45 protein-coding genes and 2 pseudogenes (1 of these 47 running past the window's edge) are annotated in these 57671 nt (G+C 70.1%); 18 read left to right on the forward strand and 29 right to left on the reverse strand.

Annotation, left to right across the window (positions count from 1 at the left end):
* Positions 1-114: 114 nt before the first annotated feature.
* Genes dmpG through QYS60_RS20140 form a run of 3 tightly spaced genes read right to left on the reverse strand, consistent with a single transcriptional unit; the run spans position 115 to position 2923 of the window.
* Complete coding sequence (gene dmpG, locus QYS60_RS20130; RefSeq protein ID WP_003935900.1) at positions 115-1173, reverse strand: 4-hydroxy-2-oxovalerate aldolase; 1059 nt, start codon at positions 1171-1173, stop codon at positions 115-117.
* A gap of 5 nt (positions 1174-1178) precedes the next feature.
* On the reverse strand, positions 1179-2108 hold the full coding sequence (locus QYS60_RS20135) for an acetaldehyde dehydrogenase (acetylating) (RefSeq protein WP_371384094.1): 930 nt from the start codon (positions 2106-2108) through the stop codon (positions 1179-1181).
* A 29-nt stretch (positions 2109-2137) separates the two neighbouring features.
* Positions 2138-2923: a 2-keto-4-pentenoate hydratase gene (locus QYS60_RS20140; protein ID WP_289377175.1), complete on the reverse strand. Its 786-nt coding sequence runs from the start codon at positions 2921-2923 to the stop codon at positions 2138-2140.
* 130 nt (positions 2924-3053) lie between these two features.
* Here QYS60_RS20140 and kstD point away from each other — a divergent pair, with 130 nt between their 5' ends.
* Genes kstD through QYS60_RS20155 form a run of 3 tightly spaced genes read left to right on the forward strand, consistent with a single transcriptional unit; the run spans position 3054 to position 7478 of the window.
* Positions 3054-4766: a 3-oxosteroid 1-dehydrogenase gene (kstD, locus tag QYS60_RS20145; protein WP_289377174.1), complete on the forward strand. Its 1713-nt coding sequence runs from the start codon at positions 3054-3056 to the stop codon at positions 4764-4766.
* Positions 4767-4816: 50 nt separating this feature from the next.
* Positions 4817-5677 (forward strand): MaoC/PaaZ C-terminal domain-containing protein, encoded by an 861-nt coding sequence (locus QYS60_RS20150; protein WP_371384095.1) that lies wholly within the window; start codon positions 4817-4819, stop codon positions 5675-5677.
* Positions 5678-5732: 55 nt separating this feature from the next.
* Complete coding sequence (locus QYS60_RS20155; protein WP_289377170.1) at positions 5733-7478, forward strand: cholesterol oxidase substrate-binding domain-containing protein; 1746 nt, start codon at positions 5733-5735, stop codon at positions 7476-7478.
* Between the two features lie 33 nt (positions 7479-7511).
* Here the strand turns inward: QYS60_RS20155 and QYS60_RS20160 are convergent, their stop codons facing one another.
* Positions 7512-10085 (reverse strand): non-ribosomal peptide synthetase, encoded by a 2574-nt coding sequence (locus QYS60_RS20160; RefSeq protein ID WP_371384096.1) that lies wholly within the window; start codon positions 10083-10085, stop codon positions 7512-7514.
* Positions 10086-10242: 157 nt separating this feature from the next.
* Here QYS60_RS20160 and QYS60_RS20165 point away from each other — a divergent pair, with 157 nt between their 5' ends.
* Positions 10243-11022, forward strand: coding sequence for an IclR family transcriptional regulator C-terminal domain-containing protein (locus QYS60_RS20165; protein ID WP_003935907.1), 780 nt, complete (start codon positions 10243-10245; stop codon positions 11020-11022).
* A 247-nt stretch (positions 11023-11269) separates the two neighbouring features.
* Here QYS60_RS20165 and shiA read toward each other — a convergent pair whose 3' ends face one another.
* Positions 11270-12631: a shikimate transporter gene (gene shiA, locus QYS60_RS20170; protein WP_371384097.1), complete on the reverse strand. Its 1362-nt coding sequence runs from the start codon at positions 12629-12631 to the stop codon at positions 11270-11272.
* A 245-nt stretch (positions 12632-12876) separates the two neighbouring features.
* On the opposite strand from shiA, the gene ligD reads away from it, so the two are divergent.
* Entirely contained in the window at positions 12877-13854 is a 978-nt protein-coding gene (ligD, locus tag QYS60_RS20175) for a non-homologous end-joining DNA ligase (protein WP_371384098.1), read from the forward strand.
* 61 nt (positions 13855-13915) lie between these two features.
* Here the strand turns inward: ligD and QYS60_RS20180 are convergent, their stop codons facing one another.
* Both QYS60_RS20180 and QYS60_RS20185 read right to left on the reverse strand, forming a co-directional pair.
* Positions 13916-14287 (reverse strand): hypothetical protein, encoded by a 372-nt coding sequence (locus QYS60_RS20180; protein WP_371384099.1) that lies wholly within the window; start codon positions 14285-14287, stop codon positions 13916-13918.
* Between the two features lie 128 nt (positions 14288-14415).
* On the reverse strand, positions 14416-15162 hold the full coding sequence (locus tag QYS60_RS20185) for a flavodoxin family protein (protein WP_371384100.1): 747 nt from the start codon (positions 15160-15162) through the stop codon (positions 14416-14418).
* 137 nt (positions 15163-15299) lie between these two features.
* Here QYS60_RS20185 and QYS60_RS20190 point away from each other — a divergent pair.
* A pseudogene (locus QYS60_RS20190) lies at positions 15300-16240 on the forward strand (ADP-ribosylglycohydrolase family protein).
* Between the two features lie 208 nt (positions 16241-16448).
* Here QYS60_RS20190 and QYS60_RS20195 read toward each other — a convergent pair.
* From QYS60_RS20195 to QYS60_RS20215, 5 genes and pseudogenes are all read right to left on the reverse strand, one after another.
* Positions 16449-16730, reverse strand: a complete 282-nt coding sequence (locus QYS60_RS20195) for a hypothetical protein (RefSeq protein ID WP_289377155.1) — start codon at positions 16728-16730, stop codon at positions 16449-16451.
* Positions 16731-17272: 542 nt separating this feature from the next.
* Complete coding sequence (locus QYS60_RS20200) at positions 17273-17869, reverse strand: DUF3618 domain-containing protein (RefSeq protein WP_289377154.1); 597 nt, start codon at positions 17867-17869, stop codon at positions 17273-17275.
* Complete coding sequence (locus tag QYS60_RS20205; RefSeq protein ID WP_003935915.1) at positions 17866-18285, reverse strand: phage holin family protein; 420 nt, start codon at positions 18283-18285, stop codon at positions 17866-17868. The genes QYS60_RS20200 and QYS60_RS20205 overlap by 4 nt, the downstream gene beginning before the upstream one ends.
* Positions 18282-19184, reverse strand: coding sequence for a hypothetical protein (locus tag QYS60_RS20210; RefSeq protein WP_289377152.1), 903 nt, complete (start codon positions 19182-19184; stop codon positions 18282-18284). The genes QYS60_RS20205 and QYS60_RS20210 overlap by 4 nt, the downstream gene beginning before the upstream one ends.
* Before the next feature lie 234 nt (positions 19185-19418).
* Positions 19419-20704 (reverse strand): annotated as a pseudogene (locus tag QYS60_RS20215) (DUF4038 domain-containing protein).
* Between the two features lie 294 nt (positions 20705-20998).
* Here QYS60_RS20215 and QYS60_RS20220 point away from each other — a divergent pair.
* The 6 genes from QYS60_RS20220 to QYS60_RS20245 all read left to right on the forward strand — a co-directional run bounded on the left by QYS60_RS20220 (position 20999) and on the right by QYS60_RS20245 (position 26170).
* Positions 20999-21235 (forward strand): hypothetical protein, encoded by a 237-nt coding sequence (locus QYS60_RS20220; protein WP_289377150.1) that lies wholly within the window; start codon positions 20999-21001, stop codon positions 21233-21235.
* A gap of 101 nt (positions 21236-21336) precedes the next feature.
* A complete protein-coding gene (locus QYS60_RS20225; protein WP_289377148.1) occupies positions 21337-22902 on the forward strand; it encodes an FAD-dependent oxidoreductase in 1566 nt (521 codons plus the stop codon).
* Positions 22899-23936 (forward strand): DUF5914 domain-containing protein, encoded by a 1038-nt coding sequence (locus QYS60_RS20230; protein WP_371384101.1) that lies wholly within the window; start codon positions 22899-22901, stop codon positions 23934-23936. The genes QYS60_RS20225 and QYS60_RS20230 overlap by 4 nt, the downstream gene beginning before the upstream one ends.
* Positions 23937-24036: 100 nt before the next feature.
* A complete protein-coding gene (locus QYS60_RS20235; RefSeq protein ID WP_371384102.1) occupies positions 24037-25110 on the forward strand; it encodes a patatin-like phospholipase family protein in 1074 nt (357 codons plus the stop codon).
* Between the two features lie 105 nt (positions 25111-25215).
* Positions 25216-25563 carry a hypothetical protein gene (locus QYS60_RS20240; protein WP_371384103.1) on the forward strand — a complete coding sequence of 116 codons (348 nt, stop codon included), beginning with the start codon at positions 25216-25218 and terminating at the stop codon, positions 25561-25563.
* Positions 25564-25768: 205 nt separating this feature from the next.
* A complete protein-coding gene (locus tag QYS60_RS20245; protein ID WP_003935927.1) occupies positions 25769-26170 on the forward strand; it encodes a TIGR02611 family protein in 402 nt (133 codons plus the stop codon).
* Positions 26171-26185: 15 nt separating this feature from the next.
* Here QYS60_RS20245 and otsB (QYS60_RS20250) read toward each other — a convergent pair whose 3' ends face one another.
* The 11 genes from otsB (QYS60_RS20250) to QYS60_RS20300 all read right to left on the reverse strand — a co-directional run bounded on the left by otsB (QYS60_RS20250) (position 26186) and on the right by QYS60_RS20300 (position 40847).
* Positions 26186-30142 carry a trehalose-phosphatase gene (gene otsB, locus QYS60_RS20250; RefSeq protein ID WP_371384104.1) on the reverse strand — a complete coding sequence of 1319 codons (3957 nt, stop codon included), beginning with the start codon at positions 30140-30142 and terminating at the stop codon, positions 26186-26188.
* Positions 30143-30287: 145 nt separating this feature from the next.
* Positions 30288-31091: an ABC transporter permease gene (locus tag QYS60_RS20255; protein ID WP_003935931.1), complete on the reverse strand. Its 804-nt coding sequence runs from the start codon at positions 31089-31091 to the stop codon at positions 30288-30290.
* The gene (locus tag QYS60_RS20260) at positions 31088-32071 is read right to left on the reverse strand and encodes an ATP-binding cassette domain-containing protein (RefSeq protein WP_289377142.1); all 984 of its coding nucleotides are present in this window, start codon (positions 32069-32071) and stop codon (positions 31088-31090) included. Before QYS60_RS20260 ends, QYS60_RS20255 begins: the two co-directional genes overlap by 4 nt.
* 77 nt (positions 32072-32148) lie before the next feature.
* Entirely contained in the window at positions 32149-32967 is an 819-nt protein-coding gene (locus QYS60_RS20265) for an SDR family oxidoreductase (RefSeq protein ID WP_003935933.1), read from the reverse strand.
* 58 nt (positions 32968-33025) lie between these two features.
* The gene (locus QYS60_RS20270) at positions 33026-33742 is read right to left on the reverse strand and encodes a TetR/AcrR family transcriptional regulator (RefSeq protein ID WP_003935934.1); all 717 of its coding nucleotides are present in this window, start codon (positions 33740-33742) and stop codon (positions 33026-33028) included.
* An 81-nt stretch (positions 33743-33823) separates the two neighbouring features.
* Positions 33824-34996 (reverse strand): lipid-transfer protein, encoded by a 1173-nt coding sequence (locus QYS60_RS20275; RefSeq protein WP_289377141.1) that lies wholly within the window; start codon positions 34994-34996, stop codon positions 33824-33826.
* Complete coding sequence (locus QYS60_RS20280; protein WP_003935936.1) at positions 34993-35394, reverse strand: MaoC family dehydratase; 402 nt, start codon at positions 35392-35394, stop codon at positions 34993-34995. The genes QYS60_RS20275 and QYS60_RS20280 overlap by 4 nt, the downstream gene beginning before the upstream one ends.
* Positions 35391-36428 (reverse strand): bifunctional MaoC family dehydratase N-terminal/OB-fold nucleic acid binding domain-containing protein, encoded by a 1038-nt coding sequence (locus QYS60_RS20285; protein ID WP_289377140.1) that lies wholly within the window; start codon positions 36426-36428, stop codon positions 35391-35393. The genes QYS60_RS20280 and QYS60_RS20285 overlap by 4 nt, the downstream gene beginning before the upstream one ends.
* A 14-nt stretch (positions 36429-36442) precedes the next feature.
* Positions 36443-37594 (reverse strand): acyl-CoA dehydrogenase family protein, encoded by a 1152-nt coding sequence (locus tag QYS60_RS20290; RefSeq protein ID WP_003935938.1) that lies wholly within the window; start codon positions 37592-37594, stop codon positions 36443-36445.
* A complete protein-coding gene (locus QYS60_RS20295; protein ID WP_371384105.1) occupies positions 37579-38637 on the reverse strand; it encodes an acyl-CoA dehydrogenase family protein in 1059 nt (352 codons plus the stop codon). Before QYS60_RS20295 ends, QYS60_RS20290 begins: the two co-directional genes overlap by 16 nt.
* 65 nt (positions 38638-38702) lie before the next feature.
* Positions 38703-40847 carry an acyl-CoA dehydrogenase gene (locus tag QYS60_RS20300; RefSeq protein ID WP_371384106.1) on the reverse strand — a complete coding sequence of 715 codons (2145 nt, stop codon included), beginning with the start codon at positions 40845-40847 and terminating at the stop codon, positions 38703-38705.
* 92 nt (positions 40848-40939) lie between these two features.
* On the opposite strand from QYS60_RS20300, the gene kstR reads away from it, so the two are divergent.
* Together kstR and otsB (QYS60_RS20310) are read left to right on the forward strand one after the other, a co-directional pair.
* A complete protein-coding gene (gene kstR, locus QYS60_RS20305) occupies positions 40940-41602 on the forward strand; it encodes a cholesterol catabolism transcriptional regulator KstR (protein ID WP_003935941.1) in 663 nt (220 codons plus the stop codon).
* Positions 41603-41695: 93 nt separating this feature from the next.
* Positions 41696-44290, forward strand: coding sequence for a trehalose-phosphatase (gene otsB / locus QYS60_RS20310; protein WP_371384107.1), 2595 nt, complete (start codon positions 41696-41698; stop codon positions 44288-44290).
* Here otsB (QYS60_RS20310) and QYS60_RS20315 read toward each other — a convergent pair.
* Entirely contained in the window at positions 44278-45387 is a 1110-nt protein-coding gene (locus QYS60_RS20315) for a LacI family DNA-binding transcriptional regulator (protein ID WP_289377136.1), read from the reverse strand. The two genes, otsB (QYS60_RS20310) and QYS60_RS20315, sit on opposite strands and share 13 nt — an antisense overlap.
* Before the next feature lie 154 nt (positions 45388-45541).
* Between QYS60_RS20315 and QYS60_RS20320 the strand changes: the two genes are divergently transcribed.
* The 4 genes from QYS60_RS20320 (at position 45542) to QYS60_RS20335 (ending at position 52136) form a co-directional block, all read left to right on the forward strand.
* On the forward strand, positions 45542-46594 hold the full coding sequence (locus QYS60_RS20320; RefSeq protein WP_371384108.1) for a metal ABC transporter solute-binding protein, Zn/Mn family: 1053 nt from the start codon (positions 45542-45544) through the stop codon (positions 46592-46594).
* Positions 46595-46729: 135 nt separating this feature from the next.
* The gene (locus QYS60_RS20325; protein ID WP_052033949.1) at positions 46730-47542 is read left to right on the forward strand and encodes a metal ABC transporter ATP-binding protein; all 813 of its coding nucleotides are present in this window, start codon (positions 46730-46732) and stop codon (positions 47540-47542) included.
* Entirely contained in the window at positions 47539-48453 is a 915-nt protein-coding gene (locus QYS60_RS20330) for a metal ABC transporter permease (RefSeq protein WP_289377135.1), read from the forward strand. The genes QYS60_RS20325 and QYS60_RS20330 overlap by 4 nt, the downstream gene beginning before the upstream one ends.
* A 47-nt stretch (positions 48454-48500) precedes the next feature.
* The gene (locus QYS60_RS20335; protein WP_289377134.1) at positions 48501-52136 is read left to right on the forward strand and encodes a hydantoinase B/oxoprolinase family protein; all 3636 of its coding nucleotides are present in this window, start codon (positions 48501-48503) and stop codon (positions 52134-52136) included.
* Here QYS60_RS20335 and QYS60_RS20340 read toward each other — a convergent pair.
* The 5 genes from QYS60_RS20340 to QYS60_RS20360 all read right to left on the reverse strand — a co-directional run.
* Positions 52124-53389, reverse strand: coding sequence for an MFS transporter (locus tag QYS60_RS20340; RefSeq protein WP_289377133.1), 1266 nt, complete (start codon positions 53387-53389; stop codon positions 52124-52126). The two genes, QYS60_RS20335 and QYS60_RS20340, sit on opposite strands and share 13 nt — an antisense overlap.
* A gap of 165 nt (positions 53390-53554) precedes the next feature.
* On the reverse strand, positions 53555-54967 hold the full coding sequence (locus QYS60_RS20345; RefSeq protein WP_371384132.1) for a DHA2 family efflux MFS transporter permease subunit: 1413 nt from the start codon (positions 54965-54967) through the stop codon (positions 53555-53557).
* A 49-nt stretch (positions 54968-55016) separates the two neighbouring features.
* The gene (locus QYS60_RS20350) at positions 55017-56543 is read right to left on the reverse strand and encodes an NAD(P)/FAD-dependent oxidoreductase (protein ID WP_289377131.1); all 1527 of its coding nucleotides are present in this window, start codon (positions 56541-56543) and stop codon (positions 55017-55019) included.
* On the reverse strand, positions 56540-57385 hold the full coding sequence (locus tag QYS60_RS20355; RefSeq protein ID WP_289377130.1) for an SDR family oxidoreductase: 846 nt from the start codon (positions 57383-57385) through the stop codon (positions 56540-56542). The genes QYS60_RS20350 and QYS60_RS20355 overlap by 4 nt, the downstream gene beginning before the upstream one ends.
* Positions 57382-57671, reverse strand: the final stretch of a protein-coding gene (locus QYS60_RS20360) for a cytochrome P450 (RefSeq protein WP_289377129.1). Its footprint extends 1063 nt past the window's final position; 290 of the gene's 1353 nt are visible here — the last part of the coding sequence; its start codon lies beyond the right edge, outside the window; the stop codon is at positions 57382-57384. The genes QYS60_RS20355 and QYS60_RS20360 overlap by 4 nt, the downstream gene beginning before the upstream one ends.

Below are 57671 nucleotides of genomic sequence, written 5' to 3' on the forward strand. Positions count from 1 at the left end.
CTCCCCTGGTCAGGGAGCGTGTCGCATGGACCACCTGAGTCAGCCCGGATCGACGCGATGTGACATTCGGTCGGTCAGTCGGTCAGTCGGGCAGGCAGTCGGGCAGGCAAACGGTCAGGCGGACTGTTGTTCGCGCTGGAGTTCGAGGGCGATGTCGATCAGCTGGTCCTCCTGGCCGCCGATGAGCTTGCGCTTGCCGGCCCGCACCAACAGTTCCGCAGCCGAGACCCCGTACCGCTCGGCCTGGCGCTCGGCGTGACGCAGGAAGCTCGAGTACACCCCCGCGTAGCCCATCATCAGGGCCTGACGGTCGAGGAGGCATTCGGCGGGCATCACCGGGCGCACGACGTCCTCCGCGGCGTCGGCGATCGCGAAGAAGTCGATGCCGGTCTTGATCCCCACCTTGTCGCACACCCCGACGAACGCTTCGACGGGCGTGTTGCCGGCTCCGGCCCCGAAGCGGCGTGCCGATCCGTCGATCTGCTTGGCGCCGGCCCGGACCGCCGCGATCGAGTTCGCCACGCCCAGGCCGAGATTCTCGTGGCCGTGGAAGCCGACCTGCGCGTCCGACCCCAGTTCGGCGACGAGCGCCTCGACCCGCTCGGTGACCTGTTCGAGGACGAGCGCGCCGGCGGAGTCCACGACGTACACGCACTGGCAGCCGGCGTCGGCCATGATGCGGGCCTGCTCGGCGAGCTTCTCCGGGGTGACGGTGTGCGCCATCATCAGGAAGCCCACGGTCTCGAGTCCGCGCTCGCGGGCCAGCCCGAAGTGCTGGACGGACACGTCGGCCTCGGTGCAGTGTGTGGCGATGCGGCAGATCGACGCGCCGTTGTCCTGCGCCTCGACGATGTCCTCCTTGATACCGACGCCGGGGAGCATGAGAAATGCGATCTTCGCGTGCTGCGCGGTGTCGACGGCGATCTTGATCAGTTCCTGCTCGGGCACCTTCGAGAACCCGTAGTTGAACGAGGAGCCGCCGAGGCCGTCGCCGTGGGTCACCTCGATGACGGGGACGCCCGAGAGGTCGAGGGCGGCGACGACGGCACGCACCTCCTCCCGGTCGAACTGGTGACGCTTGTGGTGGGAGCCGTCGCGCAGCGACGTGTCGGTCACGCGGATGTCCCACGACGGTTCGAAGAAGATGTCGTCGCGGCGGTCGGTAGCGGTCATCGGATTCACGCCTTCACGGAGGTGTTGGAAGGGAGGGAGTCCGCCGAGAGGAGTGCGCGGGCGATCTCCTCGCCCACCTTGGTGGCGGCCGCGGTCATGATGTCGAGGTTGCCGGCGTACGGCGGCAGGAAGTCGCCGGCGCCCTCGACCTCGACGAAGGTGGTGACGGTGGCGTGCCCGCCGGACACGACGGTCGGATCGTCGAACTGCGGTTCGTTGAGCAGCCGGTAGCCGGGCACGTACTGCTGCACGTCGGCGACGACGCGGTGGATGGATTCGGCGATGACGTCCCGGTCGGCGTCCTCGGGGATGGCACAGAAGATGGTGTCGCGCATGATCATCGGCGGGTCCGCGGGGTTGAGGATGATGATCGCCTTGCCTCTGCGCGCACCGCCGATGGTCTCGATGCCCCGGCTGGTGGTCTTGGTGAACTCGTCGATGTTGGCGCGGGTACCCGGCCCGGCGGACACCGACGCCACCGACGCCACGATCTCGGCGTAGGGCACGTCCACGACGCGGGAGACGGCGTGCACGATCGGGATGGTTGCCTGGCCGCCGCACGTGATCATGTTGACGTTGGGCACGTCCAGGTGCGCACCGAGGTTCGCGGGCGGCACGACGGCCGGTCCGACGGCCGCGGGGGTGAGATCGATCGCCCGGATGCCGGCCGCCTCGTACCTCGGTGCGGCCTCCCGGTGCACGTATGCCGACGTCGCCTCGAACACCAGGTCCGGCTTCTCCGGCTGCGCGAGCAACCAGTCGATCCCCTCGGCCGACGTCTCCAGGCCGAGCGTGCGGGCGCGGGCGAGTCCCTCGCTCGCCGGGTCGATACCGATCATCCAGCGCGGCTCGAGCACCTCCGAGCGTTGCAGCTTGTAGAGCAGGTCGGTGCTGATGTTGCCCGAGCCGACGATCGCGACACGTGCCTTGGCCATGGTTTCTCCTTGCAGTCGGGACCGGGTGGTCACGAGAACGTGAGCGAGACGGAGCCCAGTCCCGCGAATTCGGCGTGGAACTCGTCGCCGGGGCGCGCATCGACGGCCCGCGTGCACGAACCGGGCAGGACGATGTCGCCCGCCTTCAGCCGCACTCCGAAACTGTCGACCTTGCGAGCGAGCCACGCGACGGCGGTGACGGGATTGCCGAGCACCGCGTCGCTGCGTCCCTCGGCGATCCGCTCGCCGTTGCGGGTGAGCACCGCGTCGATGCCCTTGATGTCGATGTCGGACGGCGCGACCCGCTGCGTGCCGAGCACCCAGCCGGCGGACGAGGCGTTGTCGGCGATGGTGTCCGCGAGGCCGATCTTCCAGTCCTTGATCCGGCTGTCGATCAGTTCGACGGACGGCGCGAACGCGACGGTGGCATCGAGGACGTCGTTCTCGGTGCAGTCCGCCCCGGGCAGGTCCTTGCCGAGCACGAAGGCCACCTCGACCTCCACCCGCGGGAAGCAGTACCGCGAGGTGTCGACGGGCCGGTCCTCGAAGACCTGCATGTCGTCGAGCAGATGACCGTAGTCGGGCTCGTCCACACCCATCATCTGCTGCATGGCCAGCGACGACAGCCCGACCTTGTGGCCGACCACGCGAGCACCGGCCGCGAGGCGACGCCGGATGTTGATCAGCTGGATCTCGTAGGCGTCGACGACGTCGATGTCCGAGTACCGGGCCACGAGCGGGTCGATCGGGGTACGGTCGCGCTCGGCGGCCTCGAGCTCGTCCGCCAGCCGGGTGCGCAGTTGCGTCGGCAGCATTGCGGTTCCTTCCTGTTCACCGGCGACCGGCAGATTCTGCAACCTGTTTCCGTTCGACGCGTGGTGTGCGGGTGATCTTCCTGGCAGAAGGGATGGACTCACCGCGTCATCATTCTATAACGTGTTCTACATGATCAAGCAGGAATACGACATCGTCGTCGTCGGCAGCGGTGCCGGCGGAATGACCGCCGCGCTGACCGCCGCGCACCAGGGCGCGAGCGTCGTCCTGGTCGAGAAGGCACCGCACTACGGCGGTTCGAGTGCCCGCTCGGGCGGCGGCGTGTGGATTCCGAACAACGAGGTCCTCGAGGCGGCCGGCGTCACCGACACCCCGGATGCGGCCCGCACCTACCTGCACAGCATCATCGGCGACGTCGTGCCCGCCGACAAGATCGACACCTACATCGACCGCGGTCCAGAGATGCTGTCCTTCGTCCTGGAACACAGCGCCTTGGAACTGCAATGGGTGCCGGGCTACTCCGACTACTACCCCGAGGCCCCCGGCGGCCGGCTCGGTGGGCGGTCCGTCGAACCGAAACCGTTCGACGGCAAACGACTCGGCGACGATCTCGCCCTGCTCGAACCCGACTACGTCGAGGGCCCAACCAACTTCGTCATCACCCAGGCCGACTACAAGTGGCTCAACCTGCTCGTGCGCAATCCCCGCGGACCGGTTCGCGCCGCGAAGGTCGGCGTGCGGTACCTGTGGGCGCGGACACGCAGGAAGCACCTGCTGGTCCGTGGCCAGGCGCTCATGGCCGGACTCCGCACGGGTCTGCGCGACGCCGGAGTGCCGCTGCTGCTGAACACCGCCCTGACGGACCTCGTCGTCGAGGACGGGGTGGTAAGCGGTGTGCGGGTCGAGTCGGACGGACAGCAGCGCACCATCCGGGCGCGTCGCGGCGTGGTGATCGCCTCCGGCGGCTTCGAGCACAACGAGCAGATGCGGAGGCAGTACCAACGCGCCCCGATCGGCACCGAATGGACCGTCGGCGCCAAGGCCAACACCGGAGACGGCATCCGCGCAGGCCAGTCTCTCGGCGCCGCCGTCGATTTCATGGACGACGCCTGGTGGGGCCCGTCGTTTCCGCTCACCGGCGGCCCGTGGTTCGCCCTGTCCGAGCGCAGCCTGCCGGGCTCGATGATGGTCAATGCGGCGGGCCGGCGCTTCGTCAACGAATCCGCCCCGTACGTCGAGGCGGTGCACGCCATGTACGGCGGTCGCCACGGCCGGGGCGACGGACCGGGCGAGAACATTCCGTGCTGGATGATCCTCGACCAGCGCTACCGCAATCGCTACACCTTCGCCGGCATCACGCCCCGCAGCCCCTTCCCCAAGCGGTGGCTGAAGGCGGGTGTCGTCGTCCGCGCCGGCTCGATCACCGAGCTCGCCGAGAAGATCGGGGTGCCGGCAGACGCCCTCACCGCGACGGTGGAACGCTTCAACGGCTTCGCCCGGGCGGGCCGGGACGAGGACTTCGGACGCGGGGAATCGGGCTACGACCACTACTACGGCGACCCGCGCAACAAGCCCAACCCGAGTCTCGGCGCCATCGACAAGGCCCCCTTCTACGCGATCAAGGTGGTGCCCGGTGATCTCGGCACCAAAGGCGGCCTGCGCACCGACGCCGACGCCCGGGTCCTGCGCGAGGACGGGTCCGTGATCGAGGGACTCTACGCGGTCGGCAATGCCAGCGGCCCCGTCATGGGCCACACCTACGCCGGACCCGGCGCCACGATCGGCCCGGCCATGACCTTCGCCTACCTCGCGGTCCTCGATGCGCTCGCCCGGCCGGAGCAGCCGGCGGCGCCGCCGGTCTCCGAGACCGTCGAACAACACTGAACCGCACCCGGCCACGCCGCTCTCCGTCCGCCGAACAGAAAGGCTCACCCGTGCCCATCGATCCCGCCGTCGCGCTCGGCGCCGAACTGCCCGTCCAAGAATTCACCTGGAGCAGCAGCGACGTCCAGCTCTATCACCTCGGTCTCGGGGCCGGAGCCCGTCCCACCGACCTCGGTGAGCTGCGCTACCTACGCGACGACGACCCGCAGGTCCTGCCCACCTTCGCCACCGTCGCGGCGACGTTCCACGCGACCGAGCCACCGAAGGTGTCGTTCCCCGGTGTCGAGATCGACCTGGCGAAGGTGGTGCACGGCGGCCAGGAGGTGACGGTGCACGCTCCCATCCCGCCGGAAGGCAAGGGCCGCACAGTGACCCGGATCGCCGAGGTGTGGGACAAGGGCAAGGCCGCGGTCATCGTCCAGGAGTCGACGACCACGGATCCGGCCGGCACTCCGCTGTGGACGGCCCGCTCGTCCATCTTCGCCCGCGGCGAGGGCGGTTTCGGCGGCGAACGCGGACCGTCCGAGTCCGTCGAACTTCCGGACCGGGCACCCGATTTCGAGGTGGACGTCGCGACGCTGCCGCAGCAGGCCCTGCTGTACCGGCTGTGCGGCGACCGCAACCCGCTGCACTCGGACCCGGAGTTCGCGACAGCCGCCGGATTTCCCGCCCCGATCCTGCACGGACTGTGCACCTACGGGATCGTCTGCAAGACAATCACGGATGCGGCCCTCGCCGGGGATGCCGCGGCCGTGCGGGGATTCAAGGCTCGATTCGCCGGCGTCGTCTTCCCCGGCGAGACACTGAGGGTGCGCGCCTGGCGGACCGGCGGCCGCGTGCTCGCGGCAGCCGCGGTGGTCGAGCGTGACCTCGCGCCCGCCCTCACCGACGTCGTCCTCACCATCGCCTGACCCCGTCCTCCCTCAGCACCGTTCCGGCACGGGACGGTGAGAAAGCAGCGCATCCATGACGATTCGCACCGAACCTCTGCGCCTGTCCCGCCGCGGTTTCCTCGCAGCCGGCGCGGGCGCCCTCGCGGCCACCGCGCTCGGCGGCTGGACCCCGGTCCATGCCGTGCCGGCCGGCTCGTCCGGCGCCACGCTGCCCACCCCGGCCGCCTTCCCCGACGGCATCGCCCTGTACCAGCAGGCCTACCAGAACTGGTCCAAGGAGATCATGCTGGACGCGATCTGGACCTGCGCCCCGCGCAGTCCCGAGGACGTCGTCCGCCTCGCGAACTGGGCCCACGCCCACGGCTACACCATCCGGCCACGCGGTGCGATGCACGGGTGGACGCCGCTGACCATCGTCAACGGCGCACCGATCGATAAGGTGATCCTGGCGGACACGATGGTGCACCTGAACGGGGTGTCGGTGAATCCCGGATCGGCACCTGCCACCGTCACGGCCGGTGCGGGCGCGACGCTCGACGCGATCACCACGGCACTGCAGGCGAACGGCCTCGGCTGGGCCAATCTCCCCGCGCCCGGCGTGCTGTCCATCGCCGGCTCCCTGGCCGTCAACGCCCACGGCGCCGCGTTGCCCGCCGACGGTGAAGCGCGCGTGCCGGGGAACACCTTCGGCTCGCTGAGCAACCTCGTCACGGAACTGACCGTGGTGGCGTGGAACGGGAGCGAGTACGCGCTGCGCACCGTCACGCGCGCGAACGCCGACAGCACCGCACTGCTCACGCACCTGGGCCGCACGTTCGTCACCTCGGTCACCCTGCAGGCCGGGCCGAACACGCGGATGCGGTGCCAGAGCTACACCGACATCGACTGGCGCGAACTCTTCGCCCCCGCCGGCGCCGCCGGACGCACCTTCGAGAGCTTCGTCCGTGCTACCGGGCGTGCGGAGGCGATCTGGTACCCCTTCACCGACAAGCCGTGGATGAAGGTGTGGTCCCTCGCACCCGAACGGCCGGCCACGTCCCGCGAGGTGTTCGGCCCCTACAACTACCCGTTCTCGGACAACGTCCCCGAGCCGGTCACCGACGTGCTCGGGCAGATGACCGCCGGGAATCCGGCCGTCGCGCCGGCCTTCGGCCAGGTCTACTACAACACCACCGTCGCCGGCCTCGCCGCCACGAACTCGAGCGACATCTGGGGCTGGTCGAAGGATCTGCAGTTCTACATCAAGGCCACCACCCTGCGGCTCACGGAGGGTGGCGGCGCGGTCCTCACCAATCGAGCCAACATCGCGAACGTGATCCACGACTTCACGCAGTGGTTCCATCAGCGCATCGAGCGCTACCGGGCACTGGGGCAGTACCCGCTCAACGGCCCCGTCGAGATCCGATGCTGCGGCCTCGACCGGCCCGACGACGTGCAGGTCCCGTCCGCCGGGCCGCCGACCATCTCCGCGACCCGCCCGCGACCCGACCACCCCGAATGGGACACCGCGATCTGGCTCAACGTGCTCGGGGTGCCCGGGACACCCGGGATGTTCGCGTTCTACCGCGAGATGGAGCAGTGGATGCGCGGACACTACGACAACGACGACTCCACGTTCCGGCCCGAATGGTCCAAGGGCTGGGCGTTCGGTCCCGAGCTGCCCTACACGGACCAGCGGGTCGTCGAGCAGGTCCTGCCCGACACCTACCGCGAGGGCGTGCCCGCGGACGAGAACTGGGACTCCGCACGAGCGGTGTACAACCGCCTCGACCCGCACCGGATCTTCAGCAACAGCTTCATCGACCGGCTGCTGCCCTGACGAGAAGCCGGCCGGTATCCGCGCCCACCGGTGCTACCCGCGCGCGTCCTCACGCGCGCGGGTAGCACCGGACCGCGCGAGCATCGCGACGACGGGTCTCCTGCCGAAGCGGCCCCACAGCTGTCCCAGCCGCACCCACAGCTGCCAGTACGCCACACCCACGACGAGTGACGCCGCGAACGCGAACCACGGGTCGATGTCCCGCAGCTGCGGATAGACCGTGAAGTGGGTCAGGTAGATGTAGAGCGACGAGGCGGCGAGCACCTCGGCCGGCCGCACCAGCAGCGCGGGCCACCACATTCGTGGCACCCAGATCAACAGGAGCAGCCCGCCGATCACGAGCGCGGTGCGCTCGGGTTCGGCGTGGAAGAACCCCGGCACGGTCGCGACCGCCACCGCGGACACCACCAGTCGTTGCCACCCCGCGTCGGCCCGGGCTGCCGCCCAGCCCAACGGAAAGAGCCAGAACACCACGTACGAGGCGAGGATCTGACTGGTCGGCATGTCCGGCCCGAGCACCTCGTACCGGGTCAGCAGCCCCAGACCCACCAGTCCGAGCGGGAACGCGAACGGGAATCGTCGCTCGCGTCGGTCGAACCACGGCACGGCGAGCAGCAGAGCCACCGCGACCAGCGCGTACACCAGTGCCTCGACGAACCAGTACCGCCACTCCCTCGTCCAAGCGGGCGGCCCGAAGACCCCGTTGAGCAGCAGCACACTCGACCAGCGGTACTCGCCGGTGATCACGTGCACCGCCCCGATCCACGCGACGGCGGGCGCGGCGATCCGCGCGACACTGAGGAGGGTGGTGCGCAGCCGTTCGACACGGGGCTTGGGCAGCTGGAACCGCGCGTAGTTGTAGCCCGCGGATGCGAGCAGCACGTGTGCTCCCCCGACAAGGGCGAACAGGTGCAGGTGCGAGCCGACGATGAGCACGATCGCCACGGCACGGATGAGCACGTTGGTCTCGACGGTCCGCCAGCCTTGCGGTGTCCGGCGCGACGACGGGCTCAGCTCGCGCAGCGGCGTCGTCGGCCAGTCCGCGGGCAGGTGGCCGAGCAGCCGCTCGAGCCGCACCGACATGCGCACGTACGACAGCGAGTCGCCCCCGAGGCCGACGAACGTGCTGTCGTCGGTGACGTCGTCGCTGCGGAGTACATCCGCGTAGAGCTCCCGTAGCTGCCGTAGGTCGGCGGTCCGCGATGCAGGCGCCGGCCGCGGCGGTTCCGGGGTGGCGCCGAGGGCGGCGACAGCGCGGTAGTCCGGTTTGCCGTTCGGGGTGCGGGGCATCTCGGCCACGACACACACCCGCACCGCGGACTCGGGCAGCCCGCTCGCGCGCGCCGCGACCGCCCGCACGTGCGCGGCGTCGGCGGACTCGACGGCGACGATCAGTTCGTCGTCGCCGCCGGCGCAGCACGCGACGAGTTCGTGGCGCGCGAGGACGGATTCGATGCGTTGCAGATCGATGCGAAGACCGAACAGCTTCGCGAAGCGCGATCGGCGGCCGACGATCCGGTACAACCCGGCGTCGGTGCGGACGGCGAGATCACCGGTGCGCAGTTCGTCGACGGTGCGCCCGAGGGCCAGATCCTCCGGGTCGGTGGCATAGCCGAGCATGACGTTGGGCCCGGTGTAGACGAGTTCGCCGGCACCGTCGCCGGCTTCGGGCACGGGGTCGATGCGGAAGGCGCCGCCGGGGACGGGGACGCCGATCGTGTCGGGGTGCTCCGCGGCGAGGTGCGGAGGCAGGTAGGCCATGCGGGCGGTGGCCTCGGTCTGCCCGTACATCACGAAGAATTGCCACCCGCGGCGGTGGCCGAGGCCGACGTAGCGGCGGACGCGGTCGGGATCGAGACGACCGCCGGCCTGGGTGACGTAGCGCAGATGGGGCAGGTCCATGTCCGCGAACCCGGCGCGGTCGAGCAGATCGAAGGTGTAGGGCACGCCGGCGAGTGCGCTGACCCGGTGCCGGTGCACGAGGTCCCAGAATCCGGGGTCGGTGACGGACCGGTCGGTGAGCACGATGCCGGCGCCCCGCAACAGGTAGCTGTGCAGCACCGACAGGCCGTAGCAGTAGTGCATCGGCAGCGTGGTGATCGTGCGGTCGGTGTCGCGGATGTCGAGGTAGTCGGCAATGGCCTCGGCGTTGGCCTGCACATTGTGCTGCGACAGGCGGACGAGCTTGGGCGAGCCGGTCGAGCCGGAGGTGCTGAGCAGCAGCGCCAGGTCGGGGTGCAGGTCGTGGCTGGTGTCCTCGGCGCGTTCGTTCAGGCGGCCGTCCTCGACGACGACGTCGGGACGGTACGCCTCGATCGTCGCGGCGAGGGCATCGGGCCGGTCGCCGGGCACGAGCAGCACGGGATGGCCGGCGGACAGCGCCGCCAGGTAGGCGACAATCGCGTCGACGGTGTTGGCGCCGACGACGAGCACGAGACGCCGGGTCGTGCCGAGGCGGTCGGCGACGTCGGCGACCCGCTCGGCCAGGTCGCAATAGGTGATCTCGGCGCCGTCGCAGACGAGTGCGGTCCGTTCGCCGTGCTCGGCGAGGTGTCGGACGAACGGAACCGTCGGACAGTCGACGAGCTCGGTGGAACGTGGTGACACCGCGGCAGTCTATAAGGTTTGGCTGTCCTGAATCCAGGCTCGGGGTCTTCTCGCGGCAGGGCGAGGTGGCCGAGCCCGAGCGTCGGCGCGCTTCCGGGGCTTCGAGATGGGCGGCGGCACCGGAGGGGCACAGTCCGCTCGTGCCTAGGATTGGCCCATGGGAGCGGCCGCGGGTGAACGGTATTTTCTCGAGTCTCTGGATCGGGGGCTCGCGGTACTCGAGTGCTTCGACGAACAGCACCGCGAGCGCACTCTCAGTGAAGTGGCCCGAGCTGTCGGGATCACTCGATCGACCGCGCGACGAATCCTGTTGACCCTCGTCGATCGCGGGTTCCTCCGCCAGGAAGGCCGTCGCTTCATGTTGACCCCGCGGGTCCTACGTTTCGGCTTCTCCTACCTGTCCGGGCTGGCCCTTCCGCAGCTGGCCGAACCGCACCTGGCGAAACTCGCCGCCGAGCTCGAGGAGACCGTCTCGGTCACCGTGCTCGACGGAGCGGACGCACTGTACGTCGCGCGAGTCCGTTCGCCGCGGATCGTGCGCATCGCGATCTCGGTCGGCATGCGCTTCCCCGCGTACGCGACCTCGCACGGCCGGGTCCTACTGGCCGGACTCACCGACGAGGAGCTCGACCGCTACCTCGAGACGACGGAACTGCGGGCGTTCACCGACCGGACCCTGGTGGACCCGGACCGGCTGCGCGCCGAGATCCGGGCCACGGCCGAGCGGGGGTGGGCACTGTCCGAGGACGAACTGGAAGTGGGGATTCGCGGCGTCGCCGTGCCCATCCGGGACCGAACCGGCCGGATCGTCGCCGCGCTCAACTCCTCCCTGCAGAACACTGCGCATTCCGGCGACGACGTCGAGTCACGAGTGGTCCCCCGATTGCAGGACGCGGCCCGGCTGATCGGCGCCGATCTCGCGATCAGCGGACCTTGAGCCGTGCGCGGTACCGGTGCCTCCCCTCCCCGGCCGGGCCGCACCCCGCTCGACGAGGCGGATACACCCGATCACAGCCGCTGTGGTTCGAAAGTTACCTTTCAGCAGGCTGATTCCCCATTCTCGACCGTCGGATCCCGAGCTGCGAGCAGAGGGAGAGAACTGTCCGCCGACCCACTGCCGGCTGCTCCACGCGGAGACACCGCCAGTGGCCCTCGCTCGCCGTCGTCTCCGGCCGATCCGCGCTTCAGTGCATCGTCACGGCACCGGATGTCCGTGACGCCGGAGCGGTCCGGCCGGCGTCGCGATGGTCGTGTCCGAGCCGCCACGCGATGAGCCCCGAGATCACGCATCCGCCCGCGAGGTAGAACGCCACGAGATGCCACGACCCGCCGGAGACGGTGACCAGGGCAGCCGCAATGAACGGGGTGAAACCACCCCCGACCGCGCTGGCGACCTGGTAGCCGACCCCGGCGCCACTGTAGCGGTACTCCGCGCCGAACATCTCGGTGAACAACGGTTGCTGCACGCTGACGACCATGTCGTGGGCGATGTTGACCAACAGCACTGCGAAGACGACCGTTCCGATCATCGAGCCGCCCTCGAGCATCGCGAAGAACGGGAACGCACAGACGGCACCGAGCGCGGAACCGAGCATGTACACCCGGCGACGTCCGTACCGGTCGGACAACCATGCGAACGCCGGGATGGTCACCATTCCGAGGGCACCGACGAGCAGACCGACGTTGAGCATGAAGCTACGTTCCATGCCGAGTTCGTTGGTGGAGTAGCTCAGTGCGAACGTCGTGACGATGTACATCGAGAACAGCTCGACGAAGCGCAAACCGATGATCTGCAGAAACGCCTTCGGATGCTTGGTCAGTGCTTCCAGGAGAGGGATGCGCTTGCGGCTGCGTTCGCCGAGCTCCGCTTCGATCTCCTCGACCGTCTCGGTGAACTCCTGGCTCTCCTCCACGCTCGAGCGGACCCACAGGCCGAAGGCGACGAGCACGATGCTGGCGACGAACGGGACCCGCCACCCCCACTGGGCGAACGCCTCGTCGGTCGTGACGCTGCTCATCAGCATGACGAATCCGGTGGCCAGAATCAGGCCGACCGAATAGCCGACCTGAACCCCGCTGCTGTAGAGAGCCTTCTTCTTCGGCGGAGCACTCTCCACCGCCATCAGAGCGGCACCACCCCATTCACCACCGACCGCGAATCCTTGCACGGCCCGGAGCGCGACGAGCAGGACCGGCGCCCACCACCCGATCGACGCGAAGGTCGGCAGCAGACCGATCAGGGCGGTGGCGCTTCCCATGATCACGATGGTGAGCACCAGCATCCGCTTGCGGCCGAGGCGGTCACCGAAGTGACCGAAGACCACTCCGCCGAGTGGCCGGAAGAGGAAGCCGACACCGAAAGTCGCGAACGCGGCGAGGGTGCCGATGGCCGGGCTGACGTTCGGGAAGAACTCCTTGTTGAAGACGAGCGCGGCCACCAGGCCGTAAAGGATGAAGTCGTACCAGTCGATGACAGCGCCGACGAAACTGCCGAACGCGGCGCGGCGCGCCTGGCGCTCGTCGGTGCCGGTGGGACGGTCGTGCATAGCCGATCCTCTATCCGTGTGTTCGTATTGCGAACGCATGTCCGCTGAGTGGATACATGTGACGGTAGGCACTCGCCGGGAGTGCCGTCAAGACGAGAGAGGAGCGGCAGCCCGGCCCGAGCCGACGACAGCCCGCACCACAGCGACGAAGGTCGTCGGAACACAACGGTGTAATTCTTTCCGGCGCAGGACTATTCCGATTCGTTACCCTGCGGCCCGGCACGGGAGACCGGATAATTCCCTCCATGCCCGCCTCTCGCTCCGCGGTCCCCGCCCCGATGCTCGCCACCACGGGCCGGCCGCCGATCGGCACCGGATGGGCGGTGGAGATGAAGTGGGACGGTGCACGCACGGTGACGATGTGCGACGGCGAGCGGTGCCGGCTCTACAGCCGCAACGGCAGAGACGTCTCCGGGATCTACCCGGAACTGACGATCGCGCTGTCGGCGCTGGCGCGCGGCCGTCCGATGGTCGTCGACGGGGAGATCGTCGCGCCCGACCCGCGGACCGGGGCGCCGTCGTTCCCCCGGCTGCAGAGCCGCATCCACGTGGCGAAACCGACGGGCGCGCTGATCCGGACCACACCCGTGGAGTTCTACGCGTTCGACCTGCTCGCGCTCGACGGCGCACCGACGACCGGGCTGCCGTACCTCGAACGCCGCCGCCGGCTGATCGACCTGTCGATGTCCGGTCCTCTCGTCCGCACCCCACCGCACTGGGTCGGCACCGACACGAAGATCCTGCTCGACCTCGCCCGCGACCACGGTCTCGAAGGCATCGTCTGCAAGCGGACCGACTCGACCTACCAGCCGGGGCGCCGGTCCCCGGCATGGATCAAGACGGCGCTGCGCAAGAACACCGAGGTCGTCCTCGCCGGGTGGCTGCCGGGCACCGGGCCGCACCGCGTCACCTTCGGATCCCTGGTCCTCGGCGCTCACGACAACGACGGTCGTCTCGTCCACATCGGCAACCTCGGCACGGGCTTCACCACTGCCGGGCGACGGGCGCTGTGGGAGCGGCTCGACGAACTCGAGCGGCCCACCTATCCGTTCGACGTCACGCCGCCGGCGCCCGTAGTCCGGGCCGCCCGGTGGGCCGAACCCGTGCTGGTCGGCGACGTCGAGTACCGGGAGTTCACCGGCGACAGTCTCCGGCACCCCAGCTGGAAGGGGTTGCGGCCCGACAGGGAACCGGGCGAGATTCTGATTCCACCGCTGACGTAGCGGTGCCCGATCTCCCGGACTCGGGCCCCGCACCGTCACGGCGGCCGATGAAGGCCTCAGGTCACGGGAGTGGCACGCCGGCCTCGTCGATCGCCAGCCACAGCCCGCCGAATTCCTCGACCCGGTGACACAGCACCTGCCCGGGGTCCTCGTCGGCATAGAAGTACAGCGGATGCCCGGCGTACGTGACCTGGATGGTCCCGTCGGTGCGCGCCGTGGTTCCCAGCAGCCCCTGGTCGGCGTCGCCGGCCGCGACGGGGGCGCCGACGGTGAGCACCGGCGGCCACGCCACGGCGCAGTCGCCGTAGCAGTCGGGGACCGTGCCCACCTCCCGGTCGAAGATGTAGATCGCCTGGTCCGTCCGGTCGAAGAGCATTTCGCCGAGGGGTCCGTTCGCCGTGGTGACCACCGTCGACTCTCCGGTCGTGGTCACGGCCGGTTCCGACGCCGGCACGGCATCGTAGGGACCCTCGTCCGACGTCCCGCAGGCCGCGGCGCCGAACACAGCGAGCAGGAGGACCGCGCCCCGCACGTCCGCACGGCCACGGATCCGCGCCGACCTCATCGGTGCTCGGGATTCTCGAACGACGGATGGCAACCGGCATCCCACAGCGAGCGTTGATTGCCACCCACGGGGAATCCACCGGCCTGCACGAGCAGCGCGGCGGTGTGCATGAGGTTGTAGGTCATGAACGTGGTGTTGCGGTTGGTGAAGTCGTTCTCCGGACCGCCCGACCCCGGATCGAGGTACGACGGGCCCGGACCGGCCTCCCCGATCCAGCCGGCGTCGGCCTGCGGCGGGATCACGTATCCGAGGTGCTGGAGGCTGTAGAGGATGTTCATCGCGCAGTGCTTGACGCCGTCCTCGTTGCCGGTGATCAGGCAACCGCCCGCGCGTCCGTAGTACGCGTACTGGCCGTGCTCGTTGAGCAGCGACGAACAGCCGTAGAGACGTTCGACGACCTTCTTGGTGACCGACGAGTTGTCACCCAGCCAGATGGGCCCGGCGACGACGAGGATGTGCGCGGCGAGGATCCGCTCGAACAACTGCGGCCATTCGTCGCTCGGCCACCCGTGCTCCGTCATGTCGGGGTACACACCCGTCGCGATGTCGTGGTCGACGGCCCGGATCTGGTCCACCGTGACGCCTTCCCGTTCCATCAGCGCCACACTGCGATCGATCAGACCCTGCGTATTGCTGGTCTCGGGCGACCGTTTGAGGGTGCAGTTGACGAACATGGCGCGCAGTCCCTCGAACCGGCGCGATCCATCCGCGCCCTGCAACCCCTCGAACACCGGTTCGGTCATGGGTCCTCCCACACGAGATTCGCACACCCACGATAAGCCGGGGCAACGTCGCACGGAAGCGGTTCCGTGTCCGGCCGGCTGCGGGCGCCCTCCGGTAACGTGCGGAACATCTGGCCCAGGGAGAGGGACCGGCACCGGTGACGGACGAACTCGGCGCAACCTCCTACCGCGACCGGATCGCGGCCGCGCTGACCACGTACGCCTGCGGCGACGCGTTCGGCGTCCCCTGGGAGGGCGCGGCCGCGGCGGACATCGACCTCGGGACGGCGGCAACCCTGCCCGTCCGGCCCGGCTGGCCCCGGGGTGCGACGTCGGACGACACGGCGCTCACCCTCCTCGTGGCCGAGGTGCTGACAACGGCCGCGAACGAGGATCCGGGCTCGATGTTCCTGCGTCTGCTCAGCGAGCGCGCCGAGACCGTCCCGGGCCTGGGGCCTCCACACTGGCCGCAATCCGGACCTTCCGCGAATCGGGCCGGCGTCCCGAGGCCGATGGCGACACGAACGGTGCTGCGATGCGGGCTCTTCCGGCCGGTTGGGCGGTTCCGGTCGACGACCCGGATCGCCGGCGCGCACTCACCCTGAATCTGTCCCGGGTGACGCATCCGTCACCGGACGCGCAGTGCGCGGCAGCGGTGATCTCGGCGTGCGCCTCGTGGTCGCTGGAAGGCGCGGACGCGCAGCGGTTGCTCGAGGCAGCTCGCGACGAGGCGCGCATCGAGACCGGGGAATTCGGTGGTAGCCGTCTTCTCGAGGACCTCCTCGCCGCGGTCGCGGCGGACCGCTGGAGTGCCGCACCGTCGGGTGTCTCGCTCGAACCGTACGACACCGTCGCCGCCGTGCTGCACTGCATCGTCACGGTGCGGTCGCCGGTCGACGCCATGCTCGCCGCCGTCGCGCTCGGCGGGGACACCGACACGGTCGCCGCCCTCGTGGGCGGTCTGCTCGGTGCCCGATTCCCGTCCGCAGAGGCAGCGCTCACGCAGATCCCCTGGTCGTCCGCGGTCCTGCTGCCGGACGCGGCCGTCGTCACCGGATTCGCGGCCGGTCTCGCCTCGGCGCGTGCCGCCGTCCGGTAGACCCGCCGGTCACAGGGCGTGATCTCGGTACGGCGTCACCGGCCGGGAGGCGAAGGCGTCGCGACGTTCATATCGGTGTCGTCCGTGACGGTCGACAGGAACGGATGTGGCGTCTGTACCGGAGACCGTGGAACTCGGACTCGGCTGCCGGCCTCGGCTGCCGGCACAGAACCGGCGGAGCAGTCGCCGGGGTGCGGCGCCGAGAGCGTCAAGCCGCCTGGGCGACCTCGGCCGGGGCACTTGCCGCCACCGGGATCGATGTCCGCGATTCCGCCTGCGTAACGGTCGGGGCCGCGCCGCAGTGCCCGGTCGCCCTGCACAACAGGTGTGTGGCCGCACAGAAGATCCCACCGAGTACTGCCCACAGCAGCGAACCGAACATCCACATCCCCACCACTGCCACCGCCAGTATCAGCATGCCGTCCAGCACGAAAGCCATCATGGGATGCGCGACCAGCGGTTCGTCGTTGCCCTGCCGTTCCGTCTCCATACGCCCGTCTCCTTTCCTGCCGACTCCGTATCCGATACCCCGCTCGGACGGAATCCACACCCCGGGTGCACGAACCCGGGAGACGCGCAACGAACGCGATACGCGTTCGACTGGCGACATCGTTTTGTGATGCGATACAAATCAGTGCATAATGTGAGAGCGATCACATTGTGGTACGGCAGGGGGTACATCAGTGATCCATACATTCGAAGGTCGGCACAGGTTACCGACCAATAACGACGATGCCGGCGAGTCCTGCTCGCGTCTGCGGCACACGTCCGGCACGGCGGGCGTCGCCTGCGCGGTAGCGGCAGCCATGACGGTGGCCGTCACCGGTTCGGCGCTGCTCGGACTCGCGATCGCGGTATCCGTTCTGGTGGCTGTCGCCATCGCCGCCGTCATGATCTGACGTCACGGGGACCGCACTCGGTGGGGGCGTCGAGGACTCGGCACAGCCGGATCGCGTTCTTCCTCGCGACGACACGTCGGTCCGAACCGAGAACGTCCCGCCCTCGGCGAGGGCGGGACGTTTCCAGGCCGGCTCAGCGCTGGTCGCGGACGGTGTGTGCGGCGTCGCGTGCGTCGCCTTGCACCGCGCGGGCAGCGTCGGTACCTTCCTCGGCGACGGTCGTCGCGGCGTCCCGAGCCGTGTCGGCGACGGCGCGTGCCGCCTCCTGTGCGGGCTGCGTGAGCCGCTGAGCGGTTTCCTTGGCAGCGCCGGTGGCCTCCTGCAATGCCGGCTCCGCTGTCTCCTTCAGCGCGACGGCGGCCTGCTGCTCGGACCGGCTGGCGGGCACCAGCGCGGCGGCCACGAGGCCGGCGCCGAACGCGATCAGCCCGACCGCCAAGGGATTGCCCTGCGCCTGCTGCTGCGCGGTGGCGGGCACGCCGCGTGCCGCGTCGGTCGCCGACGACACGGCCGAACGGCCGGTGTCCGACAACTGCGACGTCGCGTCCTGCGCCGTGCCCATGACCCTGTCCCGCATCCGGGACAGCGAGCCGCCGATCCCGCCGACCTTGCGCCGGGCGATCGTCGAGGGCCGCGCCCGATCGGCGAGAGTGTCGACGTCGGCGCTGAGGCTGCGTCGCGTACGGTCTATTTCGGCGCGGATCCGATCCGGATCATCGGTGTTCGTCATCGCTTCTCCTGAGGATGAGGGGCAAGTGCTCCGGGCACCTGGGAAAGGGTTTCGGTGGTGCGGGGAAGTCCCTTGGCGCGAGCCATCTCCGAGCGTCCCAGCACGGCCAGCAGCGTCGCGACCACCGCCCATACGACGGTCACGACGAGCGCCGACCAGCCGCGGCCGATCGCGTTGCCCAGCGCCCACCATGCGGCGATGGACAGGAACAGCAGCACGAAGTGCGCCGCCACCGCGGCGCCGGCAAGCATGCCGGCGCCCTTGCGGGCACGGGTCGCGGTCTGGGTCGCCTCGGCCTTCGCCAGTGCCAGCTCCTGCCGCATCAGAGTGGACAGGTCACCGCTGACATCGGCGAGCAACTCGCCCAGGGAGCGCTGGTCGCCAGCTCGATTGTGGTCTGTGGGAGGAAGAGTCACGGCCGCACCTCACCACCGGGATACGGCGGTGCGTATCCGCCGGGCGGCGGGGTGCCTGTCCCCGGCGCCGAGTAGCCGCCGGGCATCGGCGCGCCCGTCGCGGGTCCCGCAGGATACGTTCCGGGCACCGACGTGCCGGGTCCCTGTGCCGGGTACGCGTATCCGGCGGGCCCGCCGGCGCCGGGATCGGCGGCGGTGAAGCCGGGGTGCGCGACCCCTGGAGGCTGTGGCACCGCAGAATGGGGCGCCGGCGAGTACGAAGCGGAGGAATCCCTTGTCGCGGAATCAGATCCGGAGTCCGCGTCCTTCAGTCCGCGACCGAGCCGGCCCAGGACGAATCCCGCTCCCGCAGCGAGGGCGATGAAGGCCCCCGGCCGGCGCCGAGCGAAACCGCTGACCTCGTGCAGGACTCCACCCGGCTCTCGCTGCTCGAGCCAGGAGGCGACGGTGTCCGCTCGATCGGCCGCCTGACGGACGAGGTCGCCGGCCATGCCGGGTTGCTCCGAGTCACGCGCCATCGAGCCGAACTGTGCTCCGAGCGTGCGCAACCCCTCGGCGACCTTCTTCTGCTGTCGAGCGGCCTGGTCGGTCAGCTCGTCCCGGGTGCGCCGCAGCACGTCCTGGGCCTGCGCAGTCGCTTCGTTCTTCACACGGGCGGCCTGATCGCCGGCCGTTCCGGCCACATCCCGGCCTGCGTCCGCGGCTCGACCGGCGACCCGGCCGGCCTGTTCCTGTGCGACCTGCGCCGACGAGGCATCGTCCGGTTCGCCGCGTGACGTCCGATACTCGTCGAGACGGTGCCGGGGCTCCGGTATCGGCCCGTCCGGGGAGGTGAAGGGTTGCTCGGTGAGCGGGTCGGTGCTCCGTCCACCCGGGTCCGGGTATCCGCTGTACGTCATCAGTGTTGTCCTTCCGAGGGAATCCGGAATTACGGCCGGCACTTCTGCACGGTCCTGCATGTGCCGGGCCGTCCCGCCGTGTCACCGGCGGTCGCCGATGGTCGTCGATCTCCACCAGCCGTACGCCCCCCGCTTACCCGGGTCCGGAAGAGGCAAACGTGCCGCATATCCGGCATTACCGACGGTTCGGGCAGTCCCGGCAGCCCACCGGAAGCACCCACCCCGGCGCCCGCATCAGCCGGTGATCACCAACAGCCAATCTACGGCGCCACCGGAGTTCGATCCCGGCGTGGACACGTTTCCGTCCCGGTCCACCTGCGCCGGCAACGAGGGCGCCGCGGCATCGGCGGGATCGATCCAGGCGTAGCGCGCTCCCTGCGGGATCAGGGAGAGCGCGAGCCGAATCGTCCGCTCCGTCGGCACATAGACGACGGCGAGGGAGCCGTCCGGCGTACGTGCAGCGGTGACGTAGTCGTTGTCCAGGACGTCCACCATCTCGTCGTCCGTCGAGCGGGTCCCGCGCCCGTCGAGGACGAACGGCTCGTCGACGTCCGGCACCAACTGCCACCACGCCCACGACGCCCACAGGTCCCGGATGGCTCGGAGTTGCGTGACGGCGGGGGTATCGAGGCGCGCTTCCCACCCGTCCCGGAACTCCCAGTCGTCGGAGCCACGGAATTCCCCCGGGGAGCCGGATGTCAACGCCCAGAGGGCTTGGCGGCGAAGCGTCTCGTCGGTCGTCGGGGCGGTCTCGGGCTGGTTGTTCTCGCCCTCGTAGTTGCCCTCGGCGAACACGGCAGGACGTGGATCCCGGATGCCTGCCGGTCGCTCGTACCCGTCCAGCACCGCCTCGTAGGTCGGCAGGTAGGTGTAGACGAAGTTCCAGTCCACCAGTGGTTCCCAGAACGGGTTGTCCGTGGAGAGCGACTTCTGGGGCCCGAGTTGTATCGCTGTGCGATCATCCGGCCGTAGACCTCCGCCTGTTCGGGGGTTGCCGAAGCGAACACGCTGGAGAGGTTCCACCCGTCGATCGGGTACAGGAACAACGTGTTTCCGTACCGGCAAGCGATTCGGGCGTACTCGTCGACGCGTTCCCAGTACGGCTCGTTCCATGCGGTGATGTCGCCGTCGACGAACGGCTCGATGCCGTCGAAGGTGGCTCCGTTCTCGTTCGGCCCGCCGTTGTCGGGGACGGCGATCGCGGAGATGATGGCGGCGTCGAATCCGTGCGCCGCTCGATTCGCGAAGTACAGCTCGGCCTGCTCGGGCGACCAGTCCGCCATGCCGGACCACGGCGAGTCCCCGCGGATCGAAATCGGGTCACCGTGCTGATCCTCGAAGTAGCGGCCGTTGCGACCGACGGAGGAGACGTAGCGGTGTCCGGCGCTCTCGGCGACGTCGCACGCGGCGGCCGCCGGGACGGTCGCGGGCGGCGACGAGGGCATCTGCGGTCCGCCGCCGTCCGTGCAACCGGCGACACAGAGCAGGACCGGAAGGGCCAGAGCAGAGTGTCTGTTCACGCTTCTCCCACCCGGCTGCGCTCCCCGGAGAAGTGCGCGCCTGCCGAGATTTCAGCCGATCCAGCGGCCCCGGTGTCGTATGGTTCGACTCCGGATGCGCTCAGCCGAGTCTATGCCCTCGTGCCCCGGCCCGCCTGAGCCTTCCGTGCCCAGGATGCCGACCGGTCCGGCCCGGTCCCCGCGCCGTGAACCGAGTGCCCGTTCCGCCGCGAACGCCGCCGGGTCCGGCTTACCGTGAGCGTGCGGCGGCATGTTCGCGCCCGGACGATCACCGGCCGCACGGAGAGGGGCACGATGAACGATCTCCTCCGGCAGGTCGCCGAACTGCGCACGGATCTGCAGGACCTGGACCGGCGGGTGCGTTCCCTCGCCGACGCGTTCGACCTGGTGGAGCCGGCGCCGGACGACGACACCGGCGAAGCCAACCTGCGGGAGGTCATCGACAGCCTCAGCGACGCCCACCTGGATCTGAGTACGGCGGACAAGCACCTCGAAGCTGCCGCGTCGCACGCGGCACGCCTCCGCGGCTGACCTCGTCGACCGCCGCAACGGACATCGTCGCGGTAGGCTCGGGCTCGCCACTGTTCGACCACGACGGCCGGTCCCACACCGGCGCCGCAGGAGGCAATTACATGAACGGTGCCGTCGGCAGCGACCCACGGATCGCCCACCACCCCGCCGTCAGGGGTGCGCCCGACACCGGGCATCTGCCGCAACGGCCCCGCGTGGTGGTCGTCGGCGCCGGCATCGCAGGACTGACAGCCGCCACCGCGCTCGCCGAGCGCGGCGTGGAAGTCGAGGTACTCGAACGCGAGGCGTACCTGGGCGGGCGGGTCGGCGGGTGGCGTGAGCGTCTCGACGACGGCACCGGGCTCGCCATGAATCGCGGGTTCCACGCCTTCTTCCGGCAGTACTACAACCTGCGCCGGTTGTTGCGACGGACCGACCCCGATCTGCAGCGGCTGACGGCGGTCGACGACTATCCGCTCGTCGACGGCGCGGGCCGGCGCGACACCTTTCGCGGAATTCCCAACACCCCACCGTGGAACGCTCTGGTGTTCGCACTGCGCAGCCCCACGTTCCGGCTGCAGGATCTGGTGCGCATCGACGTGCGGGCCGCGGCTCCGCTCGCGACCGTGTCCGTGCCGGAGATCTACGACCGGCTCGACGGCGTCGACGCCCAGACGTTCCTGCAGCGCATCCGCTTTCCGGAGGCAGCCAATCACCTGGCGTTCGAGGTGTTCTCGCGCAGCTTCTTCGCTCCCCCGGCCGGAATGTCTGCCGCCGAGCTGGCCACGATGTTCCACATCTACTTCCTCGGCTCCGCGGAGGGCCTGCTGTTCGACGTCGCCACCGGCAATTTCGACACCGCCCTGTGGGGACCGCTGGGCCGGTATCTCGAGGGCCACGGCGCGCGCATCCGGACCGCCACCGCGGTGACCGGCATCGAACCCGGCGGCACCCGCACCTTCCGCATCCACGACGACACCGGCGGCAGCACCGACGCCGACGGCATCGTCCTCGCCCTCGACGTGGCCGGATTGCGCTCCCTCGTCGACGCCTCGCCCGACCTCGGCGATTCCGGATGGCGCTCGCAGGTGCAGCACTTGCGGTCCGCTCCCCCGTTCCTGGTGCAGCGGCTCTGGCTGGACCGTCCCGTCGCCACGGACCGCCCGGCATTCCTCGGCACCGGCGGCCTGCGCCCGCTCGACAACATCAGCGTGCTCGAGCGCTACGAGGAGGAGGCCCGCGCCTGGGCCGCACGCACGGGCGGTTCGGTCGTGGAGCTGCACGCATACGCCGCCACGGGCGACGGAGTCGGCCAATCGCGTTCGCCCGAGGATGTGCAGGCGCAGGTGCTCGCGCGCCTGCACGCGATCTATCCGGAGACGGCCGCCGCCCGCGTCGTCGAGGAACGCACGCTGTGGCGCCAGGACTGCCCCCTGTTCGGGGTGGGCGATTTCGCGCAGCGGCCGACCGTCCGCACCCCACACGAGCGGCTGATGCTCGCCGGCGACGGCATCCGGATCGACCTGCCGGTCGCCCTCATGGAACGTGCGGCCACCACGGGGTGGGAGGCCGCCAATTCCCTTCTCGCCCAATGGAACATCGCCGGCCACGACCTGTACACGGTTCCCACCCGGGGCCGCTCGACGGTCCTGCGCCGGCTCGCCGCCCTGGAAAGGCGTCCCGCATGAGCGTGCTCGATCCGCTGTACCGTCGCTGGCCCGCCACGTGGCCCGTCCAGCCCATGGATCCGGACCGCTGGGCCGCGCAGGCGCCCACCTACCGGGGCGCCCGGCCCGAACTGATCAACGCCATCCTCGACCGCTCGCAGCGCCGGCCCTCCGGCAACTGGTACGTCGTGGCCGCCAGTCGGGACATCGGTACGGAACGTCCCTTCGGCATCACCGTCGCCGATGTCGAGCTCGTCGCCTGGCGCGACGGCGATCAGGTGATCGTCGGACCCGGCGCGTGCCCTCACCTCGGCGCGCCGATGTCGCTGGCGGCAGTGGACTGCGGTGCGCTGATCTGCCGTTGGCACGGTCTGCGCATCGACGCTGCGGGCGCGTACGGCTGGAAACCCTTCCCCAGTCACGACGACGGGGTGCTCGTATGGGTCCGGCTCGACCACGTCGGCGGCGAGACACCGACCGAACTTCCCGTCGTCCCCGAACGTCCGACCGCCGAGTCCCGCATCGCAGCCGTCGCCACCCTCGTCGGGGTGTGCGAGCCCGACGACATCGTCGCCAACCGCCTCGACCCGTGGCACGGCGCCTGGTTCCATCCGTACTCGTTCGCCCGACTCGAGGTGGTCGAGGCACCCTCCACCCACGGCAGCCCTGACGGAGAGGACCGATTCCTCGTCGACGTCACCTTCCGGGTCGCCGGCCGGATCGGGGTTCCGGTCCGTGCCGAGTTCACCAGCCCCGAACCGCGCACCGTCGTCATGCGCATCGTCTCGGGCGAAGGCGTCGGCAGCGTGGTCGAGACCCACGCGACCCCGCGGGGCACCGGCCCGGACGGACGTCCCCGCACCGCGATCGTCGAGGCCGTCGTCGCAGATTCCCCGCGCCCCGGGTTCGGCATCGCCACCCGGCGCGTCGCCGCCGCCCTCCGCCCCCTCATGCAGCGCACGGCCACCCGGCTGTGGCGCGACGACCTGGACTACGCCGAGCGCCGCTATCAGCTCCGTGCCGCGACCTCGCCGGGCCACGTCCCCGGCCGGTAGCTGCCGCCGCGTCGGTGATCCGCCGCACCGCGCCCACGTCGGCTCGGATTCGGGTCCGAGGACCCTGGTCCGCGCCGCGGCTCGCGCGCACAGTCGAGGCATGCTCGACACCGCTCTCGACATCTTCCGGGTGCGCCAGTACTTCGATGTTCTCGCCCGCGGCCGGGACGTGGTCGAAGGCGTGCGCACCGACACCGGATTCCTCGTCGACGTCGCGCGGGCAGCCCTGCAGCGCCCGTCGGGCACGCTGGACCGGGAACTGCATCCGTTTCCCCCGTTCGAGCCCTTCCGGGTCCGGATCCGGGAGGGCGATCGGATCGCGCTGGCCGCGACCGGGGGCAGCGGGGCGCTCGCATCGCTGGTCGGAGTGGCCCGCGCCCTGGAGGAAGGCGGGATCCGGCCGTCGGTCGTCTCGGTGTGCTCCGGTTCCGCGCTGTTCGGCTTCCCGATCGCAGCGGGGGTCCCCGCCGACGAGGTCGCGGCATTCACCCTCGCGCTCGACCCCGCGGACTATGTCGACGTCGACTGGCGACGGCTCCTCACCGTCGCACCGACCGTGGGCCGCGGCTTCGCCGGCATCCTGCGCGGCGATGCGCTCGAGGCCACGTACCGGCGTCTGCTCGGCGACATGACGCTCGCCGCGATGCCCGTGCCCGCCTACGCGCCGATCTGGAACATCGAGCAGAACCGCCTCGAGTACCTCGGGCCGCGAACGTATCCCGACCTGCCGGTGGCGCGGGCCGTGCACATGGCGGTCGCGTTGCCTCTGTTCGTCGCCCCCGTGGAGCTCGGAGGGTTCCACTGGTGCGACGGCGGGATCGTCGACATCTTCCCCGTCCACCCGCTGCTCGACCTCGAACAGCCGTGCGAGGTGACCCTCGGCGTGAACGGCTTCTATCCGCCCGGCTTCGAAGGCGAGGACGCCACCGGGTGGGCCGAACATCGCGCGAGCATCCTCTACATCGCCTCTCAGGTCCGTACGTCCCAGCAGGTCGAGCTGGCACGGGAGAACCTGGCGCGGCTGCGCGCGGCCTCCGACGTCACGATGGTCGAGCCGGTTCCGTACGCGAAGGTGCGGGGCGTCGGCTTCTACCGGCAGTTCCTCGGCACCCGGGACTGGGCGGAGTTCATGCGGGCCGGACGTGCCGCCGCCCGGCGTGCCCTGGCGGCATGACTCGTCGGCAACCGAACTTGTCGGACCCCTCCGGCACTGTGTACAGCGTGCCCGTACGGGTACCACTCGACCGAACGGCTCGGGAGATTCCACGGGAGGTTCGACATGGCGAACGTAACGATGTTCCGTCGGGTGATCGCGCCGACCGCGGTGGCGTTCCCCTCCTCCGCGCTCGCGGACGCCCTGGTCGCTGCGGCGGCCGACGTGCCGCTGCACGGGTCGGTGGCCGGCACGGTGGCGAGCAGCGTGGACGACGCGGTGCGGGTGCTCACCGCCGACGAGGGCGGGTTGTTCCCGTCGCAGGCGGCCGCCCTCGTCTACGAGTGCTTCATCGGGGCGATACACGGACTCGACACGATCGACACCGCGGTGGCCCTCGGCGCCGTCTTCACCGCCTACCTGGACCGGCTCACCGCCGGCGGGCGCGTTCCGACGGACGTCGCGGCAGCCTGACCGGCCGGCGCAACGGCCCGCGACGTGCAGGTCCGCGTTCCCGGGCCCCGCCGTGACCGCCGGTCACCGGTAGACTGAAGGTCGACCCTGCCGTGCACGGCAACCCTGGTATGACGAGAAGCAGGCTCGGTAGATCGTGAGTGAAGGACGGAGTGGGCACGCGGTTGCGCCCGGCCGGGCCGAGACCCGGACCCCGGCATCATCGTTGCGCCGACTGAAGCAGCGGTGGCTCCGCTGGCGTCGGCGCATCGAAAGGCGTCCCTCGCTGAACCTGACATACCGCATCACCGTCGGGACTTTCGGAACACTGGTGTTCCTGGCCGGCATCGTGGCCATCCCCTACCCCGGCCCGGGCTGGCTCATCGTCTTCGCCGGCCTCGGGATCCTGGCCTCGGAGTTCGCCTGGGCACACCGTCTGCTGCACTTCGCGCGGGGCCGCTACGACCGGTTCATGCACTGGTTCGGGCAGCAGTCGCTGGTCGTGCGGGGCGCGGGGGCGCTCACGACCGGCGCGATCGTAATCATGACCCTGTGGCTGCTCGGCACCCTCAGCCTGGCCGGCGGCTGGGTGGGGGTCGACTACTCGTGGCTCGAGAGCCCGCTCTGACCGGTTGCCGGACCGTCACAGCATCCGGACCGTGTCGCCCGGATGCAGGCGTTCGACCCGGCCCCGGCACTCGATCTCGATCGGCCGCTGGATGCCCGCCTCCGCACTGACCTCGACCTGACGTCCGGAGATCCGCACCTGCAGGTGGTGCCCCCGATAGAAGATCGGGAATGCGAGCACTCCGAGTTCCTCCGGCCACTGCGGGCCGAAGACCAGGCGGTCACCGCGCACCTCGAGACCGGAGAAGCAACGCTGCAGCAGGTCGACGCTGCCGGCCATGGCCGCGAGATGGATCCCCTCCGACGTGGTGCCACCCTGGATGTCGGCGATGTCGGAGGCCAGCACGCGGTCGAAGAATTCCATGGCCTGACCGCGGTGGGCCCGCGCCAGCACCCACGAGTGGACGACCGCGCTCAGCGTCGATCCGTGTGACGTCCGTGCCATGTAGTAGTCGATCGTCCGCGGGATGGTCTCACCCGTCAGCTCGTAGCCGAGCCGCTCGAACAACTCCCGCAGTTCGTCCGCCGACAGCAGGTAGAACAGCATGAGCACGTCGGCCTGCTTGGAGGCGCGGTAGCGGTTGACGTCGTCACCCTCGGCCTCGAGGAGCCGGTCCAGACGCTGGATGTCGCCGTGCCGGCGCCGGTATCCCTCCCAGTCGAGTTCGGCGAGGTCCCCGTAGCCTTCGAACTGGCTGATGACCTGATCGTGGAAGGGCACGAACATGCGGCGGCTGACATCCTCCCAGCGCGCCGTCTCGCGAGCGGTCAGGCCGAGGGTGTCGACCAGTTCGGTGCGCATCCGCAGCGGGATGATCTCCAGCGCATCGAGAGCCCGCAGGATCACCCACACCGCCATGACGTTGGTGTAGGCGTTGTTGTCGATCCCGTCGAACGGCGCGTCCGGGTAACCGGAATGGAACTCGTCGGGGCCGATGACGCCCCGGATGACGTATCGATCGCGAGCGTGGTCGTAGGTGGCGATGTCGACGAAGAACCGGGCGATCTCCACCAGCATCTCGGCACCGTAGTCCGCGAGGAACCCGAGGTCCCCTGTCACCTGGTAGTACTGCCACACGTTGTGTGCGACCGCGACCCCGATGTGATGCTGGCGCCAGCTGGCGTCGGGATTCCACCGGCCCGACTTCGGGTTGAGGTGTACCTGCTGGCTCTCCTCACGCCCGTCGCTGCCCGACTGCCACGGGTACATCGCACCGACGTGCCCCGCCTCCCGCGCCGCGCGGCGGGCCTCGTCCAGCCGGCGGTACCGGTAGCGCAGAAGGGAGCGGGTCAGTCCCGGCAACCGCAGGTTCAGCACCGGCAGCACGAACAGCTCGTCCCAGAAGATGTGCCCGCGATACGCCTCACCGTGCAGGCCCCGCGCCGGAACACCGACGTCGAGCTCGGCGGTGTTCGGCGACAGTGTCTGCAACATCTGCAGCAGGTGCAACCGCACGATGCGCAGGCCTTCACCGTCGCCACCCAGGAAGATGTCCACCCGGTCCCACAGGTGCACCCAGGCGAGCACATGTCCCTCGAGTGTTTCCTCGAAGCGCCCCGTGCGGGCCAGCCTGCGTGCCGCCTCCTCCGACGGCTCGGACATCGCAAGGTCACGCCCGGTGAACAGGGTCGCCATCTTCTCCAGGGTCACGGGCTGGCGAGCCGCCACGTCGAGCGCGATGACGTGTCCGACCCGTCCGCCCGAATCGAGAAGGGTGTACTCGGCAGGCACGCGTTCGCCGTCGCGCCACAGGGTGCTGCGGGCAGCCACGGCGACGGGAATCCGGGACTGGTTGGTCAGCACCGTCATACACACCGAGTCCTCGGACAGCCGGGCGGTGTGCAGCAGCCGCAGGTGGTTGCCGTCCAGGTGGCGGTAGCGTTCGACGAGGGTGTTGCGGACCGCGCCGTCGATTTCCGACCGGATCTCGAGCCGTCCCGTCCAGTCCTCCGGGACGATCGTCGTCTCGAGGCCGCACACGTGCGGCTGGTGCATCGCGACGAACCGTCGCTGCACGACCGTCGTGGTGCGGCCCGCAGCGTCGCGGAAACGCAACCGTCGGGTGAGCACGGCCCGGCGCAGATCGAGGTACTGGCAGTACTCCCGCACGTCGACAGCGTCGATGTCGAACCACTGTCCGCCGTCGATGCGGAAGGTGACCGGCAGCCAGTTCGGCAGGTTCACCATGCTCTCGTTGTCGATGGTGCGACCCGCCACCTCGTCCGTCAGGCGGTTGAAGATCCCGGCGGCGTACGTGCCGGGATAGTGCACGGCACCGGCCCGGGATTCGGGGGCGCAGCCACGGGTGGCGAAGTACCCGTTGCCGACGGTGCACACGGCCTCGCGCAGCTTCTCGGCCGGCGGATCGTAACCCTCGAAGTACAACGTCCAGGCGTCGTGGCGCGGACCGACCTCCTGGTTCTCGCCCCAGAGTTCGGCGAACTGCTGCAGCAGCCGGCGGACCTGTTCGGGACCGTCCAGCGAGAACTGCGCTGCCGACCGGCGGTCACCGTCCTCGGTGTGGCGCACCACGATTCCGAGTCCGGTGCCGGCAAGCGCGTCGAACGCGTCCTCGTCGGAGATGTCGTCACCGATGTAGACCGGGATCGGGTTGTCGTCGTCGCGCACGTGCTCGAGCACCCATTCGAGGGCTCGGCCCTTGTCCCAGTCGACATCGGGGCGGAGTTCGACGACCTTGCGGCCGGTCGTGACACGAAGTCGGTCCTCGGCGGCGATCTCGCGTACCGCGGCGACGAGCCCGTCGGCCCGGTCCGGGGGGACGTTGCGGTAGTGCACGGCCACGGTGAACCGCTTGTGCTCGATCACGACACCCGGCACGTCGTCGAGCCGTTCCTGCAGCGCGACGGCGGCCCGTTCGAGGCTGGGCACGGCGGCCATCGCCGCATCGTGCTGCCGGTGCTGCCCGTCGGGTCCGGTCAGTTCGAAGCCATGACTTCCCGCGTACCACACACCCGGCAGTCCGACCCGAGTCTGCACATCGGCGAGGTCCCGTCCGGAGACGACGGCCACGGTGCATTCGCTCGCGAGGGCGGACAGCACCGCCGACACGCCGTCGACCAGCGCGGCAGCCGCGGGATCGTTCACGATCTCGGAGAGCGTGCCGTCGAAGTCGAGGAAGACGGCCGGCCGGCGTTTGCCGAGGAGTGCAGTCAGCTGCTGGAACGACGCCAGACCATCCGGAATCTGGGACATCCGGCGGTCACCGGTGCGCACCACCAGCTCGGCAAGGTCCTCGACCACCACGTCGGCGCCCCGGCGCTGCAGTTCCTCGCGATGGTGGACGCGGTCCACGCCGACGACGAGCCCGAATCCCCCGCGTCGGCCCGCAGCTACGCCCGCCTCCGCGTCCTCGACGACGACGGACCGGGCCGGCCGGACTCCGAGCCGGTGTGCGGCCTCGAGCATGGCTGCCGGGTCGGGCTTGCCAGGCAGCCCCAGTTCGTCGGAGACCACGCCGTCGACCCGGACGCCGAACAGATCGGCGAGCCCGGCGGATTCGAGCACGAGCGCGCAGTTGCGGCTCGAGGTGACGACCGCGGTGTCGAGTCCGGCCTCCTGCACCCGGCGCACGAGCTCGACACTGGACTCGAACACCGGGACACCGTCGCGATGGATGCGCTCCCGGAACATCTCGTCCTTGCGGGCACCGAGGCCGCACACGGTCTCCACCTCCGGGCCGTCGTCGGGATTCCCCCACGGCAACGTGATCCCGCGCGAGGCCAGGAAGTCCGCGACGCCGTCGACACGCGGCTTGCCGTCGACGAATTTGCGGTAGTCCTCGTCGGTGAACTCGCGGTGGTTCTCACCGTCGTGGTCGGGACGCTGTGCGAGATACCGGTCGAACAGTTGCGCCCAGGCCGCGGCGTGTACCGCTGCGGTGTCGGTGACCACTCCGTCGAGGTCGAAGATCACCGCATCGTAGCGACGCGGGTCGATCACCGGCCCGCTCATCGGTCTCTCCCGGTCGCTTCGTCCATGTCGGCCTGCTTCCCTGTCCTGGCTCGGCAGGCCCACTATCCCACGCGGACCGGCCTCGCTCCGGCTCCTTGGGACATCCGGCGCCGACCGGGGACCTGAGTCTCCGGTCCAAGGTCCCTCAGCGGCTGACGGCCTTCTGGTAGCGACGGATCGCGAAGGGCACGAACACGATCAGCATGGCGGCCGTCCACAGCAGCGACGCGAGGATCGGGTTCTGCAACGGCCACGCATCCGAGACGGGCATCATCGGATTGGTGTTGCCGAACAGCTCCCGCACAGCCTGCGTCAGCGCCGACACCGGGTTCCATTCCGCGATCGTCTGCAGCACCGGTGGCAGCGAGGAGATGTCGACGAAGGTGTTGGCGACGAACGACAGCGGGAAGATCACCATGAAACTCGCGTTGTTGAACACCTCCGGGGTGCGGATCCACATCCCCACCACCGCCATCACCCAGGACAACGCGTAGGCGAACAGCAACAGCAACGCGTATCCGGCGACGGCCTCCCCGAACGACGAGTGGATCCGCCACCCGACGAGCAGGCCCGTCAGCGACATGACCACCAGGCTGAGCACGTTGATGAGTACGTCGGTGGAGGTGCGGCCCACCAGCACCGCCGACGGTGCCATGGGCAGCGAGCGGAACCGGTCGATGATGCCCTTCTGCAGGTCTTCGACCATGCCGAGACCGGTCCAGGTGGCGCCGAAGATCACCGTCTGGGTGAAGATGCCGGCGATGAGGAACTCGCGGTAGGACATCCCCGGAACCTGGATCGCGCTGCCGAACACGTAAGCGAACAGCAACACGAACATGATCGGCGAGAGCATCGTGAAGACGATCAGGTCGGGCACCCGCTTGATCTTGATGACATTGCGCTTGGCGATGGTGACGCCGTCCGACACCATCATCTGAGCCGCGTTCATCCCACCGCCTCCTCGATCTTCTCGTCCGCCTCGTGCCCGGTCAGGGCGAGGAACACGTCGTCCAGCGTCGGTTTGCGCAGTGCCACATCGGTGACCCGGACCCCGGCCACGGAGAGCCGGCCGAGCGCCGTGGCCAGCGCTTCGGTGCCGCTGCCGGTCGAGCCGGTGTCGCTGACCGGCACGGTGACGCGACCGGAGCCCGTGTCGACCTGGATCTCGCCGACGGCGAGATCGTCGAGTTCGCGGCGTACCACCGGGATCGTCGCGGCGTCGGCGATTCCCAGCTCGATGCGTTCCCCACCGACGAGGCTCTTGAGTTCGTCGGCGGTGCCGCGGGCGATCACGACGCCCCGGTCGATGACTGCGATCCGGTCCGCGAGCCGCTCCGCCTCCTCCATGTACTGCGTGGTGAGCAGCAGCGTCGTTCCCTGGGCGACGAGGTGGTCGATGACCTCCCACAGCTGGAGCCGGGCCCGCGGATCCAGACCCGTGGTGGGTTCGTCCAGGAACAGCACCGGTGGTCGTGCCACGAGCGCACCGGCGAGGTCGAGGCGGCGGCGCATGCCGCCGGAGTAACCCTTGACCGGACGGTCCCCGGCTTCGATCAGGTCGAATTGCTCGAGCAGTTCACGGGCTCGTTCACGGCTGCGTTTGATGCCCAGATGGTAGAGGCGCCCGACCATTTCGAGATTCTCGAAGCCGGTCAGGTATTCGTCGACCGCGGCATACTGGCCCGAGGCGCCGATGCGCGAACGCAGAGCGCGCGCATCGGCGACGACGTCGAGTCCCGCTACGGTGGCCCGGCCCTCGTCCGGCACGAGCAGGGTGGTGAGCACCCGCACCGTGGTCGTCTTGCCGGCACCGTTGGGCCCGAGCAGCGCCGTCACCGTCCCTTCCGGGACTCGCAGATCGATTCCGTCGAGGGCTGTGACCTGTCCGTACCTCTTGATCAACCCCTCGGCGACTATGGCGTCGGCCATGAGTCCTCCCCGTCGTCGGATGTGCGCCCCAGTGTGCTACAGACCTCCGACAGGTTTCGAGCGGTTTTCCCGGTCCGTCAGATTCCGGCCAGCAAACGTTCCTGGTAGCGCCGCATTCCGGCGAGCCAGCGGTCGTAGTCGGCCCCCTTCATCCGGTACATGTCGAGGACCTCGGGGTGCGGCAGGATCAGGAACTGCTCGGCCTCGACACCCGCGAGTACCACTTCCGCGACGTCGGCCGGTTCGAGGACCGCGCCCGCGGAGGTGACGGCCCGTGTGGCCGCCGCGCCCAGGCTGTCGCCGGCGGTCTCACCCTCGTGCAGCAACTGGGTGTTCACCCCCATGGGGCACACACAACTGACACCAATTCCCCTGCCGCCGTAAGTGACCGACAACCACTCGGCGAATCCGACGGCGGCGTGCTTGGTGGCCGAGTAGGTCGCCGACCCGATCTGGGTGAGCAGTCCCGCGGCGGAGGCGGTGCTCACGAAGTAGCCCTCCCCACGCTCAAGCCACCGCGGCACCATCAGCTGCGCGGCACGCACGTGCGCGCGCAGATTCACATCGAGCGCCCGATCCCAGGCGGCTTCGTCGGCTTCGAGTCCCGCTCCGCCCGCGATCCCGGCATTGGCGAAGTACAGCGCCACGGGACCGAGGTCGGTCTCGGCGCGATCGACGATCTCGCGGATGCGGTCGGGATCGGAGACGTCGGCACCGACGCCCACGGCCAGACCGGCATCCTCCGGATCGAGTTCGCGGGCCACCCGGCGCGCGGCGTCGCCGTCGAGGTCGGCGACGAGCACCCGTGCTCCCGCGGCTACAAGCCGGGCAGCAAGTGCCGCGCCGATTCCGTTCCCGGCTCCGGTGACAACGGCAACCTTGTCTTCGACGTGCACGGGGCGTTCCTCTCGTCGCGGGATGGTCCCCCCTGTTTAGTTGAATCAGACTTCAAGTTCAAGTAGTTGCGGCGGCTCGCTCCGGAATCCGCAGGGCGTTCGCCCACAGTCGCGTCAATGTGGACACCAGCACGTCGAAATCCACACCGTCGCCGTCGCCCAGTGCGAGCGTCGAGTAGGCCAGGCGGCTGACCATGCCCGACAGCGCACGCGAGGCGAGCATCGGATCGATCTCCGGATCGGCGATGCCCCGCTTCTGCAGGTCCGCGATGCTGCGCGCATTGCGGCGGATGAAGGTCTCACCGCGCCGGCGCCGCAACTCCCGGAACCGCGGATCGATGCTGGCAACCTGCTCGAGCAGCACCATCAGACGGGCGTTGCGCCGGTACGCCTCGAGGTACGCCCGGTTGCTGGCCTCGAGCACCGCGTAGGGATCGTCGGTCCCGGCGACCCGGCCCATCCCCGGGTGCAGCATGTCCTCCTGCGCCTCCTGGAGGACGGCTGCGAACACCTCCTCCTTGTTGTTGAAGTAGGTGTAGAAGGACCCCGTCGAGCACTTGGCCTCACGCGTGATGTCGGTGAGCTTGCTGTCGAGGAATCCGGACCGTTCGAAGACGACCCGCGCCGCTGCGATCAGCTCGGCACGGCGGCGCGCCCCGCGCTGGGTGACCGGCGGGTCGTGCAGCAGGTCCGCCGGCGCCATGGACGGCGCCGGGCCGTCCCAGTCGGCGTCGCGGCCCGCGTCGCCGCGGCCTGAGTGTGAGGCGGAATTCATGTCCTACTTATACCGTCCCGCTCGATTCCCGGCCGTGATGTCCCGCTGGATCCTTCCGGGTCCGGGCAGGAGTCACCGCCCTCAGCCCCGCGTCAGCACCAGTCCCGACGTCGGCACCCCGGTGCCCGCGGTGACCAGTACGTTCTCCACGTCGGGGACCTGATTGACGGAGGTGCCGCGGAGCTGACGCACCCCCTCGGCGATGCCGTTCATCCCGTGGATGTACGCCTCACCGAGCTGGCCGCCGTGGGTGTTGAGCGGCAGCCGGCCGCCGAGCTCGATCGCGCCGTCGGCGACGAAGTCCTTCGCCTCGCCGGGCGCGCAGAAGCCGAGTTCCTCGAGCTGCATGAGCACGTACGGGGTGAAGTGGTCGTAGAGCACGGCCGTCTGCACGTCCTGCGGGCTCAGGCCGGACTGTTCCCACAACTGGCGGCCGACGACACCCATCTCGGGCAGCCCCGTCAGCCCGTCCCGGTAGTAGCTGGCCATGATGTACTGGTCCGGTCCGCTGCCCTGCGCGGCGGCCGCCACCACGGCCGGCGGCTGCGGCAGGTCCCGGGCCCGTTCGGTGGTGGTGACGACGAGTGCGACACCACCGTCGGACTCCTGACAGCAGTCGAGCAGGTGCAGCGGTTCCGCGATCCACCGCGAATTCTGGTGATCCTCGAGGGTGATCGGCTTGCTGTGGAAGAAGGCCTGCGGGTTCGTCGCGGCGTGCCTGCGCGCGGCGACGGCGACCTTCCCGAAGTCCGCACTGGTGGTGCCGGTGACGTGCATGTAGCGCCGGGCCGCCATCGCCACGAACGACGCCGGAGTACTCAGACCGTGCGGATAGGAGAAGGCGTAGTCGGTGCCGGAGGAATTGACCTGTCTGGACAGCGCGGTGTCGACCTGGCCGTACCGCGCACCGGAGCGTTCGTTGAACGCCCGGTACACCACCACGACCTCCGCGACCCCCGTGGCGACGGCCATGGCCGCCTGCTGCACGGTGGCACAGGCCGCGCCGCCGCCGTAGTGGACGCGGGAGAAGAATTTCAGGCTCGGGATGCCCACCGCACGGGCGACGGCGATCTCGGTGTTGGTGTCCATCGTGAAGGAGGTCAGGCCGTCGACGTCGGCAGGGCGCAGTCCGGCGTCGGCCAGCGCCGCCCGCACCGCCTCCGCGGCCAGGCGCAGTTCGCTGCGGCCGGAGTCCTTGGAGAAGTCGGTGGCACCGATGCCGACGACGGCAGCACGACGGGACAGTTCGCTCATGCGGAGGCTCCGATCACGAGGACGGCCTTCGCGGTGACGTGATCGCCCAGACCGTTCTTTCCGACGACGTCGACGGTGAGGCGACCGTCGTCCTCGACGGCAGCGACGGTTCCGGTCAGCGTGAGCGAGTCGTACGCGTACCAGGGCACCCCCAGCCGCAACGAGATCGATTTCAGTACCGCGCGCGGGCCCGCCCAGTCGGTGATGTACCGCTGCACCAGTCCGGTGTCGGTGAGGATGTTGACGAAGATGTCCTTCGATCCGCGCTGCTGTGCCTTGTCGCGGTCGTGGTGCACATCTTGGAAGTCCCTGGTGGCCAACGCAGTCGAGACGACGAATGTCGGGTCGGCCCGGATCGTCAACGGCGGCAGGGTTTGTCCGACCGTTGCCACGTTCATTCGCGCTCCTCGCTCGGCTGCCAGGCGTACAGGGTCCAGGGGGCACCGCCGGTGTCGTCGTCGCCCGGGAAATCGAGAAAGACCGCCTCGACGGGCATCCCGACGCGCACGTCGCCGGGGTCCACGCCACGCAGTTCGCCGAGCATCCGGACGCCCTCGGCGAGTTCGACGAGGGCGACGACGAACGGTACCGTCCGGCCCGGCACCTTCGGCGCGTGGTGCACCACGTAGCTGAATACGGTGCCCCGGCCGGACGCGACGACGTAATCCGTCGTCTCGTCCTTGTCGAGCCACAGGGCCGGCACGGGTGGGTGTTGCAGCGTGCCGTCGGGGCGCCGCTGGATCCGTAGTTCATGCGCGGCGACACCGTCCCAGAAGAACCGGGTGTCCTGCGACGCGGACGGCCGCAGCATGCGACCGGGGTCGAGATCCTCCGGAACCGTGGGGGCCGAATGTGACATCGGTTCGATCGAACCGACGGAATGTGACATTCGGTCGGTAGCGCGGGAGGGGGGCGCGAATTTCAGGATGCGAAAGAGCATTTCGGCGACCACCTCGTCGCCGACCTTCCATACGCTGCGGGTGGTGAAGAACCAGCCCTCGCCGAGGCCGGTCTTCTTCGGTCCGGCGAGATCCTCGAGGGTGGACTCGATCGTCACTTCCTCCCCGTGGCGCAGATAGCGGTGGTAGACCTGATCGCAGTTCGTGGCGACGACCGACGTGTAGCCCGCCTCGTCGAGCATCTCCGTCATCCGGCGGAGCGGATCGTCCTCCTCGCGCTTGGCGCCGAGGCCCCGCATGGTCCACACCTGTGCCATCGCCGGTGGCGCGACGGCGCCGTCGTGGCCGGCCGCGATCGCGGCGGCGTCGTCCGTGTAGATCGGGTTCTCGTCGCCGATCGCCTCGAGCCAGTTGCGAATCAGCGGCAGGTTCACCGGGTCCCGGCCCGCGCGGGGTTTGGAGGGGCCGTCCGCGCGGATGCGTTCGGCGGCCGCGCGGATCTCGTCGTGGGGATCCGGCACGCCGGTGCTCATCGACACGTCCTCCTTCACCGCGGAACCCTGGGCATGGCCAGGCCCGCCGTCGCGATCAGCTCGCGCATCACCTCGTTGACACCGCCGCCGAAGGTGATCACCAGGTTCCGCTTGACCTGCATGTCGAGCCAGCGCAGCAGGTCTGCAGTCGCCGGGTCGCCCGGGTCCCCGAATCGGCCGACGATCTCCTCCGCGAGCCGGCCCGCGCGCTGGATACGTTCGGTGGCGAACACTTTGGTGGCCGACGCGTCCGCGATGTCGACTGCCTCGGATCGGCTCGCGGCGACCTGCCAGTTGAGCAGTTCGTTGAGCCGGAACGTCGCATGGATCTCGCCGAGCGCGCGCCGCACGTCGGGCTCGCCGAGCAGGTCCCGGGAACGGGCCCAGGCGGACAACCGATCGTAGAGTCCGCCCACGCGGCCGGCGGGGCCGAGCATGACGCGTTCGTGGTTGAGCTGGGTGGTGATCAGTCGCCAGCCCTTGTTCTCCTCGCCGACGAGCATCTCGGCCGGGACGCGCACGTCGCTGTAGTAGGTGGCGTTGACGTGATGCGCACCGTCGCAGGTGATGATGGGCGTCCAGCCGAAGCCGGGATCCTTGGTGTCCACGATGAGGATCGAGATACCGCGATGCCGCGAGTCGGCGCTGCCGGTGCGTACCGCGAGCCAGATGTAGTCGGCGTCGTGGCCGCCGGTGGTGAAGATCTTCTGGCCGTTCACCACGTAGTGGTCGCCGTCGCGCACGGCCGTGGTGCGCAGCGCCGCGAGATCGGTTCCGGCGTCGGGCTCGGAGTAGCCGATCGCGAAGTGCACCTCCCCGGCGAGGATGGCGGGCAGGAACTTCCGCTTCTGTTCCTCGGTCCCGTAGACCTGCAGGGTCGGTCCGACGGTCTGCAGGGTCACGCTGGGCAGCGGCACGTCGGCGCGCACGGCCTCGTTGACGAAGATCTGCTGCTCGACCTCACCGAAGCCGCGGCCGCCGAATTCGACGGGCCAGCCGACACCGAGCCAGCCGTCCTTGCCCATCCGGCGCACGACCTCCCGGTAGGTGGGTCCGTGACGCTCGGTGCGCATGACCGCGGCTTCCTCGGGCGAGATCAGGTCGGCGAAGTACCGTCGCAGTTCCGCCTGCAGCGCGCGCTGCTCGTCGGTCAGATCGATGAACACCGGGCCCCCACGAGGTCTAGTCGGTACGAGGCGCCGCCGAGCAGGCGCGCCAAGTCCTTTGCGGTCGAGGAATAGCGGTGCAGCGGGTACGTCTCGTCCACACCGAGACCGCCGTGCAAGTGGTGCAGCACGCCCATCGCGGGCGGCAGCTCCGTTGCGATCCAGTACGCGGCGACGTCGAGGTCGTCGTCCGCGGCGGTGCTGCGGGCGTCCTGCGCGACGCGCCAGGCCGCGGCGAGTGCCGCGACGTGCAGGGTGCGGGAGGTGACGTAGACGTCGGCGATCTGCTGGGCCACCGCCTGGAACGTCGCGAGCGGCCTGCCGAACTGATGCCGGGTACTCACGTGCTGTGCGGTGAGTCGCGTTGCCCCCGAGAGCAGTCCGTCCGCATAGGCGCCCACCGCGGCGAGTGCCAGACGGTACAGGACGGCAACGTCGGCGGCCGGGTCGGCGCCGTCGCCGAGGCGCAGGCCCGGCGCGGAGTCGAGCCGCACCGAGAACTCGGGGGAACGGGCCGACGACGGGCTCTCGGTGAGGGTGACGCCCGGCGTCGTGGGTTCGACGGCGATCACGCCGGCGGCGGTGGGCACCAGGATCCGTCGCGCCGTCGCCGCGTACGGGACGCCGACGAAGTGCCCGGTGACGGTGTGGCGGGCACCGTCGGGCACCGCCGAGGCGGCGGGGGACGCCGGGAAGGCGCGGCCGGCCTCGGCGAGCGCGGCGGTGAGGACGGCGCCGGCACCGATGCCCGCGAGCAGTTCGTCCTGCTGCGCCTCGGTGGCGAGAGTCCGGACGGGCAGCACGCCGAAGCCCAGGGTCGCCAGGGCAGGAACGGGTGCGGCGCCACGCCCGATCTCGGTGAGCAGAGCGGTGACCTCGGCGACGCCGAGATCGTCACCGCCGAGCCGCGCGGGCAGGGCGAGGGAGAGCAGGTCGGCATCGGCGAGGGCACGCCACAGTTCGTCCGGGCCCAGGTCGCGGGCCAGCAGGCCCACCGCGACCTCGGCCACGGCCTCCTGCGTGTCGTCACGAGCGAAGTCCACGAATCCACCTTCGATTAGAACGTGTTCTAGTTGTATCACCTCGGCGCGGCACGTGGAAGTACCGGTCAGCCGCGCGGCAGACCCAGCAGGCGCTCCGCCGCGAGGGTGAGCAGGATCTGCTCGGTGCCCCCGGCGATCGTCAGGCAACGCGTGTTGAGGAACTCGCGCGTCAGCGGCCCCTCGACCCAGCCGGCCTCGCCGGCGAGATCCATCGCGAGTTCCGCGGTGTCCTGACGCTGCCGCACGCCGATCAGCTTGCGCACGCTCGACGCCGGACCGGGATCCTGACCGTCGAGCTGCGCAAGGGTGGTCCGCAGCTCGAGGAGCGAACCGGCTGTGGCCTCGGCGACGAGCCCGCCGATCCGGTCCTCGGCCACCGGGTCGCCGGGCGCCACCAGGTCCAGCAGTTGCTCGACCGCCTTCCCGAGCGAGGACCCGCCGCTCATCGCGACCCGTTCGTTGGCGAGCGTGGTGCGCGCGAGCCGCCACCCGCCGCCGAGCGGACCGACGACGCACTCGTCGGGAACGAACACGCCGTCGAGGAACACCTCGTTGAAGAGTGCGTCGCCGGTGATCTCCCGGAGCGGCGAGACGGTGATGCCTGCGGACTTCATGTCGACGAGGAAGTAGGTGATGCCCTTGTGTTTCGGGGCCTCACGATCGGTGCGGGCCAGGCAGATCGCCCAGTCCGCCTCCTGCGCGAGCGACGTCCACACCTTCTGCCCCTGCAGGCGCCAGCCACCGTCGACTCGTTCCGCGGTGGTGCGCAGCGACGCCAGGTCGGATCCTGCGCCGGGCTCGGAGAACAGCTGGCACCAGACGATCTCCCCGCGCAGGGTCGGTGCGGCGAAACGTTCGATCTGCTCGGCGGTTCCGTGCTCGAGGATGGTGGGCACAGCCCACCACCCGATGACCAGGTCGGGCCGCTCCACCCCGGCGGCCGCGAGTTCCTCCTCGATGAGGATCTGCTGCGCGGCGTGTGCGCCCCGTCCGTACGGCGGCGGCCAGTGCGGGGCCAGGAGCCCGGCCTCGGCGAGCGCGGCCCGCCGTTGCGGTCCGGGCCGATCGAGATGCTGTGCGATCTCGGCGCGGATACGCGCGCGTTCGTCGTCGAAGGCACTCAGATCGACGGTGAGGTGCCGACGCGCCCCCGAGCGGGCGAGACCGGCGACCCGGGCCCGCCAGGCGGCGGAGCCGCCGAGCAGCTGACGGGTGGCGACGGCGCGGCGCAGGTACAGGTGGGCGTCGTGCTCCCACGTGAAGCCGATGCCGCCGAGCACCTGGATGGCATCCTTGGCGTTCTGCACGGCGGCGTCGAGAGCCACGGCAGCGGCGACGGCCGCGGCCAGTGGCAGTTCGTGCGGCGCCGCGTCGGCCGCCACGGCGGCGTCCCAGGCCGTCGCCCGGATCTTCTCGGTGCGGCACAGCATCTCGGCGCACAGGTGCTTGACCGCCTGGAAGGAGCCGATGGGTCTTCCGAACTGTTCGCGGATCCCGGCGTACTCCACGGCCGTGGTCAGGGCCCACCCGGCGACCCCGGACAGTTCGACCGCGGCGAGGGTGGCGGCGAGGTCGCGGACCAGACCGGCCGGAACGGAGACGACGCGGTCGGACGTGACGGCGACGCGGGTGAGCCGCACTCGTGCGAGGGCCCGGGACTTGTCGAGGGTGTCGAGCGGTTCGAGGCTCAGCCCGGGGGCGTCCGCATCGAGCAGCGCCCAGCGTTCGGTTCCGTCGTCGGCGCCGATACGGGCGAGGACCGCGACCCCGGGCTCGCCGCCGATCACCGGTCCCGCATCGCCGTCGAGGTCGTACCCGCCCTCCCGCGCGGTGGCGGTGAGCGCACCGTCCAGTGCGACCGCGGAAGGCAGGGCGCCCTCGGCGAGCAGCTCCGCCCACTTGACGCCGTCGGAGCCGGCGGCCCGGCCGAAGACGAGGGCGGCCAGGGCGGTGGGCAGCACCGGCCCGGTCGCGAGGTGGTACGCAGCCTCTTCGAGCATCGTCCCCAGGTCGACGACGGTGGCGTCGGCGCCGCCCGCCGCCTCGGGCACGGCGACGGCGAAGATCCCCAGTTCGGCGAGCGACGCCCACCCCGGCTGCCACATTCCGGCCGGGTGGTCACGTAGGTTCTGGATCGGCGGCATGGCGCGCGCCCAGGATCGTACCGAGGCCTGGGCGGCCAGCTGTTCGTCGGTGGTGGCGATGCTCACAGCGGGTTTCCGCCTTTCGGGAATGACACAATGCCTAGAACGTGTTCTAATATGACAGCCGGTTCAGAGTCAAGGCAGAGGAAGACATCTCGATGACGACATCGTCGCGCTCGCGTTCCACCGGCAGCGGAACTCTTACCGCCCTCACCGAGGACGATCTCAGTTCCAACGCCCAGAAGGAACGCCGCAAGCGGATACTCGACGCCACCCTGGCGCTCGCGTCCAAGGGCGGGTACGAGGCCGTGCAGATGCGCTCCGTCGCCGAGAAGGCCGACGTGGCAGTCGGCACCCTGTACCGGTACTTCCCGTCGAAAGTGCATCTGCTCGTCTCCGCCCTCGGTCGCGAGTTCGCACGCATCGAAGGCAAGGGCAAGATCCCGCCCGGTCACACACCGCTCGAGCGGATGCAGCTCATCCTGAGTCTGATCACGAAGGCCATGCAGCGCGACCCGCTGCTCACCGAGGCCATGACCCGGGCGTTCATGTTCGCCGACGCCTCTGCCGCTGCCGAGGTCGATCAGGTCGGCCTGCTCATGGACCGGCTGTTCGCCCGCGCGATGAACGAGGGCGAGCCCACCGAGGAGGAGCTCGCGATCGCCCGCGTCATCAGCGACGTGTGGCTGTCGAACCTCGTGGCGTGGCTGACGCGGCGTTCGTCCGCGACCGACGTCGCGCGGCGGCTGGAGCTGACCGTCGAGCTGCTGCTCGGCGACGGATCCCACCGTCCCGCCTCGATTCCGGTCCAGGAAGGCTGACCTGCGCCGCGAGACGCAGAATGTAACAGGAAACACGTCCCGAACCGGACATGGGAGACGACGCCGGCGGCCCGATCACCTACCTTTGAGTGAGTGAGCGCCCAAGACCTCCCGATCGACCTGCGCCGTGCCCTCGTCGCGCTGGCGCGGACCCCGCGACTCCTCGTGGCCTCCGACTACGACGGAACCGTCGCGCCGATCGTCTCGGACCCGGACAAGGCGTTCCCGAACGCCGAGTCGGTCCGCGCCCTGCGCGCGCTCGCCGGGCTGCCGTCCACGGCTGCAGCCGTGATCTCCGGCCGGGCCCTGAAGGATCTCGCCGCCCTCTCCCGCCTGCCCGCCGAGGTGCAGCTCGTCGGCAGCCACGGCTCGGAGTTCGACATCGGCTTCGTCCACGCCATCGACAGCGATGCCAGGCAGCTGCTGCGCGACATCGTCGCCGAGCTCGAGGTGATCGCCGCCCGCTACGACGGCGTGCACGTCGAGTCCAAGCCGGCGAGTGCCGCGCTGCACGTGCGCAACGCCGATCCGGGGGACGCCGAGCAGGCACTGTCGCTGGTCCGCGGTGATCTCGCCCGGCATCCGGGTGTGCAGGTCACCGAGGGCAAGGCCGTCATCGAACTGGCGGTCGTGCCCACCGACAAGGGCCACGCACTGGACATCATCCGCCATCAGGAGTCGGCGAGCGCCGCGGTCTTCTTCGGCGACGACGTGACGGACGAGAAGGCCTTCGCGTCCCTCCACGGCCCGGACGTGGGGGTCAAGGTCGGCGACGGCGAGACCGCCGCGCAGTACCGGATCGGCACGGTCGAGGACGTCGCGGCCGCGCTCGCGTTCCTGCTCGAGCAGCGCCGCACCTGGCTCTCGGGGGCGGCGGCCTGCCCGATCGAGCGGCTGACGATGCTGGCGAGCCCGCGCGCGAAGGCCCTGCTGACCCCGGACGGCACCGTGACGTGGCTGTGCCATCCCGAGCCGGACTCCGCGGCGGTGTTCGCGCACCTGCTCGGCGGCGAACCCGCCGGGCACTTCACCATCGGGCCGAGCCGTGAGGCCCTGCCCCTGAGCCAGCGCTACATCGACGGCACCATGACCGTGGTGACCCGCTGGGCGAGTCTCGCGGTGATCGACTACCTGCCGCACGACGTCGAACCGGGGCGCACCGACCTGACCCGGGTCATCTCCGGCAAGGCCCGGGCGGTGGTGACGTTCGCCCCGCGCCCCGAGTTCGGACAGGGCCAGGTCGGGCTCGAGCCCGTGGCGGACGGCCTGCGGATACTGGGCTTCAACGAGCCGTACGTGCTGCGCTCCCCCGGCGTCGAGTGGAACATCACCACCGACGGTGCCCATCAGACCGCCCACGCCGTCGTCGACCCGTCGGACGGCGACATCATCCTCGAATTCCGTTGTGGCACAGATGATATCGGACCGCATCCGGTCGCCGAGGTGCAGCGGCGCGCCTCCGCGGAGGAGTACTGGTGGAAGTGGGCGGCGGGTCTGGACCTGCCGCCGCTCAAACGGGACCTGATGAAGCGGTCGGCACTGACCCTGCGCGGTCTCGTGCACGCACCCACGGGATCCATCATGGCGGCCGCGACCACGTCGCTGCCCGAGGAGATCGGCGGCGTCCGCAACTGGGACTACCGCTACTGCTGGCTGCGCGATGCCGCGCTGACCGCGCACGCGCTGGTGAGCGTCGGATCGCTCGCCGAGGCGGACGCCTATCTGGACTGGGTGCACCGAGTGCTCGAGACCGTTCCGGGCCCCGAGCGCCTGCACCCGCTGTACACGCTGGCGGGCGGTGCCCTGCCACCCGAGGCGGTCATCGACACGCTGCCCGGCTACGCGGGCTCCCGGCCCGTCCGGGTCGGCAACGCCGCGAGTCAGCAGGTCCAGCTCGACGTGTTCGGTCCGATCGTGGATCTGATCTCGGCGCTGGCGCACCGCCGTGAGGAGCGTGGCGTCCCGCACGATCAGGCGCTCACCGACCGGGACTGGGAACTGGTGTGCGCCATGGTCACTGCCGTGGAGTGTCGCTGGTTCGAGCCCGACCACGGCATCTGGGAGATCCGCGACAACCCGCGCCACCACGTCTACTCGAAGGTCATGGGCTGGCTGACCGTGGACCGCGCGCTGACGCTGGCCGAGAACTTCGGGCGCCCCGCCGGCGCCGGCTGGGTCGGGCTGCGCACCGAGATCGCGGAGGAGGTGCTGGAGAAGGGCTGGAACGACGACGTGAGCTCCTACACCGCGGCCTACGACGGCACCGATCTCGACGCGGCGACACTGTTCATCGGCCTGTCCGGACTCATCGACCCCGACGACCCGCGATTCCACGCGACGGTCGTCGCGACGGAGGCGGAACTGCGCAGCGGTTCGACGGTGTACCGCTACCTGCACGACGACGGCCTCCCGGGCACCGAGGGCGGCTTCCACCTGTGCGCGGCGTGGCTGGTGGAGGCATATCTCCTCGTCGGTGCCCGTCCGCAGGCGGAGGCGCTGTTCGCGCAGCTCGTCGACGCGGCAGGGCCCACCGGCCTGCTCAGCGAGGAGTACGACCCCGTGGCAGAGCGGTCACTCGGCAACCACCCCCAGGCGTACAGCCACCTCGGGCTGTTGCGGTGCGCGCAGCTGCTGGCGGCACCTGCGGAGACGGACCGGACGCTGTCGGCCGTCGATCACTCGGCGTAGATCGACGTCTCGTCGTGCACGCCGGTGGTCTGGCCGATGAGCAGTTCCGTCGGGAGCGTCTCCACCGTCGCGACCCCGGAATGTGACGGTGCGGCCATGAGCAGGGCGCCGGTGCGTCTGCCCTTCTCCTCCTGAGGCTGGCGCACGGTGGTCACGCCTTCGCGCAGGGCCTCGCCGATCCCGTCGAAGCCGGTGATCGACAACTGTCCGGGTACCTCGAGACCGGCACTGCGCGCCCACGCCAGCGCGCCGAGCGCGAGCACGTCGGTCGTGCACATCAGGGCGGTGATCGCCGGGTCCGCCGCCAGCGCCTGCGCGGCACCGGAGGCGCCGTCCTCCGCGGTGTGCGCATAGCGTTCGACGACGGTGAGGCTCGCGGGGTCGATCCCCGCCGTCCGCAGGGCTTCCTGCACGCCGAGGATCCGCTCGTGCTGGACATGGAAGCGGTCGGACTCGAACCGGGCGGTATCGACGACGCCGTCGCGGCGGTCACGGCCGAGACGCATGCACAGCACCCCGATCCGGTGGTGGCCCAGACCGATGAGGTGCTCGGCGAGCCCGCGCATCGCACCGCGGTCGTCGATGCCGACCAGCGGCGCGCTCGCGATGCCGCGGGGCTGGTCGCACACCACCAGGGGCAGGTTCCGTTCGAGGACCGCGGCGAGATACGGATCGTCGGACGGCACCGAGTAGACGACGAAGCCGTCGACCGCGGCACCGTGCACGACCTGCGCCGCCTCCTCCTCGTCGCGGTCCGGTCCGGCGGGAATGAGCAGCAGGCCCTCACCGGCGGCCTCGCAGGACTCGGACAGGCCGGACAGGAAACTCATCGCGGCCGGATCCCGGAACGAGTAACTCAGCGCTTCGGTGAGCAGCACGCCCACCGCCCCGGCCCGGCGGGTACGCAGCGACCGGGCCATCGGGTCCGGGCCGGCGTAGCCCCGGCGCTTGGCGACCTCGAGGATCTGCTCGCGAAGCTCGGCGGACAGCTGGTCCGGCCGGTTGTAGGCGTTGGAGACGGTGGTGCGGGAGATCTTCAGCTCGGCAGCAATCGACGCCAGGGTGGCCTGGGGACGCGGCTGACGAGACCTGGGCATGAACGGACGGTATCCGGTCGGCGCCGCGGCGACGAATCGGGCCGGATGGGCGCACACCCGGACATCCGCTAAAGTGGAACGGTAACGGTTTCCAATAAGGAGAACCGCGCCCCTCCCGGCCGTCCGGCCGAACGTGATCACAGGAGATGGAACAGTGCGACTGCCTCGCCGAATGCGCGCCGCCACCGCGACCGTGGGCCTGACCTGCGCCGCCGCGCTCACCCTCGCCGCGTGCGGCAGCGACTCGGGCGACGGGGCCACCGGATCCGGCGAGATCCGCGTCGTCGCCTCCACCAACGTGTGGGGTTCGGTCGCGCAGGCCGTCGCCGGCGACCGCATCGAGGTGCAGTCCCTGATCACCGAACCGTCCGCCGACCCGCACTCGTACGAAGCCAGCCCCGCCGACGCGGCCGCGATCAGCGACGCCTCGCTCGTCGTCTACAACGGCGGCGGCTACGACCAGTTCGTCGACGACATCCTCGACTCCACCGGAGCCGGCGCCGCTACGGTCGACGCCATGGCCCTGTTCGAGTCCGGTACCGGCAGCGATCTCGACGACGGCCACGACCACTCGGCGGGCAGCGCACCCGAGGACGAAACCCATGCGTCCGAAGAACACGAGGGCGAGACCCATGCGGCCGAGGAAGGCGACGCGCACGCCGGGCACGACCACAGCGGCGTCAACGAGCACGTCTGGTACGACCTGGCCGCCGCCGACGCCGTCGCCCATGCCGTCGCCGACCGGCTCGCCGAGCTGGATCCGGCCGGGGCCGACACCTACCGCGCCAATGCCGACGCGTTCCACTCGCAGCTGCACGAGGTCACCGACGTGACCGCCGCGATCGCCGCCGCCCACGCGAACACCCCCGTCGCGCAGACCGAATCCATCGGCCACTACCTCGTCACGTCCGCGAAGCTCGAGGACCGCACCCCCGCCGACTTCACGAACGCGATCGAGAACGGCACCGACCCGTCGCCCGCCGCGATCGCCGCGACCCGCCAGTTGCTCCTCGACAAGCAGGTCGACGTCCTGATCCACAACCCCCAGACCGAGGACAAGGTCAGCCGCGACATGCGGGCGACCGCGGACTCCGCGGGCATCCCCGTCGTCGAAGTCACCGAGACCCTGCCCGAGGGTGTGGACTACATTCAGTGGCAGAAGCAGACGGCCGAGGCGCTCTCCGCCGCCCTCGACGCCGCCCGCTGACCCTTCGAGCAGGGCAAGGACATCACTTCCGTGACCACACCGGCCGACGTCACCCCGGACGGCACCGCCACGGCACCGGGCGCGCCTGCGACGGCCCCCGGCCTCAGCGCCGCCGTCGAACTCCGCAACGCGGGCATGGCCTTCGGCGACCGTGTCCTGTGGCGGGATCTCGATCTCACCGTCGAGCCCGGCGAGTTCGTCGCGGTGCTCGGCCCCAACGGCGCGGGCAAGTCCACGCTGCTGAAGGTCCTGCTCGGCCAGCTCCCGCTCAGCGGCGGCACCGCCACGATCGCCGGCGTGCCCGCCCGCACGGGCAACTCGCACGTCGGCTACGTGCCGCAACAGAAGTCGCTCGACGAGGGTGTGCCGCTGCGCGGACGCGACCTCGTCGGGCTCGGCGTCGACGGCCACCGCTGGGGCACCGGCCTGCGCTACTGGAAGGCCCGCCGGGGCGCCGTCGACGCCGCGATCCGGCAGGTCGGCGCCGAGGCCTACGCGAACGCCCCGATCGGCTCCCTCTCCGGCGGCGAGCAGCAACGGCTGCGCATCGCCCAAGCCCTCGTCGGCGACCCCCGGGTCATGCTCTGCGACGAACCGCTGCTCAGCCTGGACCTGGCCAACCAGCACCTCGTGTCGTCCCTCATCGACCGTCGCCGCCGCGAACACGGCACCGCCGTGCTGTTCGTCACCCACGAGATCAACCCGATCCTGCCGCTGGTGGACCGCGTGCTCTATCTCGTCGACGGACAGTTCCGCATCGGCACCCCGGCCGAGGTGATGACCTCCGAGGTGCTCTCCGAGCTGTACCGGACCGACGTCGAAGTCCTCGAGATCCGCGGCCGTCTCGTCGTCGTCGGCACCGGCGACGCCATCGACGCACTCGGCAGTGCCGGCGGACTGCGCCCCGGGGAGGGCGTCCACCACGACCATCACGAGGATCAGCATTGAGCAGCAAGTTCACCGACGCGATGGGCCGGATGTTCGACGTGCAGGCCACCGTCGACCTGCTCCAGTACGACTTCGTGCAGCAGGCGCTGCTCGCCGGCGCGATCCTCGGCCTGCTCGCGGGCGTGATCGGGCCGCTGGTGATCAGCCGTCAGATGGCGTTCTCCGTGCACGGCACCTCCGAACTCTCCCTCACCGGTGCCGCCGCGGCCCTGATCGTCGGGGTCTCCGTCGGGCTCGGGGCCGTGGTCGGTGCCGTGGTGGCGGCCGTCCTCTTCGGCGTTCTCGGCGCCCGCGCCCGCGAACGCGACTCGGTCATCGGCGTCGTCATGGCGTTCGGGCTCGGGCTGGCCGTGCTCCTGCTCTGGGCCTACGACGGCCGCACCGGCGCCGCGTTCTCCCTCCTCACCGGCCAGATCGTCGCGCCGGGCGGCACCGGCATCGCGTTGCTCGCCGCCTGCGCCGTCGGCGTCATCGGCACCATGCTGGTCATCTACCGGCCGCTGCTGTTCGCCAGCACCGACCCCGAGGTCGCCGCGGCACGCGGAGTGCCGGTGCGGGCGCTGTCCATCGTCTTCGCCGTTCTGGTCGGAATCACCGCCGCCCTCGGCGTGCAGATCGTCGGGGCGCTACTGGTGATGGCGCTGCTCATCACCCCGGCCGCCGCTGCGGCCCGCGTGGCGAGCGGCCCGCTGGCTGCGACGATGCTGGCCGTACTCTTCGCGGAGGTCTCCGCGGTCGGCGGCATCCTGCTCGCCCTCGCACCCGGGGTGCCGGTCTCGGCGTTCATCACCGCCATCGCATTCGTCATCTACCTGGCGTGCCGCGGGATCGGCGCGGCCCGGGCCCGGCGCGGCATCGGACGCGGGGAGGTCGCGCCGGCCCCGGCGACGGCCGCCGCCGTCACCACCTGAGTCCCGGGGTCCGGGGCCGTCCCGTACGCGGTGACTAACCTGCTGGCATGGCGACAGCGGAGCAGACGAGCGGACGAGACCGGGCACCCGGGCGCTGGGAGTTCTGGGTGGACCGCGGCGGCACCTTCACCGACGTGGTCGCCCGGCGGCCCGACGGCACCCTGGTGACCCACAAGCTGCTGTCGGAGAACCCGTCCCGCTACCGGGACGCGGCCGTGGCCGGGATCCGGGAGCTGCTCGGGGTACCGGCCGGCGAACCCGTCACCCCCGGCCTCGTCGAGCAGGTGCGCATGGGCACCACCGTCGCGACGAATGCGTTGCTCGAGCGCACGGGCGACCGGACCGCCCTGGTGATCACCTCAGGTTTTCGAGACGCGTTGCGCATCGGCTACCAGAACCGGCCGCGGATCTTCGACCGCAACATCGTGCTGCCCGAGCTGCTGTACGAGCGGGTGATCGAGGTCGACGAACGGATCGGAGCCGACGGCACGGTGCTGCGGGCCCCGGATCTGGACCGGCTCGAGCGCGATCTGAGGCAGGTGCGCGACGACGGGATCGACTCCGTCGCCGTAGTGTGCATGCACAGCCACCTGTATCCGCAGCACGAGCATGCCGTCGGCGACCTCGCCGAGCGTCTCGGCTTCGGCCAGATCTCCCTGTCCGCGGAGGCGAGCCCGCTGATGAAGCTCGTCCCGCGCGGCGACACCACCGTCGTCGACGCGTACCTGTCCCCCGTGCTCCGCCACTACGTCGACCGCGTGGCCGGCCAACTGCCGGGTGTCCGGCTGATGTTCATGCAGTCCAACGGCGGGCTCACCGAGGCGATGCACTTCCGCGGCAAGGACGCGATCCTCTCCGGTCCGGCCGGAGGCATCGTCGGCATGAGCCGGATGTCGGCCCTGGCCGGGTTCGGCAAGGTGATCGGGTTCGACATGGGTGGCACGTCGACGGACGTGTCGCACTTCGCGGGCGAATACGAGCGCGTCTTCCACACCGTCGTCGCCGGGGTGCGGTTGCGGGCCCCCATGATGGACATCCACACCGTCGCCGCCGGTGGCGGATCGATTCTGCACTTCGACGGCAGCCGGTACCGGGTGGGGCCCGACTCCGCCGGCGCCGACCCCGGTCCGGCCTGCTATCGGGGCGGCGGCCCGCTCACCGTCACCGATGCCAACGTCATGCTCGGGCGCGTGCAGCCCGCCCACTTCCCGCACGTGTTCGGCCCCGGCGGCGACGAACCGCTGGACGAGCAGACGGTGCGGGCGCGGTTCACCGCCCTGGCGGCCGAGATCCGGGAGGCGACCGGCGACGACCGCAGCCCCGAGGAGGTCGCCGCGGGCTTCCTGCAGATCGCGGTCGCGAACATGGCCAACGCCGTCAAGCACATCTCGGTGCAGAAGGGCCACGACGTCACCGAGTACGCCCTGACGACCTTCGGCGGGGCCGGCGGACAGCACGCCTGCGCGGTCGCCGACTCGCTCGGCATCCGGACCGTCCTCGTGCCGCCCCTGGCCGGTGTCCTGTCCGCGCTGGGCATGGGTCTCGCGGACACCACCGCGATGCGTGAGCAGTCCGTCGTCGTCGAACTGAACGACGAGGCGATGCCCCGGCTGCGCGACGTCGCCGCCGAACTCGAAGCTGCGGCGCGTACGGAACTGCTCGACGAGGACGTGCCCACCGAGCGCATCGACGTGACCGCCCGGGCACACCTGCGCTACGACGGCACCGACACCTCCGTGCCCGTCGCGCTCGCCGACCCGGCGACGATGACCGCGGAGTTCGAGGCCGTGCACCGGCGCACCTACTCGTTCCTCATGGACCGGCCGCTGATCGTCGACGCCGTCGCGGTCGAGGCCGTCGGGGCCACGCGCCGGCCCGATCTGTCCGGGCTCGGTCGCACCGACAGCGGCGCGACCGGGTCCACCCGCCCGCCCCGCGACACCGTCCGGATGTTCGTCGACGGGTCGTGGCGCGAGGCACCGCTGTACCGTCGTGAGCACCTGGCCCCCGGCGACTCCGTGGCCGGCCCGGCCATCGTCGCGGAGGACAACTCGACCACCGTCGTCGAGGCCGGCTGGGAGGCGGCGATGTCGGAACAGGGCCATCTCGTGCTGGCGCGGGTGCGCGCCCACGACGACGCGGCGGTGGGCACCCATGCCGATCCGGTGATGCTCGAGATCTTCAACAACCTGTTCATGTCGATCGCCGAGCAGATGGGCACGACTCTCGAGTCCACCGCGCAGTCCGTGAACATCAAGGAACGCCTGGACTTCTCGTGCGCGTTGTTCGATCCGGACGGAAACCTGATCGCGAATGCGCCGCACATCCCCGTCCATCTCGGCTCGATGGGGACGAGCGTGCAGGAAGTGGTGCGCCGCCGGCACGGGTCGATGAAGTCCGGTGACGTGTACGCGGTCAACGACCCGTACCACGGCGGTACCCACCTGCCGGACGTCACGGTGATCACGCCGGTGTTCGACGGGTCCGGCGAGCACATCCTCTTCTTCGTCGCCTCCCGCGGGCACCACGCCGAAATAGGCGGAACGACACCGGGTTCCATGCCCGCCGCCAGCCGCGACATCCGCGAGGAGGGTGTGCTGTTCGACAACTGGCTGCTCGTCGAGAACGGGGCCTTCCGGGAAACCGAGACGCGGGCGCTGCTCAGCGGTGGCCCATACCCGTCCCGGAACCCCGACACCAACCTGGCGGATCTGCGCGCCCAGGTCGCGGCCAATGCTCGCGGCGTGGTCGAGGTGGGCCGGATGATCGACCACTTCGGTCTCGACGTCGTCGAGGCCTACATGCGGCACGTGCAGGACAACGCCGAGGAGGAAGTGCGCCGTGTCGTCGACCGTCTCCACGACGGCGAGTACCGCTACGAGATGGACTCCGGTGCGGTGATCGCGGTCCGGATCACCGTCGACCGGCAGGCACGTTCGGCGACGATCGACTTCACCGGTACGTCACCACAACTCGCGTCGAACTTCAATGCGCCCTCCTCGGTCGCGCGGGCCGCGACACTGTACGTCTTCCGCACGCTGGTCGCCGACGACATCCCCCTCAACGACGGCTGTCTGCGTCCGCTGCGCATCGTCGTACCCGACGGGTCGATGCTCGCCCCCGAATTCCCCGCCGCGGTCGTCGCGGGCAACGTCGAGACGTCGCAGGCAGTCACCGGCGCGCTCTACGCGGCGCTGCGGGTGCAGGCCGAGGGTGCCGGGACCATGAACAACGTCACCTTCGGCAACGAGCGGTACCAGTACTACGAGACGCTCGGCTCCGGGTCGGGCGCGGGCGAGGGGTTCGACGGGACATCGGTGGTGCAGACCCACATGACCAATTCGCGACTCACCGATCCGGAGGTACTGGAGTGGCGCCTGCCGGTGTTGCTGGAAGCGTTCACGATTCGGCACGGCAGCGGCGGCGACGGCAGGTGGCGCGGCGGTGACGGCGCCGTGCGGCGGCTCCGGTTCCTCGAGCCGATGACCGTCAGCACGCTGTCCGGGCACCGGCGCGTGCCGCCGTACGGGATGGCCGGCGGCGAGCCGGGAGCCCTGGGCGGCAACCGCGTCGAGCGCGCCGACGGCACCGTCACCCGCATGGCCGGCTGCGACTCCGTCGAGGTCGGGGTCGATGACGTGCTCGTGGTCGAGACTCCGGGTGGAGGCGGCTACGGACGGTAGGGCGAACGGGACTCCGCGTCAGGATCCAGTTCCCGCAGGACGGGCAGCGCGAAGCACACCGCCGCGACACCGACCATCGGCAGGGCCAGCGCGAAGAACGTCGTGCGCACCCCCGTCGAGTCGATCAGGGGCCCGGCGACCAGGATCCCGGCCGGGCCCGCCGCGTACGCGGTCGAGGTCATCACGCCGACGACACGGCCCCGCATGTGCTCCGGGCTGCGGGTCTGCATGGCCCAGTTCACGATCGGCCCCACCGGGCCGTACGCCAGGCCGATGAGGATGCCCAGCAGCACGAGGACCCACAGCGACGGCAGGAACGCCATGCCGATGGTCGCCGCACCCAGCACCGTGACCGCGACGAGCATCAGGGTGCGGCGCCGCAGACGCGACGCGAAGGCACCGTAGGCCAGGGCTCCCACCAGCCCACCGACACTCACCGACATCATCACCCAGCCGAGCCGGGCCGGTGCGTCCATGCCGGTGAAGTAGGTCGGAAGCAGCACCGACTCGATCGGGAGGAACAATGCCACGATGACCATGTCGACCAGTGCGAGCGTGCGCAGCAACCGGTCTCGCCACACGAACTGCATCCCCTCGAGCGTGCCGGCCCACAGCGACGCCGGCCGGGTGGACCGGTCGGGCCGGCCGGCGTGCTCGAGCCGGAGGAAGGTGAGGGTGACGAGGGAGAGCACGAAGCACGCCGACGTCACCCACAGGGTGTTCACGGGGCCGACGGCTGCGATGAGGACGCCGCCGATACCCGGGCCGATCAGGTAGGCAAGGTTGTAGTTCGCCTCGTAGAGACTGTTGGCGCGGTCCAGTGACCACCCGGCGGCGCGGGTCGCCGCCGGCAGCATCGATTCGCGCGCCGAGATGCCCGCCGGGTCGAAGACGGCGCCGAGGGCCGCGAGCACGGCCAGCAGGGGCACCGAGAGTCCGACGGTCGCGGCGAGGACCGGGACGGCCGCGACCGACAGCGCCGAGAGCGCATCGGAGACCAGTGCGGTGCGCCGTCGCCCGAAACGGTCGACCACGGTCCCGGTGAGCAGGCTCGCCAGCAGCAGCGGCACGGTGCCTGCGCCGGCGACGATCGCCGCGTCGGTGGCCCGGCCCGTCTGTTCGAGCACCAGCCACGGCAGTGCGACGACCACGATGCCGTTGCCGGTGGCGGACAGCAGGGTGGCAACGCCGAGCAGGGTCAGTGGCGCGAAGCGGCGGGTGGTCAGGTCGAGGGTGGTCACGTCGATCGGCATTCACTCGGAGGCGGGGGTGCCGCGACGCTAGCAGGCGCACGGGACCCGGCACGAGTGATTTTCGGCCGGGGACGCCGTCCCTGACGGGCCGCGAGGTGCGCCGCGGCATCGGGGTCCGATGCCGCGGCGCACGAGGCGACCGGCGGGTCCGTCGCCCGGCTGCCGCTACCGGAGCACCTCGGCGGATACTCGGCGCGACCTCATCCCCATCGCGGTGGCGGCACTCGCGAGCGCGACCACTGCGATCGCCCACCATGCGTACGTGAACACCGCCAACGTCTCGGCGTCGGCCGAACCGAACTCGCCGAGAATGGCGACCAGCATGGACACGCCCAGCACGTACCCCATCTGACGGCTGGTGTTGACCACCGCACTGCCCGTGGACACTCGTGCGGGCGGCAGATCGACCGTGGCCTTGGCCAGGAGATTGGGCAGCGAGAAGCCGACGCCCACACCGACGAGGAGCCAACCCGGCAGCACCTGCGTGGCGTAGTGCACTTCTTCGGTGGCGCTGACGGCCAGCACGATCACACCGACGCCGACGAGCACGTTGCCGATCGCGACGAGGGTGGACGGCGCGAGACGATTCGACAGGCGCTGGCTCACCGCCGCGAAGATCGGCACCATCAGCGGACTGGGTGCCACCGCCAGACCCGTGACCAGGGCGCTGTAGTGCGCACCCGTCTGCAATCGGAGGATCACGCTCAGCAGTACCGCGCCGAAGGCCGTGCAGAACAGCAGGGCGGTGACGTTCGACCAGAAGAAGGACCGCACCCGCAGCAGCGCGGGATCCACGACCGGCGCCGGGTGCCGTCGCATCCGGACGGCCACTGCGGCGAGCCCGACGACGGCGACCGCGAAGGCGGTCAGGGTGCCGGTTCCCGACCAGCCCCACTCCTGCCCCTTCACCAGCGCGAGGGCGAGCGAGCCGAGGGCCACCGCGAGCACCGTCGCGCCGAGGAGGTCGGGAATCCGCGTCACGGTGGCGTCCTTCGTCTCGGGCAGCAGCGCGACGGCCCCCACCACCGCCGCGATGCCGACCGGCACGTTGATCAGGAACACCCACTGCCAGGACACCTTCACGAGCGCCCCGCCGATCACCGGCCCGACCGCTGCGGCCAGGGAGGTCGACGTGGCCCAGATCTTCACCGCCGTGGCGCGCCGCTCGGGCGGCAGTGCCGTCAGCAGCAGACCCAGGCTCGTGGGGGTCAGGGCCGCCGCACCGACCGCCTGCAGGACCCGGAATCCGACGAGCCACCACAGTGTCGGACCGAACGCGCACGCCAGGCTCGCGACCGTGAACACCACGAGCCCCACGACGAACCCTGCCCTGCGACCGTATCGGTCGGCCAGGCGGCCGGCCGGAATAAGAAGGGCCGCATACACAATGGTGTACGCATTCAGGACCCAGCTCAGGTCCGCCAGGGACGATCCGGGATACCCCTCCCCGATCGCGGCGAAGGCGACACTGACGACGAACACGTCGAGCATCGCCATGAACGCCGCCGAACACAGTACGAGCAACATGAGATTGGATCGGTCCCGAACCGGGGCGTCGCCCGTCTGCTCGCCGACCATCGTCCGACTTGATTCGACCATGGTCCGACTCTAAACGGCTGACTATGGTCTACACAAGTCTGGTTCGGTCGGCTGACGAAACATTCTGTCCAGCAGTGCCTTCGCGTCGACGAGACGCTCCTGTGGACCTGAACGGCGCGAGCGACCCCCGCAGCGATGTGCGCCGAAGGGTGAGAGCGTCGCGCACATAGTTCCTGGTCTGCCAGGGATCCCGATCTCCGTGACGCGGAAACCGATCGACCGACCGGCGGATGTAGCCCGACGACAGATCCAGGAAGGGACGCGCCGCCAACGTCTCCTCCCGGCGCGGCACCACCGGCACCTGTCCGTTGCGGTCGATATGGCGCAGCACCCTGCACATCACGCGCGCGTTGAGATCCGCGCGCAACGTCCACGACGCATTCGCATATCCGATCCCCGCCGCGAAATTCGGCACCCCGGTCACCATCGTGCCCTGCCAGAGGAACTCGTCGGACATCGTCACCGGCCGGCCGTCCACGACGAAGTCGATGCCGCCGAACACCTGCATCTGCAATCCGGTTGCGGTGACGACGATATCGGCTTCGAGGACGCGCCCCGACCGCAGCCGGATCCCCGCCGGGAGGAACCGGTCGACGTGGTCGGTGACCATCGTGACCGTGCCGTGCCGGATCGCGGTGAACAGATCCTCGTCCACGACGGCACACAGCCTCTGATCCCACGGCGCATAGGTGGGAGTGAAGTGCTCGGCGACGGCGTCCCGATCCTGCAGGGAGCGGGTGACCAGACCGGTCAGCAGCGACCGCGCGGCCCGCGGATACCGGCGACAGAACCAGTACAGCGAGCCGGTGAAGGCGATGTTCTTCGCACGCATCAACCGATGGGCTGCGAGCGGCGGCAGCACCGCCCGCGCCCAGTCCGCAGCGACGTCCCGGCGCGGAATCGGGAACACCCACGTGGGTGAGCGCTGCAGCATCGTGACGTGCTCCGCGTGCTCCGCCATCGACGGCGCCAAGGTGATGGCCGTGGCTCCGCTCCCGATGATCACGACGCGTCGGCCCGTGTAGTCCAGTTCCTCTGGCCAGAACTGCGGATGGACCACCGTTCCGGTGAACGACTCGATGCCCTCGAATTCGGGGGTGTATGCGCGTTCGTAGTCGTAGTACCCGGCACAGGCGTAGAGGAACGCACACGTCACGGTGCTGCGGGCCACCTCGTCCGGGCCGACCCGCTGTTCGACGGTGAGACTCCACCGCGAGCGGGCCGAATCCCACGACGCCTCGACGACACGGCTGTTGTACCGGATCCTGCCGTCGAGGCCGCCCTCCGCCGCGGCCTCCTCGAGATAGTGCAGAATCGCCTGCCGGCCGGCGATCGCGTCCGCGCCGCGCCACGGCTTGAACGGGTAACTCAGGGTGAACATGTCGGAGTCGGATCGGACACCCGGATAGGTGAACAGACTCCAGGTGCCACCGAGACACGGGCGTGCCTCGAAGACGGCGAACGTCTTGTCCGGAAGTTCCCGTCCGAGACGACAGGCGGCGCCGATACCGGACAGTCCGGCCCCCACGATGACGACATCGAAGTGCTCGGTCATTTCCGGTTCCGATCCGCTGCGGCGGTGAACGGATTGGTCACGGCCAGTACCCGCTGATACCCCGCTCCGGTCACCCGCTGAAACATGTCGAGCCCCTTCGCCTCCCAGCCGATCACCACGCGCGCCCTGCGGCGTCGCACCCCGGTGACGATGGCCCGGGCCGCCATCTCCGGTGAATGGAACGCCAGCCGCCGATCGAAGATCTCCGCGACCGCCGCCGCGTCGATCCCCCGAGCCGTCGTCGCGTTGCGTGCCACCGCAGTCCTGATCCCACCCGGATGCACGCACGTGACCCGGACCGGAAGCCGTTCGGCGATCATCTCCTGGCGCAGCGCCTCGGTGAACCCTCGAACGGCGAACTTCGCCGAGTTGTACGCGCTCTGCCCGCCCAGCGAGAGCAAGCCGAACAGGCTCGAGATGTTGACGACGTGACCGTCGCCCGACGCGACGAGGTGCGGCAGGAACGCCTTCGTCCCGTGTACGACGCCCCAGTAGTCCACCGCCAGGACGCGTTCCATGTCGGCGAAGTCCGACTCCAGGACACTGCCGAAATAGGCGATGCCCGCGTTGTTGTACACCTGGTGCACGATGCCGAACTCCGCAACCACCTCCTCGGCGTACCGCGAGACGGCGTCTCGATCGGACACGTCGAGAAGTGCCGTCGACACGTGGGCACCGAGGGATTCACATCGGCGCGCAGTCTCGGCCAGATTGCTGCCGTCGATGTCGGAGAGCGCGAGTCGCGCACCCCGACCGGCCAGGTTCTCGGCGAGTGCGCGGCCGATTCCGGACCCGGCACCGGTGACCACACACGTCTTTCCCGTGAACACGGTCGGGCTCACAGCGTCACCGCCTTCGTGGTGCGTCGCCGGGCCACTACGCGAGCTCCCCGCGACGGAACGGTCGTGATGTTGCGTGCCTTCTGCTTCTCCGGATGCCGGCCGGGCGGGCTGAGATCGTAGGCGCGCAGCACCTCCCGCAGGACGACCGTCATCTCCATGGCCGCGAACGCGGCACCCGGACACCGGCGTGCACCGCCGCCGAACGGAATCCAGGTGTTCGGCGCGGGTTGGACGCCCAGGAACCGCTCCGGCCGGAACTCGCCCGGTGATTCGTGATGCTCGGGGT

Source organism: Rhodococcus sp. GXMU-t2271 (genome assembly GCF_041414735.1).
Classification (GTDB): Bacteria; Actinomycetota; Actinomycetes; order Mycobacteriales; family Mycobacteriaceae; genus Rhodococcus; species Rhodococcus indonesiensis.

Excerpts from the sequence above, each read along its gene's own strand:
- QYS60_RS20230 (WP_371384101.1), top strand. The coding sequence starts at position 22,899 with ATGAGCGTGCTCGATCCGCTGTACCGTCGCTGGCCCGCCACGTGGCCC.
- QYS60_RS20225 (WP_289377148.1), top strand. The coding sequence starts at position 21,337 with ATGAACGGTGCCGTCGGCAGCGACCCACGGATCGCCCACCACCCCGCC.
- QYS60_RS20315 (WP_289377136.1), bottom strand. The coding sequence starts at position 45,387 with ATGCCCAGGTCTCGTCAGCCGCGTCCCCAGGCCACCCTGGCGTCGATT.
- QYS60_RS20285 (WP_289377140.1), bottom strand. The coding sequence starts at position 36,428 with ATGAGCACCGGCGTGCCGGATCCCCACGACGAGATCCGCGCGGCCGCC.
- QYS60_RS20280 (WP_003935936.1), bottom strand. The coding sequence starts at position 35,394 with ATGAACGTGGCAACGGTCGGACAAACCCTGCCGCCGTTGACGATCCGG.
- QYS60_RS20325 (WP_052033949.1), top strand. The coding sequence starts at position 46,730 with ATGGCCTTCGGCGACCGTGTCCTGTGGCGGGATCTCGATCTCACCGTC.
- QYS60_RS20255 (WP_003935931.1), bottom strand. The coding sequence starts at position 31,091 with ATGAACGCGGCTCAGATGATGGTGTCGGACGGCGTCACCATCGCCAAG.
- QYS60_RS20195 (WP_289377155.1), bottom strand. The coding sequence starts at position 16,730 with ATGGAGACGGAACGGCAGGGCAACGACGAACCGCTGGTCGCGCATCCC.
- ligD (WP_371384098.1), top strand. The coding sequence starts at position 12,877 with ATGCCCGCCTCTCGCTCCGCGGTCCCCGCCCCGATGCTCGCCACCACG.
- QYS60_RS20165 (WP_003935907.1), top strand. The coding sequence starts at position 10,243 with ATGGGAGCGGCCGCGGGTGAACGGTATTTTCTCGAGTCTCTGGATCGG.
- QYS60_RS20235 (WP_371384102.1), top strand. The coding sequence starts at position 24,037 with ATGCTCGACACCGCTCTCGACATCTTCCGGGTGCGCCAGTACTTCGAT.
- QYS60_RS20210 (WP_289377152.1), bottom strand. The coding sequence starts at position 19,184 with ATGACGTACAGCGGATACCCGGACCCGGGTGGACGGAGCACCGACCCG.
- QYS60_RS20270 (WP_003935934.1), bottom strand. The coding sequence starts at position 33,742 with ATGAATTCCGCCTCACACTCAGGCCGCGGCGACGCGGGCCGCGACGCC.
- QYS60_RS20220 (WP_289377150.1), top strand. The coding sequence starts at position 20,999 with ATGAACGATCTCCTCCGGCAGGTCGCCGAACTGCGCACGGATCTGCAG.
- kstD (WP_289377174.1), top strand. The coding sequence starts at position 3,054 with ATGATCAAGCAGGAATACGACATCGTCGTCGTCGGCAGCGGTGCCGGC.
- QYS60_RS20200 (WP_289377154.1), bottom strand. The coding sequence starts at position 17,869 with ATGACGAACACCGATGATCCGGATCGGATCCGCGCCGAAATAGACCGT.
- QYS60_RS20350 (WP_289377131.1), bottom strand. The coding sequence starts at position 56,543 with ATGACCGAGCACTTCGATGTCGTCATCGTGGGGGCCGGACTGTCCGGT.
- QYS60_RS20185 (WP_371384100.1), bottom strand. The coding sequence starts at position 15,162 with ATGACCGAACCGGTGTTCGAGGGGTTGCAGGGCGCGGATGGATCGCGC.
- otsB (WP_371384104.1), bottom strand. The coding sequence starts at position 30,142 with ATGAGCGGGCCGGTGATCGACCCGCGTCGCTACGATGCGGTGATCTTC.
- QYS60_RS20335 (WP_289377134.1), top strand. The coding sequence starts at position 48,501 with ATGGCGACAGCGGAGCAGACGAGCGGACGAGACCGGGCACCCGGGCGC.
- QYS60_RS20340 (WP_289377133.1), bottom strand. The coding sequence starts at position 53,389 with ATGCCGATCGACGTGACCACCCTCGACCTGACCACCCGCCGCTTCGCG.
- QYS60_RS20240 (WP_371384103.1), top strand. The coding sequence starts at position 25,216 with ATGGCGAACGTAACGATGTTCCGTCGGGTGATCGCGCCGACCGCGGTG.
- kstR (WP_003935941.1), top strand. The coding sequence starts at position 40,940 with ATGACGACATCGTCGCGCTCGCGTTCCACCGGCAGCGGAACTCTTACC.
- shiA (WP_371384097.1), bottom strand. The coding sequence starts at position 12,631 with ATGCACGACCGTCCCACCGGCACCGACGAGCGCCAGGCGCGCCGCGCC.
- QYS60_RS20135 (WP_371384094.1), bottom strand. The coding sequence starts at position 2,108 with ATGGCCAAGGCACGTGTCGCGATCGTCGGCTCGGGCAACATCAGCACC.
- QYS60_RS20155 (WP_289377170.1), top strand. The coding sequence starts at position 5,733 with ATGACGATTCGCACCGAACCTCTGCGCCTGTCCCGCCGCGGTTTCCTC.
- QYS60_RS20275 (WP_289377141.1), bottom strand. The coding sequence starts at position 34,996 with ATGAGCGAACTGTCCCGTCGTGCTGCCGTCGTCGGCATCGGTGCCACC.
- dmpG (WP_003935900.1), bottom strand. The coding sequence starts at position 1,173 with ATGACCGCTACCGACCGCCGCGACGACATCTTCTTCGAACCGTCGTGG.
- QYS60_RS20345 (WP_371384132.1), bottom strand. The coding sequence starts at position 54,967 with ATGGTCGGCGAGCAGACGGGCGACGCCCCGGTTCGGGACCGATCCAAT.
- QYS60_RS20140 (WP_289377175.1), bottom strand. The coding sequence starts at position 2,923 with ATGCTGCCGACGCAACTGCGCACCCGGCTGGCGGACGAGCTCGAGGCC.
- QYS60_RS20260 (WP_289377142.1), bottom strand. The coding sequence starts at position 32,071 with ATGGCCGACGCCATAGTCGCCGAGGGGTTGATCAAGAGGTACGGACAG.